Source organism: Vibrio sp. 10N.261.55.C5, assembly GCF_041470505.1.
GTDB classification, from domain to species: Bacteria; Pseudomonadota; Gammaproteobacteria; order Enterobacterales; family Vibrionaceae; genus Vibrio; species Vibrio crassostreae_C.
Genome location: NZ_JBFRMS010000043.1, coordinates 1 through 57,671 on the forward strand (window position 1 = coordinate 1; position 57,671 = coordinate 57,671).

48 protein-coding genes and 2 pseudogenes (1 of these 50 running past the window's edge) are annotated in these 57,671 nt (G+C 44.8%); 22 read left to right on the forward strand and 28 right to left on the reverse strand.

The genetic code is table 11. From position 1 onward, the window contains the following. Window positions 1-126: 126 nt before the first annotated feature. The 3 genes and pseudogenes from AB4263_RS15585 to AB4263_RS15595 all read right to left on the reverse strand — a co-directional run bounded on the left by AB4263_RS15585 (window position 127) and on the right by AB4263_RS15595 (window position 2,209). Window positions 127-630 (reverse strand): acyl-CoA thioesterase, encoded by a 504-nt coding sequence (locus tag AB4263_RS15585; RefSeq protein ID WP_004737700.1) that lies wholly within the window; start codon window positions 628-630, stop codon window positions 127-129. Window positions 631-1,012: 382 nt separating this feature from the next. Then, window positions 1,013-1,267: pseudogene (locus AB4263_RS15590) on the reverse strand (peptide ABC transporter substrate-binding protein); the annotation flags it as partial. 48 nt (window positions 1,268-1,315) lie between these two features. Further along, a complete protein-coding gene (locus tag AB4263_RS15595; RefSeq protein ID WP_372098485.1) occupies window positions 1,316-2,209 on the reverse strand; it encodes a DMT family transporter in 894 nt (297 codons plus the stop codon). 98 nt (window positions 2,210-2,307) lie between these two features. Between AB4263_RS15595 and AB4263_RS15600 the strand changes: the two genes are divergently transcribed. Beyond that, window positions 2,308-3,096 carry a helix-turn-helix domain-containing protein gene (locus AB4263_RS15600; RefSeq protein ID WP_029235520.1) on the forward strand — a complete coding sequence of 263 codons (789 nt, stop codon included), beginning with the start codon at window positions 2,308-2,310 and terminating at the stop codon, window positions 3,094-3,096. Between the two features lie 65 nt (window positions 3,097-3,161). On the opposite strand, the gene AB4263_RS15605 is transcribed toward AB4263_RS15600, so the two are convergent. The 6 genes from AB4263_RS15605 to AB4263_RS15630 all read right to left on the reverse strand — a co-directional run bounded on the left by AB4263_RS15605 (window position 3,162) and on the right by AB4263_RS15630 (window position 12,270). Beyond that, entirely contained in the window at window positions 3,162-4,295 is a 1,134-nt protein-coding gene (locus tag AB4263_RS15605; RefSeq protein ID WP_372098486.1) for a lipocalin-like domain-containing protein, read from the reverse strand. Then, a complete protein-coding gene (locus tag AB4263_RS15610) occupies window positions 4,295-6,817 on the reverse strand; it encodes an FtsX-like permease family protein (RefSeq protein WP_372098517.1) in 2,523 nt (840 codons plus the stop codon). The genes AB4263_RS15605 and AB4263_RS15610 overlap by 1 nt, the downstream gene beginning before the upstream one ends. Before the next feature lie 8 nt (window positions 6,818-6,825). Beyond that, window positions 6,826-7,524: an ABC transporter ATP-binding protein gene (locus AB4263_RS15615; protein WP_372098488.1), complete on the reverse strand. Its 699-nt coding sequence runs from the start codon at window positions 7,522-7,524 to the stop codon at window positions 6,826-6,828. Window positions 7,525-8,265: 741 nt separating this feature from the next. After that, on the reverse strand, window positions 8,266-10,170 hold the full coding sequence (locus tag AB4263_RS15620; RefSeq protein WP_372098489.1) for a bifunctional UDP-sugar hydrolase/5'-nucleotidase: 1,905 nt from the start codon (window positions 10,168-10,170) through the stop codon (window positions 8,266-8,268). A 301-nt stretch (window positions 10,171-10,471) separates the two neighbouring features. Further along, window positions 10,472-11,461, reverse strand: a complete 990-nt coding sequence (locus tag AB4263_RS15625) for a zinc-dependent alcohol dehydrogenase family protein (protein WP_017059992.1) — start codon at window positions 11,459-11,461, stop codon at window positions 10,472-10,474. A gap of 20 nt (window positions 11,462-11,481) precedes the next feature. Next, window positions 11,482-12,270: a phytanoyl-CoA dioxygenase family protein gene (locus AB4263_RS15630; RefSeq protein ID WP_372098491.1), complete on the reverse strand. Its 789-nt coding sequence runs from the start codon at window positions 12,268-12,270 to the stop codon at window positions 11,482-11,484. Window positions 12,271-12,589: 319 nt separating this feature from the next. Here AB4263_RS15630 and AB4263_RS15635 point away from each other — a divergent pair, with 319 nt between their 5' ends. Further along, window positions 12,590-13,780, forward strand: coding sequence for a GGDEF domain-containing protein (locus AB4263_RS15635; protein WP_372098492.1), 1,191 nt, complete (start codon window positions 12,590-12,592; stop codon window positions 13,778-13,780). On the opposite strand, the gene AB4263_RS15640 is transcribed toward AB4263_RS15635, so the two are convergent. Together AB4263_RS15640 and AB4263_RS15645 are read right to left on the reverse strand one after the other, a co-directional pair. Next, window positions 13,767-14,648 (reverse strand): multidrug transporter, encoded by an 882-nt coding sequence (locus AB4263_RS15640; protein ID WP_372098493.1) that lies wholly within the window; start codon window positions 14,646-14,648, stop codon window positions 13,767-13,769. The two genes, AB4263_RS15635 and AB4263_RS15640, sit on opposite strands and share 14 nt — an antisense overlap. A 191-nt stretch (window positions 14,649-14,839) precedes the next feature. Then, window positions 14,840-16,171 carry an MFS transporter gene (locus AB4263_RS15645; protein WP_136974696.1) on the reverse strand — a complete coding sequence of 444 codons (1,332 nt, stop codon included), beginning with the start codon at window positions 16,169-16,171 and terminating at the stop codon, window positions 14,840-14,842. Window positions 16,172-16,488: 317 nt separating this feature from the next. Between AB4263_RS15645 and kduD the strand changes: the two genes are divergently transcribed. Together kduD and AB4263_RS15655 are read left to right on the forward strand one after the other, a co-directional pair. Further along, the gene (gene kduD / locus AB4263_RS15650) at window positions 16,489-17,250 is read left to right on the forward strand and encodes a 2-dehydro-3-deoxy-D-gluconate 5-dehydrogenase KduD (protein WP_017067926.1); all 762 of its coding nucleotides are present in this window, start codon (window positions 16,489-16,491) and stop codon (window positions 17,248-17,250) included. Window positions 17,251-17,303: 53 nt separating this feature from the next. Then, window positions 17,304-17,942, forward strand: coding sequence for an RpiB/LacA/LacB family sugar-phosphate isomerase (locus AB4263_RS15655; protein ID WP_017059986.1), 639 nt, complete (start codon window positions 17,304-17,306; stop codon window positions 17,940-17,942). Between the two features lie 122 nt (window positions 17,943-18,064). Here the strand turns inward: AB4263_RS15655 and AB4263_RS15660 are convergent, their stop codons facing one another. After that, window positions 18,065-20,674: a response regulator gene (locus tag AB4263_RS15660; protein ID WP_372098494.1), complete on the reverse strand. Its 2,610-nt coding sequence runs from the start codon at window positions 20,672-20,674 to the stop codon at window positions 18,065-18,067. After that, complete coding sequence (locus tag AB4263_RS15665) at window positions 20,667-21,896, reverse strand: acyl-homoserine-lactone synthase (protein ID WP_372098495.1); 1,230 nt, start codon at window positions 21,894-21,896, stop codon at window positions 20,667-20,669. The genes AB4263_RS15660 and AB4263_RS15665 overlap by 8 nt, the downstream gene beginning before the upstream one ends. A gap of 667 nt (window positions 21,897-22,563) precedes the next feature. On the opposite strand from AB4263_RS15665, the gene AB4263_RS15670 reads away from it, so the two are divergent. Then, window positions 22,564-22,956, forward strand: a complete 393-nt coding sequence (locus AB4263_RS15670; RefSeq protein ID WP_372057262.1) for a cystatin domain-containing protein — start codon at window positions 22,564-22,566, stop codon at window positions 22,954-22,956. Window positions 22,957-23,059: 103 nt separating this feature from the next. Here AB4263_RS15670 and AB4263_RS15675 read toward each other — a convergent pair whose 3' ends face one another. Both AB4263_RS15675 and AB4263_RS15680 read right to left on the reverse strand, forming a co-directional pair. Beyond that, complete coding sequence (locus tag AB4263_RS15675) at window positions 23,060-23,638, reverse strand: hypothetical protein (protein WP_017059982.1); 579 nt, start codon at window positions 23,636-23,638, stop codon at window positions 23,060-23,062. A gap of 212 nt (window positions 23,639-23,850) precedes the next feature. Then, complete coding sequence (locus AB4263_RS15680; RefSeq protein WP_372098496.1) at window positions 23,851-25,449, reverse strand: isocitrate lyase; 1,599 nt, start codon at window positions 25,447-25,449, stop codon at window positions 23,851-23,853. Window positions 25,450-25,579: 130 nt separating this feature from the next. Here AB4263_RS15680 and AB4263_RS15685 point away from each other — a divergent pair, with 130 nt between their 5' ends. Both AB4263_RS15685 and AB4263_RS15690 read left to right on the forward strand, forming a co-directional pair. After that, window positions 25,580-26,533 carry a LysR family transcriptional regulator gene (locus AB4263_RS15685; protein WP_012600244.1) on the forward strand — a complete coding sequence of 318 codons (954 nt, stop codon included), beginning with the start codon at window positions 25,580-25,582 and terminating at the stop codon, window positions 26,531-26,533. Window positions 26,534-26,688: 155 nt separating this feature from the next. Next, the gene (locus AB4263_RS15690; protein WP_372098497.1) at window positions 26,689-28,872 is read left to right on the forward strand and encodes a malate synthase G; all 2,184 of its coding nucleotides are present in this window, start codon (window positions 26,689-26,691) and stop codon (window positions 28,870-28,872) included. 229 nt (window positions 28,873-29,101) lie between these two features. Here the strand turns inward: AB4263_RS15690 and AB4263_RS15695 are convergent, their stop codons facing one another. Both AB4263_RS15695 and AB4263_RS15700 read right to left on the reverse strand, forming a co-directional pair. Next, window positions 29,102-30,529 (reverse strand): NAD-dependent succinate-semialdehyde dehydrogenase, encoded by a 1,428-nt coding sequence (locus AB4263_RS15695; protein ID WP_372098498.1) that lies wholly within the window; start codon window positions 30,527-30,529, stop codon window positions 29,102-29,104. A gap of 188 nt (window positions 30,530-30,717) precedes the next feature. After that, window positions 30,718-31,506 (reverse strand): IclR family transcriptional regulator, encoded by a 789-nt coding sequence (locus tag AB4263_RS15700; RefSeq protein ID WP_004731927.1) that lies wholly within the window; start codon window positions 31,504-31,506, stop codon window positions 30,718-30,720. Between the two features lie 153 nt (window positions 31,507-31,659). On the opposite strand from AB4263_RS15700, the gene pta reads away from it, so the two are divergent. Then, the gene (pta, locus tag AB4263_RS15705) at window positions 31,660-32,733 is read left to right on the forward strand and encodes a phosphate acetyltransferase (RefSeq protein ID WP_017081886.1); all 1,074 of its coding nucleotides are present in this window, start codon (window positions 31,660-31,662) and stop codon (window positions 32,731-32,733) included. Between the two features lie 68 nt (window positions 32,734-32,801). Then, a complete protein-coding gene (locus AB4263_RS15710; RefSeq protein WP_372098499.1) occupies window positions 32,802-33,566 on the forward strand; it encodes a TSUP family transporter in 765 nt (254 codons plus the stop codon). Between the two features lie 84 nt (window positions 33,567-33,650). Here AB4263_RS15710 and AB4263_RS15715 read toward each other — a convergent pair whose 3' ends face one another. Further along, window positions 33,651-35,369 carry a cobaltochelatase CobT-related protein gene (locus AB4263_RS15715; protein WP_372098500.1) on the reverse strand — a complete coding sequence of 573 codons (1,719 nt, stop codon included), beginning with the start codon at window positions 35,367-35,369 and terminating at the stop codon, window positions 33,651-33,653. A gap of 3 nt (window positions 35,370-35,372) precedes the next feature. Next, a complete protein-coding gene (locus AB4263_RS15720; RefSeq protein ID WP_198594102.1) occupies window positions 35,373-36,356 on the reverse strand; it encodes a MoxR family ATPase in 984 nt (327 codons plus the stop codon). Between the two features lie 262 nt (window positions 36,357-36,618). Between AB4263_RS15720 and AB4263_RS15725 the strand changes: the two genes are divergently transcribed. The 6 genes and pseudogenes from AB4263_RS15725 (at window position 36,619) to AB4263_RS15750 (ending at window position 43,221) form a co-directional block, all read left to right on the forward strand. Then, window positions 36,619-38,238, forward strand: a complete 1,620-nt coding sequence (locus AB4263_RS15725) for a sulfoacetaldehyde acetyltransferase (protein ID WP_372098501.1) — start codon at window positions 36,619-36,621, stop codon at window positions 38,236-38,238. 430 nt (window positions 38,239-38,668) lie between these two features. After that, window positions 38,669-39,484, forward strand: coding sequence for an FRG domain-containing protein (locus AB4263_RS15730; protein WP_372098502.1), 816 nt, complete (start codon window positions 38,669-38,671; stop codon window positions 39,482-39,484). A 262-nt stretch (window positions 39,485-39,746) separates the two neighbouring features. Next, window positions 39,747-40,133: a nuclear transport factor 2 family protein gene (locus tag AB4263_RS15735; protein ID WP_372098503.1), complete on the forward strand. Its 387-nt coding sequence runs from the start codon at window positions 39,747-39,749 to the stop codon at window positions 40,131-40,133. After that, window positions 40,127-40,318 (forward strand): annotated as a pseudogene (locus tag AB4263_RS15740) (hypothetical protein); the annotation flags it as partial. The gene AB4263_RS15735 and the pseudogene AB4263_RS15740, both read left to right, overlap by 7 nt. A 236-nt stretch (window positions 40,319-40,554) precedes the next feature. Then, window positions 40,555-41,127, forward strand: coding sequence for a malate synthase (locus tag AB4263_RS15745; protein WP_017064292.1), 573 nt, complete (start codon window positions 40,555-40,557; stop codon window positions 41,125-41,127). A 486-nt stretch (window positions 41,128-41,613) separates the two neighbouring features. Continuing rightward, window positions 41,614-43,221 (forward strand): BCCT family transporter, encoded by a 1,608-nt coding sequence (locus AB4263_RS15750; RefSeq protein ID WP_017059966.1) that lies wholly within the window; start codon window positions 41,614-41,616, stop codon window positions 43,219-43,221. 205 nt (window positions 43,222-43,426) lie between these two features. On the opposite strand, the gene AB4263_RS15755 is transcribed toward AB4263_RS15750, so the two are convergent. Then, entirely contained in the window at window positions 43,427-44,353 is a 927-nt protein-coding gene (locus tag AB4263_RS15755) for a M14 family metallocarboxypeptidase (protein ID WP_372098504.1), read from the reverse strand. Between the two features lie 175 nt (window positions 44,354-44,528). Between AB4263_RS15755 and AB4263_RS15760 the strand changes: the two genes are divergently transcribed. Further along, complete coding sequence (locus AB4263_RS15760; RefSeq protein WP_017064295.1) at window positions 44,529-45,434, forward strand: DUF808 domain-containing protein; 906 nt, start codon at window positions 44,529-44,531, stop codon at window positions 45,432-45,434. A 117-nt stretch (window positions 45,435-45,551) separates the two neighbouring features. On the opposite strand, the gene pyrC is transcribed toward AB4263_RS15760, so the two are convergent. Together pyrC and AB4263_RS15770 are read right to left on the reverse strand one after the other, a co-directional pair. Continuing rightward, on the reverse strand, window positions 45,552-46,580 hold the full coding sequence (gene pyrC / locus AB4263_RS15765; RefSeq protein WP_372098505.1) for a dihydroorotase: 1,029 nt from the start codon (window positions 46,578-46,580) through the stop codon (window positions 45,552-45,554). 192 nt (window positions 46,581-46,772) lie between these two features. Beyond that, window positions 46,773-46,931: a YqaE/Pmp3 family membrane protein gene (locus tag AB4263_RS15770; RefSeq protein ID WP_017059962.1), complete on the reverse strand. Its 159-nt coding sequence runs from the start codon at window positions 46,929-46,931 to the stop codon at window positions 46,773-46,775. A 217-nt stretch (window positions 46,932-47,148) separates the two neighbouring features. Between AB4263_RS15770 and AB4263_RS15775 the strand changes: the two genes are divergently transcribed. Then, on the forward strand, window positions 47,149-49,005 hold the full coding sequence (locus AB4263_RS15775; protein WP_372098506.1) for an MOSC N-terminal beta barrel domain-containing protein: 1,857 nt from the start codon (window positions 47,149-47,151) through the stop codon (window positions 49,003-49,005). A 106-nt stretch (window positions 49,006-49,111) separates the two neighbouring features. Here AB4263_RS15775 and nadE read toward each other — a convergent pair whose 3' ends face one another. Further along, the gene (gene nadE / locus AB4263_RS15780; protein WP_102393916.1) at window positions 49,112-49,942 is read right to left on the reverse strand and encodes an ammonia-dependent NAD(+) synthetase; all 831 of its coding nucleotides are present in this window, start codon (window positions 49,940-49,942) and stop codon (window positions 49,112-49,114) included. A gap of 109 nt (window positions 49,943-50,051) precedes the next feature. Here nadE and AB4263_RS15785 point away from each other — a divergent pair, with 109 nt between their 5' ends. Next, complete coding sequence (locus AB4263_RS15785) at window positions 50,052-50,573, forward strand: nicotinate-nicotinamide nucleotide adenylyltransferase (RefSeq protein WP_017067959.1); 522 nt, start codon at window positions 50,052-50,054, stop codon at window positions 50,571-50,573. A 27-nt stretch (window positions 50,574-50,600) separates the two neighbouring features. Continuing rightward, the gene (locus AB4263_RS15790; protein WP_137001460.1) at window positions 50,601-51,086 is read left to right on the forward strand and encodes a hypothetical protein; all 486 of its coding nucleotides are present in this window, start codon (window positions 50,601-50,603) and stop codon (window positions 51,084-51,086) included. A gap of 133 nt (window positions 51,087-51,219) precedes the next feature. Here AB4263_RS15790 and AB4263_RS15795 read toward each other — a convergent pair whose 3' ends face one another. Next, window positions 51,220-51,846, reverse strand: coding sequence for a hypothetical protein (locus tag AB4263_RS15795; RefSeq protein ID WP_017064307.1), 627 nt, complete (start codon window positions 51,844-51,846; stop codon window positions 51,220-51,222). A 175-nt stretch (window positions 51,847-52,021) separates the two neighbouring features. Here AB4263_RS15795 and AB4263_RS15800 point away from each other — a divergent pair, with 175 nt between their 5' ends. Beyond that, window positions 52,022-53,128, forward strand: a complete 1,107-nt coding sequence (locus AB4263_RS15800; RefSeq protein ID WP_372098507.1) for a 1-acyl-sn-glycerol-3-phosphate acyltransferase — start codon at window positions 52,022-52,024, stop codon at window positions 53,126-53,128. A 165-nt stretch (window positions 53,129-53,293) separates the two neighbouring features. Here AB4263_RS15800 and AB4263_RS15805 read toward each other — a convergent pair whose 3' ends face one another. Further along, a complete protein-coding gene (locus AB4263_RS15805) occupies window positions 53,294-53,893 on the reverse strand; it encodes a hypothetical protein (RefSeq protein WP_372098508.1) in 600 nt (199 codons plus the stop codon). Between the two features lie 103 nt (window positions 53,894-53,996). Here AB4263_RS15805 and AB4263_RS15810 point away from each other — a divergent pair, with 103 nt between their 5' ends. Continuing rightward, a complete protein-coding gene (locus tag AB4263_RS15810) occupies window positions 53,997-54,293 on the forward strand; it encodes a YnjH family protein (RefSeq protein ID WP_017067955.1) in 297 nt (98 codons plus the stop codon). A 36-nt stretch (window positions 54,294-54,329) separates the two neighbouring features. Here the strand turns inward: AB4263_RS15810 and AB4263_RS15815 are convergent, their stop codons facing one another. Beyond that, window positions 54,330-54,629: a YfcZ/YiiS family protein gene (locus AB4263_RS15815; protein ID WP_017062761.1), complete on the reverse strand. Its 300-nt coding sequence runs from the start codon at window positions 54,627-54,629 to the stop codon at window positions 54,330-54,332. Window positions 54,630-55,159: 530 nt separating this feature from the next. Here AB4263_RS15815 and AB4263_RS15820 point away from each other — a divergent pair. Continuing rightward, window positions 55,160-55,621, forward strand: coding sequence for a TetR/AcrR family transcriptional regulator (locus AB4263_RS15820; protein ID WP_017062760.1), 462 nt, complete (start codon window positions 55,160-55,162; stop codon window positions 55,619-55,621). Between the two features lie 395 nt (window positions 55,622-56,016). On the opposite strand, the gene AB4263_RS15825 is transcribed toward AB4263_RS15820, so the two are convergent. Beyond that, window positions 56,017-56,799 (reverse strand): heme ABC transporter ATP-binding protein, encoded by a 783-nt coding sequence (locus AB4263_RS15825; RefSeq protein ID WP_017062759.1) that lies wholly within the window; start codon window positions 56,797-56,799, stop codon window positions 56,017-56,019. Continuing rightward, window positions 56,799-57,671: the 3' portion of an iron ABC transporter permease gene (locus tag AB4263_RS15830; RefSeq protein ID WP_136981984.1), read on the reverse strand. 165 nt of this gene lie beyond the right edge of the window; 873 of the gene's 1,038 nt are visible here — the last part of the coding sequence; its start codon lies beyond the right edge, outside the window; it ends in the stop codon at window positions 56,799-56,801. Before AB4263_RS15830 ends, AB4263_RS15825 begins: the two co-directional genes overlap by 1 nt.

The window sequence follows — 57,671 nt, forward strand, 5'->3', positions numbered from 1 at the left end:
GCAATCACCGAAATACGCATGCAGCGGATTTGGCGGTGTAGAGCACGAAGGTATCAAATAGATCAATGCCAAGCAGGCGCTTGGCATTGTAATAAAGTTTTATAGGGGGAGGGCTGCTGGTGGACCTTATTTCAGGTACTTCACGTGAGCTTCCATCTCTTCACCAATCTGTTTTCGCATGTTCATTAGGCGAATAGCCGAATCTCGTAATTCGATGTCTTCTGGCGTCTCTGGTATCCACTCTGGCACTTTAGTCGGATTACCATTCTCATCGACAGCGACCATAATAACGATACAGTGAGTTGTTAGGCGGTTATTGAGCTCTTTAGGGTCGCTTGCTTGCACGTCGATAGCGATATGCATTGAAGATGAACCTGTGTAAATGACCTTTGCACTTACTTCCACAAGGTTGCCTACATGAATTGGGGCAACGAATCGAATTCCGCCTGCATAGGCTGTTATACAGTATTTACCGCTCCAACCTGCGGAACAAGCGTAGGCTGCTAAATCGATCCATTTCATTGCTGCGCCACCATGAACTTTACCACCAAAGTTCACATCCCCGGGTTCAGCTAAAAAACGCAGAGTAACGTCTCGTTTACCATCTTGTCGGCTATTGTTACTGCTCATCTATCTTCCTTCATTATTATGCTGCATAACATGCTTGTTACTTACTAATAACAATATACATAAGATGATAGAAATTAAAGCGGATAATCTCACGGTTAAGACTATTTTTTTCAAACGGATGACGAACCGATGAATATTGATGGTTATTGAGTTTCAAGGTGAGAGATAAACACGGAAAGACAATCGAGAGTAAGCTAAAAGAAAGGGTAGATTGCAAAAAAAACACCTAGCGTAATGCTAGGTGTTTCTAAGCCTTTAGGTACTCATGTCGGTACCTTTTATTGTTTGCCAACTAACCGTTGCTTGTTTGGTTTAGTTAAAGTGACTTTATCGCAATTACCACTAAAGTGGTAGTTAAAACTATTTATTCTTCAGCTCACTTTTACTCTTTTATGAAGTATAGATCCTTCGCGTAGATATTTCCTTTCGGATTGTTGTTAGGGAAGCCTTTGAGTGTATTTCGCACTAATCGAGTGTGATTATAGTGATATAAAGGCATAACTGCTGCTGATTCGTTAAGTAGTGACTCAGCATGCTGGTATAAAGCGAAGCGATTAGCCTGATCTTCCGTTTTACTCGCTTGCTGTAAGGGCTCATCATAGTATGGATTACAGTAGCCACTCTCATTTGCTGTGTGAAACGTGAGTTTGAATTTTTACCCTAATGTGAGCGTTGGGTAATGCGTTTAGCTTTGTTGAGGGAGAGGAGCCTCAAGCCTTGGTTTTCTTCTGATTTGAGCAAGGATGACACCTGAAATCACCATCACACCACCAATGATGTGGAACTGGTTAATCTCTTCACCAAGCCATGTCGCGGCTAATACGATCGCAACAACCGGAAGCAAATTCATGAACATCGCACTTGAGTCAGCACCAATGGTGTCAATTGCTTTCACCCACATCCAAGGCGCTAAAATCGAAGCGGCAACCGCGGCGTAAGCTATCAATGGGATCGCTTGTTGCGGTGGTAACAGTTGTTCGCTGGTAAGCCAAAGTGGCGTAAGCATCGCGACAGCAAACAGACCCTGAATGTATATCACCACCCAGCTACTGATTGGCATTTTCCAGCGTTTCAGTAGTACACAGTAAGAAGCATAAACAAAGGCTGCAATTAGCATATAGCCATCGCCTTGAGTCAATTCTTGATGCATGAAGAATAACGGATCGCCTTTGCCTAACATCAGGGCTAAGCCTGATAGTGACAACACACCGCCAACAATACTCAAACTAGAAATCGACTTGTGCAGCAAAGGGACGCTTAAAAATACACTGACCAATGGAACCAAAGAAGTGATTAATGCCATGTTAGAGGCGGTTGTGGTTAAGCCGGCGTAGTAACCTAGAGATTGATTCAACACCATGCCTAAAAAGCCGAGGAACGCTAATTTCGATAAGTTTGGCTTAATGACAGCCCACTGTTTCATCACTGGGCGAATACAGAAAGGCGTGAGAATTAACATCGCAAAAAACCAGCGGTAAAAACTCATTGCGCTAGGTTCTATGGTGCTTGCAGCAAGCTTGTTGACGATTGCATTGGCGCCCCAGATACAGACTGTAAAAAATGGTAATAGGTAATGCATGTGAATTCCGTGGCGAATGAGTTGGTGCGGCTAGTTTGACAGGTCGTTATACTTACAAGTATCTTTAGAAAGACATTAAGCGCGATAGGAAGACAAGTTTGAAAAAACACTCCAGAAACCTTCATCCATCCTTATTAATTGATAAGGCACCATCCAACGTATTTATGAATTTTGAAGCGTTTCTTTCGAACACTGAAACCCGAGTTCATAGCCACTCATGGGGACAGGTTCAATTGATCAGTGGTGGTATATTAGAGATGGAAGCGGAAAGCACTCGATTTCTAGCGCCACCACATCTAGCGATTTGGGTACCGGCCGGGGTGATGCATTGCAGTTATAACCGTAAGCCTTTGGACTACTGTTCACTAAATATCGCCCCAGAACTCACGCAACACCTGCCAGATAAAACTAGCCTTATAAAGATCACGCCGATTGTGTCTTCTATTATCGATGATTTTCGCGATCGTGGGATCAATGTTGCGGAAACCGAGCAAGACCAAAGGCTCGTTCAGGTACTGCTTGACCAACTTGCGCAGCGTGAGGTTGAACACCACTTCTTGCCTTCAACCGATAATAAGTATCTAGCGCCTATATTGGCTTCTGTTGAAGAGAACCCAACCGATGAAGTGACGCTGAAAGATTGGGCTGAACGTGTCCACACCACGGAAAGAACCCTTTCTCGCCACTGCCAGACCGAGCTTGGAATGAGCTTTACCGAGTGGCGACTGCGAGTGCGCTACCTATACTCAATGGACTTGTTGAGAAACGGCCAATCGGTTAAAGAGGTCGCTCTTACATTGGGTTATAACCAAGCAAGCCCATTTATCACCATGTTCAAACGTTACGCGAACCAAACGCCAGAGCAGTATAAGAACCGTTTGTTGTAGTTCGTTGTTGTTCCTAACAGAACGGATGTATTTGTTGTCAGATTTCACCTTTATTAATACAGGACTTAATACCCAGTCAACTCCATATAGCCAGACCCAGAATGAGAACCTTTGATTTCAATTGGCCCTTCCCAATAAGGAACCGACAGCGGCATTTTGGCATTTGGATTGAGTGCCGAGACGGTCAGTTCTATTTGCTGGCTTGGAATCGAAACTTGCCACTCTGTTGGGTAGTCACGCCCGTCGATTTTAGTTTGCTTGATGGCGGTTAAGCTGATGTCTTGCTGCTTAATCGCGATGCCGGAGCCATCTTGATTCATCAACCTCGCATGAGAATAGCTGGCTTTGCCTGTAGTTGAGTTTCGAAGTTGAAATACCACCAAGCTGGTTTCATCACTCAGCCTTAGCGCAAACCAATCCCAACCTTGTTGCGAGTCGAGTAAAAACTGCGAGCTCCATTCTCTGTCTATCCAACCTTTGCCGGAAACTTGATGGGTGACGCCATCAATAGTTACCTCGCCCGATACATTGATGAATGGTTGGCTGTAGTAATAGGAAGCCACTTTGCCATCGCTACTTTTAGTGCTGTAGCCTTGTTCGCCTTGCTTTTGATATGGCGCGTTGTTGGTTAACTTAAGCGAATATCCAAATTGACCCGAGTTAGCGACCAATGTAGCTGGGAACAGGTCATCGGTCGTCGACGTCCATTGCCAATCATCGAGGTAAACACGAAACGGCGAATCGCTTACACCCGCCAGTTCAGCTTGGTCACGTGACCATTTTTCATCGGCATAGTGTTTATTTTTAGTGGTGACAGCGCTGTGCGCCATGTAAATCTGCTGACTTTGCCACGTAGTTTCCTTGGTGCTATTGCCACTTTCATGTGGTGCAGCCGCAAAGCGAAACTGTGTCCATTGCACGCCTAACGTATTGCCTTTTTCATCAATCAAGTTTGCGGTTAAATACCACCATTCATGACGAAAATCAGGGTGCGCTTGATGGTCGGCAGGGAAAGTGATGTCGATACCTTTTACTACCGGAGAAAATTGCGCTTGATCGATTGCCGTTTCATTCTCGGTTTGTGTTTCAGTACCGAGTATCGAACCCATATTTTGAGCTGATGGTTGAGTGGACTCCTCACACCCTAAAAGGAGTAAGATGCCAAGTGTGAGAACGAAAATTCTCATTGGTCGACTCATCACAACACCTCACTTTGTAAACTGGATACCACGGGTTTACTGACCAAACGCCACAGTGGAATCAAGGTCGCAAACACAGCGACTAAAATGGTGATGGCTGCGATGCTGAGTGCGTCACTCCAATTCCATACGTAATTTAAGCTCCAACCAAAGGCGCGCAGGGTAACGATGTCCGTCAACACATAACCGACCATAGCGCCGAGTGGTAAGGCGATAACCAGAGTGAAGGCGACCAGAACAACGATTTGCCCGACCACCATCGCCATCAATTTTTTCTGACTAACACCGAGCGCGTACAACCTTGCAATAGCGGCTTTGCGTGCATCGAGCAACATGAAACAGGCGCAGAACAACCCTATCACCGCCACCATTAAAGTGACGCCATTAAGCGCCCGAGTGATAGCAAAGGTTTGTGAGAATATATCCAACGCGATCGATTTGATCTGTGCTTGATCGTAAAGCTGACCTAGGTGCAGATTGAGTTGTTGGCGTAGCTGTTCGTACACCACTTGTGGGTCGCCAGAAACTTTGATTCCCAAGCTGGTGGGTAAATCAGTAAATCCGTTTTCGAGCCATAAATTAGGTGAAAGTAACACTTCGCCATTCGGTGAGCCGTAATCGTGGAAAATCGCCCCGACGATGAGTGTTTTGTCTTGGATCGCGTCGAGCTTGAGTCGGCTTCCAAGGGACAAGCCGAGCTTCACTGCCGTAGGTTCGCTGATTGCCACGAATTCACCTTGGTAAAAGCGCGTCCAGAAATCATCAAGGTGGGATTGGAACACCATGGTTTGCTCAAGTGTGTCTTTGTCTTTAGTGCCGAGCAAAGTCGGTAAACCCTGCAAGTTATCGTCGACATAATATTGCTTATAAACGGTTTCAACATTTTCAAACTGCTCTAACGCACGTTCGACATTCGCGATTTCACCTTGGGCAGGGCTAACGTAAATATCGGCATGTAAGCGCTGTTCAAGCCATTGCTTTAACGTGGATTCAAAGCTGCCGACTAAGGTATTCATTCCGATATTGGCGGTGACAGCGAGAAGCAACGCCATCATGGCAAGGGAGAGAGGGGAGATAAGTTCACGCAGCTCAGCGAACAGATATTGTATTAACCCCGATTGGGTGCGTTTTTCGCTCCAGTTCGCTAGCACGCTTAGCGTTTTGGGCAGGTACAAAGGAATCGATACCACTAACACACCGAGCCATTCCATGGTGAAGCGATGATGTTCGCTCATCCATAAACCTGCTAACGCGAGAATAGTTAATACTGACCCGATAACAAACAGCTGATTTTCGTTAGACGCTTCCGGCGCTTGATAGAAACCACCATGGGAAGAGAGGGGTTGTCGTACCCGCTGTTTAAAGTGCTGCCAACACGCGACAAGCGTTGCGGCTAGCGTGAGTAGCAGTGCTTGCACTAACCATTGCCACTGCCATGTGCCGGGAAGCAGTGTTGCACCATAAAGTTGCTCAAGCGTTATTGCGACGGTGGGATGTAGCCAATGGCTGAGTTGAATGCCGAGAATGAAACCAAGCGACGCGCCCTGTGTGACTAAAACAGTCAGCTCGACTAACAGAGCTGAAAATACGATGCTTGGCGCAATCCCAGCTTGTTGAATTTGTACCAACAGCCGATTACGTTTCAGCAAACTGTACTTCACACCGTTGTAAGCGATGAACAGGCCAACCAAAAACGCCAACAAACTCATGGCGGTGAGGTTAAGGTGAAAGCTATCGGTAATTGAACCGAGATCCGTGCTTTGGTTGTTGGATATCCATTGCCCTTGCTCGCCAATAAGGCTTTGCCATTTATCCTGAGCATTGCTGTTAGTGTCAAAAATAGCGATGTAGCTCAGTTGCCCTTGTTTGTTAAGCAGTTGCTGAGCGAACCCAATATCCATCAACATTCGGCTACCTAGCTGCCATTCATCTGGTAGCACTACCACTTGAGTGAGCACTTCATCCAAAGTGAGTGTGTCTACTCCTCCCAAGTTCTGGTGTTGCGACTGGCTCATCATCACAATGGGTTCACCCGCTAAGAGTTGCGGCAAAGGTAAGGCATTGTCGAACAGGGAAATGTTTGGTTCTTTGGTTTGAGTGTTGCTTTGTTCGTCGATGCGAGCGTGACGAGATCTTGAAGTGAGGGCGGCGATCAACTCACTGCCTTGAACTGACCAACGTCGACCTTGCTCGTCTCTTACTCGCCCTTCAATAACAGGTAGCGCTGCGCTTAATCCACTTTGTCTTAAGCTGAAGTAGAGCGATTCCGGCAAATAGTTTTGCCCTGCTGGTGGAATGATAAGGTTCTGCGCTTGAGCGCTAAGTTGCTCGGTCGATTCTGCATAACTGCGCTTGGCATTGAGGTTGATGGCTTGCACTGCGACAAACAAGGTGACCGCTAACACAATGCCGATCAGAATCGCTGCGGCTTGCAATGGTGATTGACGATAGTGCGCCGCGAATAGATTCAGAGTCAGTTTGGTATGGGTGAGCTGGTTCTGAGCAAAGCCAGTTTGCTTCATTGAATGACTCACAACGTTGCTGCTCTTGGGGTTAGATCTACGTACCTTAAACAACCATCGTCTAACACCAATTTTGTCTGCATAAAGCTGGCGCATTCTGGGCTGTGCGTAACCAAAAGCACGGCAGTGTTGCCTTGTGTAGTGATTTCACTCAGCAGCTTCATTACCTCAATGCCTGCTTTGTGGTCGAGGTTGCCTGTGGGTTCATCGGCAAGCAGTAGTTTGGGTTTATGGGCAAGCGCACGCGCTATTGCCACCCGTTGTTGCTGACCGCCAGAGAGTGCGGATACGTGTCTTTCGAGTAGCTCACTGATGCCCAATGCATCAACTAAATAATCGCACCAGTCGCTCCATTTCTGTTGATTTAAATGAAGAGGGAAGGCGATGTTTTGTTTTACGTTGAGTGGGGTCAATAAGTTGAACTGTTGAAAGATAACGCCCAATTTTTGATGACGAAATCGGCTCCATTGTGGATCTTTCCAATTTGATGTGTTCTCGCCATCGAGCCACAACTCACCACCAGATAGAGGTTCAAACCCCGCAATGATGTTCAGCAGAGTACTTTTCCCGCTACCACTCGCCCCTGTCAAAGCCACGCTTGCCCCTGTTGCCAAAGCGAAGTCGACATTTTCCAACACGCTATGAGTGTCTTTACCATCAACAAAGCTTTTGCTGGCATGTGTGAGTGTGACAATTGGGCTTTCCATTTCCTTTCCTTATAACCAAAACCTACCATCAAAAGGTGTCGTTACTTGTGGCAATTACTGAAGCGACAAGCTCTATAAAACTGTAGACAACAATTTGAAAAAGAAAGCGATTTATATCGAATAATTAATAACTTGTACTGCGAAAAGAGAGAAATAGATCAGTGTGAGGAGGAATACAGGTGTTTGTGGGAGCTTAGAGTCACCTAGGAGGCTTTTGGGGCTGTTTATAGATAATAAATATCTATGTTAAAAATTGTCCCAATTCCAATTCGTTTTAAAAGAAAACGCCCCCGATTGGTTGAAGCCAATCAGGGTTAGTAAGGCCCAAGAAAATCTAGTTACTTGGACTTTATTGCGAGGATTAATTTTGCTAAGGCACCTAACAAAGCAGCGATAGCGAAAACCAATTCAGGGTTATTCATATTATTACCTATAAAGAAGCTCTCGCCTTATGTGAGAGATTCTTCGTATTATCAACATGCATGTGATGGAAGGCAAGATAAAGAAATGGGGCTACCTGTGGATAACTATCTGATTTATTAGGTTTTACTAAAAGGGGGGGAGGCGGTGTAGCCTTCAAGTTGCAAAGTACTTGCTTACAATAGTAATGAGTGTGTCAAAGAGTCTGCTTTTACTTCTATTTTTCAACGTCACTTAATATGGATCGTACTCAACTTTCCGTAATCAACGACCTAACCACGCTCTAAGCGTCGTTAAGTCGTTATTGGTTGAGGTCAGGGGTTAATTGAGCGCTTCAATCAGAGTGATTTCGCGTTTGATTTGCTTACTCTCTTGCTCAGTCGCCTGCGCCAGTTTCTTTTCGCGTGTGGTTATGGCTGCTTGTTTGGCTTCGTCAGATTTGAACATCAGTTCTTTTACGTTGATAGAAGCGATGTTTGTGTAGCGGCCATCGTCACTGGTCGGGATTGATATGGTTTCATCATTAATCAATGACTTCACTATCTCTCGTTGTTCATTATAACGGCTTTCTAAACCAGAAAGTGCCCATCGTTGTTGAGGTTTACCTTCATACTGACCGTTCCTTTCTTCTTTAAGATATTTGATGGTCATATTACGGATTGTGCCTGCTTCTTCTCCATACTCTGCTTCCGTATCAAAAAGTACAGGGAACGATTCGCCTTCTAGCACGCCGCCTTTCTTGGTTAGATGACCCATTCGATAGCTATTCATACCAATACGGATTTCTGTTTGATCTGTAACCGGAGTGCCATCTGCAAACGCGAGGTTGGTAATGCGTGTACCTGCAGGCTGAGTAAGGTCGATGGTATAAGCCACGCCCGCGAAGAAGTCATTGGTCGAGTATTTTGATGCTCTGCGTTCAGGGTTAAAACTGTAGGTTACATCGCCAGGTTGTACTGAGTTGAAGTAGCCCGCAGACCATTCCATGTAGGTTCTCAGCTCTTTGCCTGTCATCTGGTAGACAGTGATTTCGCCACCTGCGTATTGGTAGTTGTACGCGATGTCTTTGGCTTTGATTGGGCCAATATCGAGCTTGGCATTGTCGTTGTCTATTTGAAGTGCGATGACATTGGCTTTAGGTGCATAGAAGAAGCTCGCTTCTTGGAATAGCGCACTGATGCCTGTGTCTTGAACATGGACTTGAGGGATACCGCGGATTTCGTTTTCTGGGACTAAATCAACGCCGGTAAGTTGAGCGACAGGTCTGTTCGCCATTTCTCGGAGTTGTTTGTGGTAAGGCTGGTATAACTCGTCCATATTCTCATCAGAGTCGATACCTTTAATTTTATAGGTGAAGCTGTCTTTGTTGACGAGAGTGAATGTGCCATCGCGCTCTTCAAATTGAAGATCGATACGAGATAGGGCGCGGCCATATCTGTCGGGTTCAGTAATAATAACGCCATTTACAACGGCTTTATCGATGCGAGTGTGCATGTGGCCAGCGACGATGGCATCAAGCTCTGGGTTTGCATTGGCAATGTCGGTGACACCGGTGTCGGCAATGTCATTCTCGTTCTCAATTCCCATATGGGCAACCAATATGATGGCATCCACTTTATCATCAATCTCTTTGACGATTTTCTTCACTTCCAAGGTTGGATTAGTGAAAGTGACGCCTTCTAAACGGTTGGTACCTTGCGCAAAGACCTCCGTCATTGGGGTATCCATTCCGATCACGCCGATCTTAATGCTACCGCGTTCTAGGATGGTGTAACCAGGCAGGAATGGGTTTCCGTTTTTGTTCTTGATGTTGCCACCGAGAGACTGCCCTTTAAATTGGGTAACGGCCCTGTTGAGGGTTTTGAGGCCAAAGTCGAATTCGTGGTTACCTAAAACCCACACATCGTATTTCATGTGATTAAAGCCAAGCATCATTGGATCAACGGGCTCGTCTTTGAAGGTTTCTACGAAGTTGCCTTGGATGGTATCGCCAGCGTCGACAAGGATAATGTTAGATTGCTCTTTGCGGATCTCACCAACTTTGGTCGCGATTTGGCTCAAGCTACCACGAGTGTTGAGTTTATCTGCCGCGTAATCCCACGCCATAAAATGACCGTGGATATCTGAAGTACCCAGTATCGTGACATCGTGTATATCGCCATCAGCTGCAAAGGTGGGAAAGGCTAGAGAGAGTAGGATGGCGCTTGATAGTATGTGTCTTTTCATAAGTATGTTCACATCGTGGTTTTAAGTATGACGCTACCATATAGAATCGAGGTTATCTTATGGGTGATCAGTATCATATTTCTAATGATATAACTAATTGATGTTTCAAATAAATGTGATTCATGACCATCTCGTAACCACTTAAGTTATGGAGAAATGCACCACAACTCTTCGCTATCTTTTCAATCTTCGATTTCTTTAATCAAACTTCCTAAGCGATGGTGTATTAACAAGCACGCTTGTAAGCTGTTAAACGTCTTGCCTGTTGAAATAAACAAGGTATATATCGTCCAACTCTCACTTACTGTGGCAGTAAGATGATCTTGCCCTCTAGGCGTGTGGTTTTCGATTCAATGAGATCAATCGCGGTTTGCACTTCATCGAATGGTAGATAGCGGTCAACGTCGAGCTGAATGTCGTTTGTGATGAAGTGATCTAGCATGGTCGTGAACTTATCACGGCGAACATCTTTACCTTCTGCTTCCTCCCAATAACGCAAGAAGAAGGTGCTGAAATCGATGTGTTGGTTTTTCGCGTACTCAAAGAAGCGTGGCTCGTAAAAATCCAACGACAGCGTCCCATAGTTGATAAAGCGCCCGTTGTTGCCAAGGGTGTGAACAAGATCGGTTCCGGGTGAGCCGCCAATCGCATCAAAGGCAACGGTTGGCATAGGCAAGCCTAATGCCTTAATTTGAGAAACTAGATCAGCGTTCGCATCTATCACCCAACAGGAAGTGGCAGGGTATTGTGTCTGCTGTGATGTAACGACAATGATGTTGAAGCCGAGTGATGCTGATAACTGGGAGAAGATCTTACCGATGGCTGAACTGCCCGCGTTGATGATCAACACATCCTCTTGGGTCAGCTTGGCTATTTCTGTCGTTAGCACCCATGCGGTTAGCGCATTAATGTACAACTGACAGGCGTAGCCATTGTCTAAATGTTGAGGAATTTGGAACAGATCATCTGGCGATACATCGACATAGTTCTGCCATGTTCCACTGGTTGCCACAAGCACTCGTTGATTCACTATAAACTCAGCACTGCTGGATTCTACAATCCTTCCTACCGCTTCAAATCCCGGTACTCTCGGAGGCTGATGGCTATGTTTGTATTGGCCCACACCATAAATCGACAACAGATCACTAGGGTTGATGTTAGTCGCTTCAATTTGTACGCGAACTTTATCTTTGTCTAGTACCCCTAAAGCGACATGTTCTAACTTGAGAGATTCTTTTGGCTGACCGAAACGGAACTGGCTAATTCGGGTATTTTGCTTAGTGTCAGTCATAGTTTGGGCACCTTTATGGATTATGAGTACTGCATTGATTTTAAGTGTAGCGTGTTCATAAACAACCTTGGGTCGCTAATATTGCTTAACATAGCTGGCGTCGGTAAACAGTCGTTATCAACGTAGTCGACATAGTCTGCCGCCGAATCAAAGATCAAAATATCCAAAGCCAAACGATCCAAGCCATATCGGCCTCGGTGGATCATGTCCGCTGAAAACACCAATAAGTCACCGGCGGCTAATGGTATCTGCTTACCACCAGAGATGTCATCGCTGCTCACTTTGCCGTTTTCTTCTTGGCGAACATTGTACTCTTCTTCGTTATCCCAACGTTTGTGCGTGCCGGGGATAAGTTCCATGCCGGGCTCATCAAAAAGGGGCACTCGCAGATGCAATACTTGGGTTTCCATGATGACTTTCATCTGGTCATCAATGTCGTAGTCGTATTGACAGTCACGATGCCAGAAGTCTTTTTGCTGCGGGTTTACTGGGTTGAAAAACAGCTGTGTATTCATGAATGCCGGCTTGTTCGGAATCACCGCATCAACCACATCCATCACTTGTTTCGAGCTTATGAAGTCGAAAAGCACGCTTCTATCGTCGGCAGGCAAATACTCGCTTCCCGTAATTAAAGACGAGTTAAATGCTTCTTCTTTATAGAATTCTTCGTTGTCTGCTTTCCATGATTCATGAAATTTCAGCACGACTTTTCTAAGCGATGCAATTTGAGCTTCATTGAAATAATTTCTGATAACAAAGTAACCATGTTCGTCGTAACGGTCACTTAATTGTTGGCTGTTTTCTACCACTGACTACCTTCGTTCATTCTTTGCTGTATAATAACTAAGGTCAACAGCCCTAGAGATTTCTTGGGCGCATAATGCCAGACAGTCGTCATTCAACCAAGTAACGAGTGCAGAAGCCTGTAGATTCAGTGATGCGATAAAACTCTATGGGGGCGAGTGTTACATGCCTATCCATATCATGGACTCATGCGATAAAAATCTCCGCATATGTGATCTACCCCCTTTTTTTATAAAATAAAAAGATTCACATGGTGAATGTTTTTGTGGTTTGCATGATTATTGACCATGTTGAAATTTGGTTGCGTATGGAAGATAGAAAATCATGGATGGTTTTTCGCTGGATATGAGAACACTTAATTTTATTATTATTTTGTTCTCTTTCATTTACTGTATTGGCTTGTTGTTATTTCAATTCACTCAACAGTCCATTAAAGGGCTTTCAATCTTTTCCATTTCAATATTTGTTATCGGAACTGGGCCGTTGATGTTGAGCCTAAGAGGGGAGTTCCCTGATTGGGTCACCGTTATTGGTGCCAATATGGTCATTGCGCTTGGTTTTCATCTCGCCTTGTATAGCTTATGTCTGTTTCGAGAATACTCTCTCAAATGCACCTACCTCAGTAGTCTAATGATGTTGGCTCTTTTGCCATGTTTTATTTACTTCACGTTCTATGAGCCTTCCATAAAGGCTCGAATTATCCTCATTAGTTTATATCTGGCTTTTGTGACTCTTTGCACTGCCTTTGCGGTATTAAAGGGCCGGCGTGATGACTTGACTCTAGGTATTCGGATGATGGCCTCGTCATTTACGATATATGGCGGGTTTATGGTTTTTCGAGTTGTGGTGACGCTATTTTCAACTGAGCTCCAGGATTTCATGGCGGCCACTCTCATTCATCAACTTGCCTTTTTAGTGAGCATCGTTCTTATTGTGTCGATGAGCTTTACAATGCTTTGGCTGATTAACGCAAGGTTGCTTAGTTCTATTCACGAGCTGTCCTACAGCGATCCTCTAACGGCACTTGGAAACCGCAGAGCTTTAGATGAAATGGTTCCAGTCGTCATGAAGCAGGCGGGGACTGCACCTGTTAGTGCCATTATGATGGATATTGATAACTTTAAGTCGATCAATGACCAACACGGACACATTGTGGGTGATCTCGTGATCAAGTCTTTTGCTGAAATGGTTCAAAGTGCAATCAAAACATCGCCAACAGCCAGTGCGTTTCGTTTTGGCGGAGACGAGATAATGATTTTATTGCCCAATGTTAATTTCCTACAAGCACAGGCTATTGCTTGTAAGCTGCGATTATCTATTTCAGAGATCTCAGCCGTGCAAGGGAATGAGATGTTTCTGACATCGAGTTTTGGTGTTGCTCAGCTTCACCCGCATGAGAGTTGGAATGGGTTTATTAGCCGAGCCGACAAAGCGTTATATCAAGCGAAAACAAACGGTCGCAATATGACTTCAATTTGTCCTAGTCATATTAACGAGCTCGTCACTGCCACATAACCAATACTGCTGCGATAGAAAGCAAGATGAGCGCAAGAATGTCTTTGCGCGCGATGCTTTGCCCTAACCAGAAATAGGATATCAACACCATGAAGATCACTTCGACTTGCCCGAGTGTCTTTACGTACGGCACGGCTTGAAGCGACATCGCGCTAAACCAACCCAGAGAACCGATAACACTCGCTAAGCTTGTCATGATGACTAGTTTCGACTTCTTGAATATCAGGCGCAGCGTGTCGCGTTCTCTGAAAAAGAGATACGTACAGATAATCACTGTCTGAAGGGAAATGACGAGGAACAGCACCCAAGCAGCGCTATGAGGGAAGGGCAACCCTATGCTCAAACTTGCTTCCCGTACCCAAAGAGACGTTAAAGCAAAGGCGGTGCTACACGCCATACCTAATAAGAACACTTTCGGGGACAAGCTTCGCCAGCCAGAAGCGCTACTCATGATTAGCACGCCTAAAGTACCAATAAGTACGCCGACCCAACCTGTTAGTGTCAAAGCAGTACCAAAAAACAATACGGATAGCACAGCAGATACGGGGGCTTCACACTTGGCTAAGCCTGCGCCTATCGCATAGTTTTCGAGCTTGAACAGCATCACCATTAAGCCGGTCGCGAGGATCTGAATGATGGCGGCAGCAACAATATAGAAAACAAACTCACCCGAAAAATCCGGTGCGGATACGGGCTGCCATTGATAGAGGGCGCACAGATAAATTAGGGCGATAGGGCTAGCCCAAATAAATCGCGCTAACGTTACGCCAGCCACGCTCATGGTGCCACTTAATTTACTTTGAAAGGCATTGCGCCAAGATTGGCTAAAGGCAGCAAGGAGAGTAAAGGCTATCCAACTAAAAGACATGACGCGTCCATGTGTTATGTAATTTGCTGATTATATTAACAAATAAAACCAATATAAGAAGCGACTTGTTCTTTTAATAAGCAATAGTCAGTTGCGTGAATCGCTCGGTTTTGAAGAATATTCGGTCTTTAAAACTTGCGCTGTAAACCTTAACGGCTTCATTTACTTGTCACTCGACATCAATCGATTGTTTAGAAAATCGCTTCTTTTCTGTTCTTGAAGTAGAACAGCGCGCTGATCAAAACGAACAGTAAGGTGAAGTAATAGAAAAAAGAAGACAGTGAGGCCAAGAAGGCAAGGTTCTGTTCTATTTCTTGTTCGGTGTAGCCCTGAGACACCAACTTATAGTAGTAAGCGTACAAGATACCGATCAGACCGTATCCGAGGTTAAACATCAAACCTTTGAAACTAAGAACGGTGGCTCTGTTGTGTGATTCGGTTTTTTTATTCAGGTGGTAGCTGATGAAAATGTTCATCGTCATGATGATAAAGATTAATACTAGTGCCGGAATGACTCCGTAAATCGACCAACCTAAACTGATCCAGTAATAAGTCGCCATGCTTGCCAATCCCATAACCACAATGAAGGTTTTAGCCTCCATACTCTCTGCTAATCTTCGGCTTTGTCCTGCCAATATAATCTTAAGCAAGCTGATACCCGCACCAATAAAACCAAAGTAGATAATTGGAATATCAATCGCCAGATAGTATTGGCTGTTCATGGTTAGGAACATGCGTGAGGTGTGTTCGAATAGGCTGTAGTAGAGCAAGATGAACAGCACGTAAGGCGTAGCGAATACCCATTTACCCGCATCGATCGTCAATTTAAGACTTGAGATGGTGGTTGCCAATTTGGTTTGGTCGCTTGGCATCACCTTTTTCTCTTCGCGCATATTAATCGCGGCATAGATGGCGATCATCGCTACAAATAGGGTGGCGAACACAGGAATACGCATCAGGTCTTTAGTGCTTTCTGGTTCGGCTAGTCCAAGGAAATGAAAGATGTTCGTCATAAAGTTCACATCGTACATCGCCGCACCAATTAGAGTGACAAAGATACCGACAGTTGAGGCGACACGAAGCTGGATTTGCAGCACTCGGGGCCACAACTCTTCATTGCCTTGTTCCTTTAAAGTGTCGTAGGCCAATGCCTCGTCAGCACCGCTGGCCAGTGCCATCGCTAAGCCACTGAGAATCCGGTTAATCAGAAAAACAATGAACACCAAGTCGGGGTTTCCGGTTGGTACTAGCGCGATCATCGCGATCTCAACAAACATCACAATCGAAGACAGCACCACCAGTTTCTTGCGGCCTAAGGTATCGGCGAATGCACCCGACGGTACTTCAGCAAGCACAATGGTGGCCGCCCAAACTACATTGAGCATCGCGAATTGAGACAGGGTTAACCCGTAATCTAAATAAAGTAGTGTGAATATAGGGTAGTAAAAACGCGCAAAGTAGCTGCTTCTAAACATCAAGAAGTAGCGGACATTGGGAATTTTAAGGATCTCTTTGAGCGTCATGATAATTTCAGTAATTTAGATAACACATTATTATGTATAACCCTTTTACTCTTTTAAATCATGGAATTGTTGCCAAATCCCTAAAATATCTGGTTTGGGTGATCTTCGAACTCATTGTTCATAGTGGGTTATAGGTTTCTCGTCTTCAAATCACTTTCCCCTATTCATTTAGTTTGTGGTGCCGTTTCACTTGTTCGACTGATTTTGGTGCAAGATCGAACTTCTACAACGTCGCTCTCGTATTTACATCTTATTGTATGATTTAATTATTGGTAATAACGATACGCAATGAATCCAATGTAATTGAGGAAGCGAGCATGATCTTAGAGTCATTCAGTCTGGAAGGTAAAGTAGCGATAGTGACGGGCTGTAACACGGGGCTTGGGCAAGGTATTGCATTAGGCCTAGCGGAAGCCGGTTGTAAGGTTGTCGGTGTTAACCGAACAGAGCCTGAAGAGACTATTGAGAAAATGAGTGCAGCAGGTCATTCGTTCCTAAACGTGAGTGCTGATCTTCTCGAGCAAGCGTGCATTCCAGGGGTTATAGAGCGCACTTTGGCTGAGTTTGGCCAAGTCGACATTCTCGTGAACAATGCAGGAATTATTCGCCGCCAAGATGCTATTGAGTTCTCAGAGCAAGATTGGGATGACGTAATGAACGTGAACACCAAGACGGTGTTCTTTATGTCTCAGGCTGTTGCAAAGCAGTTTAAGGCTCAAGGTACTGGCGGAAAGATCATTAACATTGCATCGATGCTCTCATTCCAAGGTGGCATTCGAGTTCCTTCCTATACGGCTTCAAAAAGCGCTGTGATGGGAGTGACACGTGCTATGGCGAACGAATGGGCGCGCGACAATATCAATGTGAATGCGATAGCACCCGGTTATATGGAAACGAACAATACTCAAGCTCTGCGTGAAGATGCTGAGCGCAATCAAGCGATTCTTGAGCGTATTCCGGCTGAGCGTTGGGGTAAACCGCAAGATATCGCAGGTCCTTGTGTGTTCTTAGCATCATCAGCATCGGATTACATTAATGGCTATACCATTGCTGTTGACGGTGGTTGGTTAGCACGCTAGTTGGTTTTTTATTCTAAATTTTGAGTTTGCAGCAATCTTGCAGGAGAAGATAAATGAAAATCGCTTTAATGATGGAAAACAGTCAGGCAGGTAAAAATGCCATGGTTGCAGCTGAGCTAGAGTCAGTGGCGGGTGGCATTGGTCACGATGTTTTCAACTTAGGTATGACCGACGAGAATGATCACCACTTAACGTATATCCACTTAGGTATCATGGCCAGTATTCTGATCAACTCAAAGGCTGTGGACTTTGTTGTGACGGGATGTGGAACAGGGCAAGGTGCTTTGATGTCACTGAACCTGCACCCGGGTGTGGTTTGTGGTTACTGCCTAGAGCCATCAGATGCTTTCTTGTTTAACCAAATCAACAACGGCAATGCTCTCGCTCTCGCTTTTGCTAAAGGCTTTGGCTGGGCAGGTGAACTCAACATTCGTTATATCTTTGAAAAAGCGTTCACAGGCGAGCGTGGTAATGGGTATCCACTAGAACGTGCAGAACCACAGCAACGTAATGCAGCAATTTTGAATGAAGTGAAAGCGGCGGTGGTAAAAGATAACTTTATTGATTCTCTGAGAGCTATCGACCAAGATCTAGTGAAAACAGCGGTTGGCAGCGAGCGTTTCCAACAATGCTTCTTTGAGCATTGCCAAAACCAAGAAATCGCTGATTATGTTCGTTCACTTTTAGATTAATTAGAGCGTTTAGTTCTGATAGAGCCAGCCTTGTTCGGCTGGCTTTTTGATGAATAATTAAAGCAATGTAATGAGACAAACAGTAATCAACTGGCTAAATTGCGATTCGTGTTTTCCTGCATCTACTCTTCATCTTCGGTTTCTTTGGAAGCATTTGAGGCACAGCCTTTCTCTAGCCAGTTATCGAGCACGCGTTGCAGTGCCTTCAAAGAGGTTGGCTTCTCTAAGCGACCATCCATCAGTTTGCTGATCATATCTAACTCGTGTTGTCCTGATTCGCCAGACAAAGCAATGATTGGTGTTTGAGGTGAGCGTGCCTTGATGATTTGGCTTGCGTCAAAACCATTCATTATCGGCATTTGTACGTCCATTAAGATCAAATCGACCTTGTGTGTTTTGAACAGCTCGACGGCATTCTCGCCGTTTTTAGCTTGTAAGCTATTTACGCCAAGTCGACTCAGGTACATCTGAACAAGCGTGCGTTGCACTTCTTTATCATCGACGATAAGCACGGTTGGAGCCAAATGGTTCTCTGGGGTTAGCGTACTTGTTGGCTCTGAACTTTGCGTTTCCGCTTGGTTATCTGGCTTAACTTCTGCGTTGGGTTTGTTTTCAGTTGTGGTTTGATTACCTTTCCAATCATCGAAGTAAGGCGTACGAAGTGCGTCTGCTTTGGGTGCATTGGGTACTACCGGGAAGTACAGGTGGAACTCAGTAAACTCCCCAAGTTTAGAGTGGCACTCAACTCGGCCGCCAAATGAACGCATCACACGTTGGCAATAGCCAAGCCCTAGGCCGCTACCACCGCTTTTTTGGTAAGAGAAGAAGTCATCAAAGATCTTATGTGCAATTGCTTCGTCAATGCCAGGGCCGGTATCTCGGAATATCAGAACGTTCTCGTAAGGCCCTGTGTTGGTGCTGATCTCAATTTGGCTTTCTGGATAAGAATCAAAGTAATAGATTGCATTACGTATCAGGTTGAAAATAACGAAATTGAATAAGGTTTCATTGAGCTTTGCTACAAAATCAGCGTGTTGTGGTAAACGAATGCGTTCAATGATCTTTTCATTCTCAAAACCATAGTGGCTTACGGCTTGATCTACGGCTTTGTGGATAGAGGTCATGGCCACAGGGCCGTGTTCAGGCGTACTGTCACTGACTTCGCGCAGGATGATATCAATCAGTTGTCGCCCGCGTTGAATCGCCGCTTGGCCATTCTCAATATCCTTTAGGATTTGTTTAGCTGGGGCTTGGTTATCAATGTGCTGTTTTAACACCTCAAAATGCAGCTGCACTTGAGCCAGCGGGTTACGCATTTCGTGTGCGATAGAATTAGCAAGCGCGCGACTTTGGCGAATGCGTCTATCGGCTTCAATGGTGCTTTGTACACGAGTTAACAAGGTTTGCAGTGCAGAGATCTCTTCGTTAGAGAACATCTTATCGTTGCTCTTATGTGATGAGACCAATAAGTGCGTGACCGATTTCCCCTGACCAAATAAAGGCATCACCAAAGCGGTGTCGTTTGAGCTCATCTTGTCATATAGGGCTTTTATCGAGCGCTTGGCTGGTGCGGTGTAATCAAGCTCCTGAGACAGCTCATCGAACACTAAAACGGACTTGTTGGTAGACAGGTAATCTTCGTAGAAGGTTTCGTTGTAGTTGCTGTTCACCAGACGCAACTTGTCTTCGGGAATCTGCAATAGGCTACCTAATCGACGCATTGCATCATCAATCGACAGCTTGAAATCGTCTTCTAGTGAGAGGATCTGTTGTACTGGCGTTTTCTTGTTTCCGTAGACAAAGAACGAGGCGTAGTGGCTTACGCGCTTGTAGAGAACATGCCACGTGATGCCGATAATCGCGCAGATTGGGATAGCAACCAGCCATTGACTGTCGTCTGTCAGCGGGATAAATATCGCGCCAAAAGGGATCACCAAAATAGCACAAACCAACATCGCATTTAGGCTCATGTACGCCAGGTATTTCACGCTGTAGAAGCGCGAGGTCAGCAGGGCATAGCCAACGAACAACATTTCACTTATCGACAAAGCTGGTGGCAGCCAAGTGAGCGAGAAATCACGCAAGAAGTAGGTCATGCCTAGGTGGATCGTCGCAGTAGACAGCATGAAGACTAAAATGCCGGCGATCATATAGTTGGTTTTGGCTAAAGTTAGCTTGCTGCTGTTGGCGCGCATGGCCACCAGGTTGAGTAGTGTTAGCACTACAAAGCTAATCATCCCAATAAAGAAGTACGGCGTATGCGGGCCAAACTCAATCACGAACTGGCTTGGGCCTGCAATGGTGACGTGTTCAACGGTTAACCCCGGACTTAAATTGATAAAGAAGGAGTAGACGGTCAGGGTGACGAAAATGGCTTGCTGCCACACATGAACCTTACCATTACGTTGTTCAGCGGCGAGTTTGCACGAGAAGTAATAGGCAAAGGCAAACGCAAAGAACGAGGCGAGGTTGGCAAACTTTGCGGCGAACACGGCGGCCGAGGCCCCAAGTTCCGGTAATAAGTCGGTATGGAAATAAGCGTTACTGCTGATCCACGCAACAATGCAGATCGAATACGCGATGTAAGGGGCATGGTGTGTCCCTGCGATCACTTCGTTCTTCTGTTTCAGGCGATAGCAGTAATAGAACAACCACATGACAACCACAGCCACGGTTGCAAGCAGTGTGATTGCTTTTGCATAGATGATCGCCTCTAGGCCGAAATCAAACATGTTCATCCTTTTTCACCGAGCTAGTTTTTCCTGCCGAGCGCGACTTTTCTAATGACTTTCTGCTTTCTCGCACTGCGCGTTTGTAGCTTCGAAAATCGACATTATTGAACGCTTTTACCATCATCTCAAAATTCCAGAATCCACGATAAATTGTCGTGCCATCGTCATTTAATTCGCAATATCCAGAATGGAAGTATGCATTGGAATCAATGGTTTGATAAAACTGAAGCATGAAAGGTTGCTCGATAATAGTGAAGCCAATCTTATTGCCTATTTGGTGTAACACACTCATCAGCTCTTTTTGAGAAAGGTAGAGGAAATAGAGCTTTTGTTGGGTATTGCCACTGACTGTCAGACGTAACACCTCACACAGGGCATCTTTGTCGGACAATTGTAACTGGAATTGTTGGTCAAATTCTGGGAGAGAGTAACATTTTGACAGTGTAGGCGGTGTGAAAAGTTGTAACCCTGCGAGTTCATCGTAGCCGTAATTGGGTAAACAGTATTGCCATTGCTCATTGCTGAACGGCGGTGCGTAACTTAGCCAAGTGTCATTCTTAGACCAGTCTTGAATCAGCGCAGAGGAAACCAGTGTTGGAAAGGCTTCATCGACTGGATGCTTGAGCAGAATAAAATGCTTACCTGCCTGAGAAAGGTGTAATAAAGGCAGCATCTCAAACCATTTCTCGCCCTTGATGAACACCTCGAGATTGCTTAAAGCAATGGCATCGCTGATTGGCATTCCTTGTGGGTGACTCGGTGTTTGTACCAAAAGTGGCTCATGTTCTATCTGTTCGATGATCGCACCGTAATAAGCACTGTCATTGATAGGGAGGTCGACATGAGAAATGGAGCTTGGATTTAATGGAGATTTTGCTTTGATCGCAGCAATTTCACACTCACACCAGAAATCTAGCCAATGCATATAGCACTGCCCTACAGCCTGCTCTAGAAGAGCAATCTCTGCAGATAGTGTATTTGGATAGCGCAGAATCAGATCGCGGTAGTCCATCACCTCAAACAATACAGAGTAGCTTTTGTTTTGATGCTCTGGGAAAAGCAATTCTAATTGGCTTCTACGATATTCAGTCACGCTTTGAAAAAGCTCAGTGCGCTCATGTGGCTGATAAGTGCTGATGACGAGCTCTATCAGCGCTCGCTGTTTTATTTCGATAGACAGACTGCTAGCCAACAGTGAGCCTAAAGACGACGTTAATTTCATGTTTAACCTAGCCTAGGTTTATATAATTATTTTTATTTGATCTGCACTATCTATAGGACACTGATTTTAGGTATGTGTTTGAAGTTACGTTACTTTGAGAGAGCTAATCGTAACTTTACTTGTGTCCATGTTGTGAGAAGTAAGTTGCATAATCGGGTGAGATTTTACTACTTGCACCTACCCTTAACAATAAAGATTTTCCATATTTGAATGAATTCACAGATGAACAAAGTACATTATTATCAACAACTTGTAGGGCTGGTTCACAGTTTTAAAATCAGACATGATTAAGCCGAGCATAAACTTTTGAATTTATAAAATAATCTCAAATATCTATTTTTTGAACCAATATCACAATCCAAATCAACATGAGCTCATCTTATTAATTGCAACGTGAATGTATTTGGTGTGAGATATGTAATTAACTGATGCATTATATCTGTCTTATACTCGCTTATTCCTTCGCTACCCATTCTATTGATTTAAATATCAGGAGGATAAAGCAGTGCTCCAGTGCTCGACTTTGTTTTCCTGACAATCTTCTGTGTTTATAGAGTAGTTACACCATAATCTCTGATGAATTGATGACATTCGAGGTTTAAGCTTGTCTGCATATGAAACATTATTACGAGTGATCCCTCGTGAGTGATTGAGGTGGAGAGAATTTATGAAGAAAGTACGATTAACATCATTACTTGGAATAGCAGCCTTGTTTAGTGTCGCGGCGTTAGCTGGGTGTAGTCAGAAATCAGAGGTACCGACTCAACCACAAGAGAATGCGAACCCTATCTGCAGTACTAAAAACCTGACGGGTGGTTGGTCGCAAAGTGAGATTACACCAGAAGCTAAGCAAGCTTTAAACGCAGTTCTTGGTCAAATGAACACTTCAGCTGAGCTCAAGCAGATCCTGAGTGTGCGAACTCAGGTTGTCGCGGGTTTGAATTACGCTATTGAGTTTGAAATGGATAATGGTGAAGTGTGGAACACCATCGTTTACCGTTCTCTACAAGGTGACATCGAAATGACGCAACCTGCACAGAAAGGTCTTCTGTGCTCATAATCTAGATGCGTCTGTATCTTGTGAGATAGGCTGATAGCAAATAAAAATGGCTCCGTATTGGGAGCCATTTTTGTTTTTAAGAAGACTGATTCACTGAACGATTTCAGTCGGCCAGCTCGGGCTCGGCTAACTCCTGAACACAAGCTCGGCTGATGTCTTCATCAATGTAGGCCATACCGAGTTTATTGAGGTAGTCCATGCGATCGGCAGTGCGAAGCTCGATGTCGGGGCCTGCAATGTTGTTGGCTTGATAAATTTCAGTGAGATGAGACATGAATTGCTCGCCCACACTCATCATCAATAGACTCATTGCGCCTACGTCCGGTCTTACTTTGGTGCGTTGCTTTTCAGATAGGTTTACCGCTAGTACGATAGGTTGTTCTTCACCTTCGAATCGAACGCCTCGCTCACGAACGGTTTGTTGAGCCCAGTAGTACGCCAGTTCTTTACTCTGAGTGAGAAACACTGGCTCAACCGATTCGGTATAGTTGTTGCCGATGGTTGCCATAGTTTTTGAAGCTGCTTCGTTGAGCGCTTTGTCTCCAGAACGTTTTAAACCTTGGCCTTGAATCGAAGCCAATAAAGCTGAAGATGTGCCGTGATACCAAGTATCACCCGTCGCGAAACCATTCTCTGATAACAGTGTTTTTGCATCTTGTAGGTGTGTAGGTATTGAAGTCATAGGCACTCTCAACAAATAAAAATCTCAACAAATAGGAATCTGAACAAATATGTATACAGTTAGCTTAAACAGAAGTTGTTCGGTTAACCGTGGTGTGGAACACAAATCTGAGGCTTTGAGATAAAGCTGGCAGTACAAGCTTTATCTCAAAGCCTTCCCCCGGATCTTACCTAAGTAAGAGAGAAGGACGGGGGAGGCTTTAGCGTTAGCGATTAATCAAATTGGTTCGATGTATTCGCTTCACCTGCAGCTTTTAGTGCGTTCTCACCAGCAAAGTACTCTTTGTGGTCATCACCCATGTCAGAACCAGACATGTTTTGGTGTTTAACACATGCGATGCCTTGGCGGATTTCTTTACGCTGAACATTCGCAACGTAACCTAACATGCCTTGGTCGCCGAAGTACTCTTTCGCTAGGTTGTCAGTAGACAGCGCAGCAGTGTGGTAAGTCGGTAGCGTAATCAAGTGGTGGAAAATACCCGCTTCACGTGATGCGTCTGCTTGGAATGTACGGATCTTCTCGTCAGCGCTTGCAGACAGTTCAGTTTCATCGTATTCCGCGCTCATTAGGCTTGCACGGTCGTAAGCTGAAACATCTTTACCTTCTGCTACCATCGCATCGTAAGCTTGCTGACGGAAGTTTAGCGTCCAGTTGAATGATGGAGAGTTGTTGTAAACCAGCTTCGCATTAGGGTGAACTTCACGTACGCCGTCCATCATCTCTTTGATTTGACCGATGTGTGGCTTCTCAGTCTCAATCCATAGTAGGTCAGCACCCGCGTTGATTGCTTCAATACAGTCGAATACACAACGCTCTTCACCAGTACCTTGGCGGAATTGGTATAAGCCTGAAGGTAGACGCTTAGGTCGAACTAGCTTGCCGTCACGGTTAAAGCAAACGTCGCCTTCTGCCATATCTGCAACATCGATCTCTTCAACATCTAGGTATGAGTTGTAGATATCACCTTGGTCGCCCGGCTCTTTCACTACTGCGATTTCTTTTGTTAGACCAGCGCCTTGAGAATCGGTACGAGCAACAATAACGCCGTTGTCGATGCCTAGTTCAAGGAAAGCGTAACGAAGTGCGCGAAGTTTTGCGTGGAAGTCAGCGTGTGGAACCGTTACTTTGCCGTCTTGGTGACCACATTGCTTCTCATCGGCAACTTGGTTTTCAATTTGTAGACAACATGCGCCTGCTTCAATCATCTGCTTAGCCATTAGGTAGGTCGCTTCTGCGTTACCAAAACCTGCATCGATATCGGCGATGATTGGCACCACGTGTGTTACGTGATTGTCGATTTTGTCTTGGATAAGGTCTTGTTGGTTAACGTCGCCCGCTTCACGTGCAGCGTCTAGCTCACGGAATAAACCACCCAGTTCACGTGCATCAGCTTGACGTAGGAAGGTGTATAGCTCTTCAACTAGGCCTGCAACTGACGTTTTCTCGTGCATTGATTGGTCTGGAAGTGGACCAAAATCAGAGCGAAGTGCAGCAACCATCCAACCAGAAAGGTATAGGTAACGACGGTCAGTCTTGCCATCAAAGTGCTTCTTAATAGAAATCAACTTTTGTTGGCCGATAAAACCATGCCAGCAGCCTAAAGACTGAGTGTATTGAGAACTGTCTTTATCGTAAGCCTCCATATCCGCACGCATGATATCTGCCGTGTATTGCGCGATATCTAGACCTGTTTTGAATTTGTTTTGAGCTCGCATACGAGCAGCAGATTCAGCATTGATTGCATCCCATGGAGCACCTGCAGCGCTTTTTGCAACTTCTATCATTTCGATATCTTGTGTAATTTGCGACATAACTATTCCTTAGTTTCACGTGGGGTATGGTTGCCAAATTGGCTTGGATTAAAACTTTGCTATGGACAAAGAATAACCACTCATGTGATAATTTTGTTAATTTATAGTTATTATATTCGGTATTTTTCTTATGAATATTGCTCGTATAGACCTTAATTTGCTTGTGTATTTAGACATGTTGCTACGTGAAAGAAACGTTACACGAGCAGCAAATCAATTGGGTATTACTCAGCCTGCCATGAGTAATGGCCTTCGCCGATTGCGTGATCTGTTTGAAGACCCGCTATTAGTAAGAACAAGTGAAGGGATGATACCGACCGAACGCGCGCATAAGTTGCAGCCACTGATTCGAAACATCTTGGCGAATGTAGAGAAGACACTGCAACCGACCACAGAGTTTAATGCAGAAGACAGTGAACGCGTGTTTCGTATCATGGCGAGTGACTATGCAGAGTCGACCATTATTCAACCTCTTCTGAAAAGGTTAAGTGAGATAGCACCGAAAATACGACTGGATATCATGACGCCAAGTGACGTGAGTTATCAGGATGTAGAGCAAGGTACCGTTGATATAATTATCAACCGATTTGACGATATTCCTCAGTCGTTTCACCAGATGAGCCTCTGGCACGACGGGTTTTCTTGCCTATTTAGTTGTGACAACCCGATCGCCGACAACTTCGATATTTTGTCTTATTTAAAGGCACAACATATTTGGGTAAGTAAGACAGGTATGGGAACGGGAGTGGGAATAAACCCAAGTGAAGCACAAAAGCTTGGTTGGATAGATGAGGCATTAATGCGCATCGGTAAAACCCGTAACATCACGGTGTTTACTCGACACTATTTGTCGGCGATTCTCTTCGCTCAGCAGAAGAACCTTATCCTGACTATTCCTACCAAAGCAGCTCAACTGCAGCGCAATAATCCTAGATTGTTGATCAAGCCTGCGCCATTTGCGATTGAACCCTTTGAGGTGAAGATGGCGTGGAGTCCATTGTTACAAACCAATCCAGACCATCAGTGGATGCGTCGTTTGATTAAAAGTGTCGCTAACGAAATCGAGAGTGGAGTGACGGAATAACATAGTTTGTAGGGTATTTTTTATATGAATATCCAATATAACCGGCATAAATTAGCTAAATTCATGTCCGTTAAGTAAGTTTAAGTCAGTAAAGTAAATTTGAGCTAGTCACGAAAATTTATTGAGTAGCCATAAATTAGTTTGAGAGAGATTTTATGAGCAGTCGTATTCAACAGGGAAGCTTGAACATTGATAGCACCCTCTACCAATTAATTAATGAGCAGGTGATTCCTGGAACAGGCATTGTCGCTGAAGACTTTTGGCAATCATTTGCAACCATCCTTGAAGATCTGGCTCCAAAAAATCGCGCATTGCTTATCAAGCGTGAAGATCTTCAACATCAAATTGACGTTTGGCACCAAGAGCGTGCTGGGCAAACGCTCGATCCTGTGGAGTACAAACAGTTCTTACAGCAGATCGGTTATTTGGTTCCTGAAGGCGATGACTTTCAAGTGACGACAGCGAGCGTAGAGCCTGAGATCGCAACACAAGCAGGGCCGCAGCTTGTGGTGCCAATCATGAACGCACGTTTTGCACTTAACGCAGCCAATGCGCGTTGGGGCAGCCTATATGATGCGCTCTACGGAACGGACGTGATCAGTGAAAGTGATGGCGCGGAAAAGGGCGGAAGCTTTAACCCAGCCCGTGGCGCTAAAGTAGTGACTTATGCTCGCGAGTTCCTTGATGACGCAGCGCCATTAAACGGCGTCTCCCATAAAGACGTCACCAAATACAGCATCAGTAACGCTAGCATCGGCAATAAATTAATAGCGACACTCGATAACGGCGAAGAAGTCACTCTCATTGATAGCGACCAGTTCATTGGCTATCAAGGTGACGCAAGTTCCCCTTCGTGCATTCTTCTTAAACACAATAATCTGCACATCGAAATTCAAATTGACCCGAGCGCACCGATTGGTAGCGTCGATGTGGCGGGAATTAAAGATGTATTAGTCGAAGCCGCTCTAACAACCATTATGGATTGCGAAGACTCGGTTGCTGCAGTTGATGGTGAAGACAAAGCATTGGCTTACCGTAACTGGTTAGGTTTGATGAAAGGTGATCTACAAGAATCACTAGAGAAAAACGGCAAAACCATTGTTCGTAACCTTAACCCAGATCGCCAATACACCAGCGTGACGGGTGGTGAGATTTCACTAAAAGGCCGCAGCATGTTGTTCATCCGTAATGTCGGCCACCTGATGACCAACCCTGCCATTATTGATGCTCAAGGCAATGAAGTGCCTGAAGGCATTATGGATGGCATGATCACTTCGCTAATCGCGATGCATGATTTAAAAGGCAACAGTGCTTACCAAAACTCGACCGCGAACAGCATCAATATTGTAAAACCTAAGATGCATGGTCCTGAAGAAGTCGCGTTCACCAATGAGCTGTTTGGTCGCATTGAAGATGCATTAGGGCTAGATCGATTCACGATCAAAGTTGGCATCATGGACGAAGAGCGTCGTACTTCGGTTAACCTTAAAGAATGTATTCGAGCGGCTAAAGATCGTGTTGTGTTCATCAACACAGGTTTCTTAGACCGAACGGGTGATGAGATTCACACCAGTATGGAAGCGGGACCATTCGCTCCTAAAACACAGCTGAAAACCATGACTTGGATTGGCGCATACGAAGATCAAAACGTTGATCTTGGCTTAGCTTGTGGCCTGCAAGGTAAAGCCCAGATTGGTAAAGGTATGTGGCCAGAGCCGGATAATATGGCGAAGATGATGGACGCGAAAATCGGACATCCACAAGCGGGTGCCAATACCGCTTGGGTTCCTTCTCCAACCGCCGCGACTTTGCACGCGCTGCACTATCATAAGGTGAGTGTACCAAGCCGTCAGAAAGAGCTTCGTGAGCGAGTGAGAGCCAATGTCGATGATATTCTTACTATCCCGTTACTGGGCGATCAAAAGCTTACCGCGCAAGATATTCAAAGTGAACTGGATAACAACACACAAGGTATTCTGGGGTACGTGGTTCGTTGGATTGATCAAGGCGTTGGTTGTTCGAAGGTACCTGATATTAACGATGTAGGTTTGATGGAAGACCGCGCTACGCTGCGTATTTCGAGCCAACACATTGCGAACTGGTTACGTCATGGGATTTGTAATGAAGCCCAAGTAATGAAAACCATGAAGCGCATGGCCGCAGTAGTTGACGAGCAAAACGCTGGCGACCCGAGCTACCGTAATATGGCACCTGACTTTGAAAACAGCATCGCATTTTCAGCAGCGTGTCAGTTGGTATTCGAAGGCTGTGCTCAGCCTAGTGGTTACACCGAGCCAGTGCTGCATGCTATGCGTCTAAAACTGAAAGCACAGGGATAGAGAAGCAACCCAATAACAAAAACAGAGAATGTAAAATACTAAAAAAAAGAAACCCCCTTTAACCGAGCCCAAGGTGCCGCGCTTTTATAGCGCGGCTTTTTTTTGATTCATTTTTGTGGTGTGTGGGGGAATCTCAGAAGAGAGGTGTTAGTAGGGCTATTCGATGTTTAAGCTTGCTGATGTCTAAGAGTCAGGCTTAGTTACGACCAAGCCTAACTACTTCCGAAACCTAGTTACTACCAAAACACAGATACTTGATATCCATGTACTCATCGATGCCTTCTTTTGCGCCTTCACGGCCAATACCTGATTGCTTAACACCGCCGAAGGGCGCGACCTCGGTTGAGATGAGGCCATCATTAATACCCACCATACCGTACTCAAGTGCCTCTGCGATGTTCCATACTCGATGAATGTTCTGACTGTAGAAGTACGACGCTAATCCATAAATGGTGTCATTTGCCATCTCAATAAGCTCTTCGTCTGTCTCGAATTGCATCACAGGAGCGACAGGACCAAAGATCTCTTGCTGAACAATGTCCATGCTGTGTTTCACATTTTTCAGAATGACAGGCTGAAGGAAAAGCCCATCAAGCTCTTGAGTTGGCGTCACAGGTGTCGCGCCTTGTTCTACCGCTCTGTCTATTAATGCTTGGATGTTGTTCTTCGCATTCTGACTGACAACAGGACCAATGGTGACACCTTCATCTAAGCCGTTACCAATCTTAAGCTGCTGAACCGCTTGATCGAATTTAGCCACGAACTCATCGTACACTTTACTGTGAACATAGAAACGGTTTGCACAGACACATGTTTGTCCCGCATTACGGAATTTCGACGCCATTGCGCCTTGAACGGCCGCATCGATGTCGGCATCGTCAAACACAATAAAAGGTGCGTTGCCACCGAGCTCCATTGAGGTGCGCTTGATGCCTTGTGCGGCTTGAGCCATCAAGATACTGCCCACTCGAGTCGAGCCTGTGAAAGAGATTTTTTTGATCAGTGGATGAGAAGTGAATAGGGTGCCAACTTGCTCAGGGCTTTCACCAAGAACGACTTGAAGTAGATCTTTCGGGATACCCGCTTGATAAGCCAGTTCAACCACAGCAAACGCAGAAAGCGGTGTTTCATCTGAAGGTTTTACGACAAAGCTACAACCAGCAGCTAGGGCAGGAGCTGCTTTACGAGTGATCATTGCAATAGGGAAGTTCCATGGCGTAATTGCACACGCGACTCCAATAGGCTGCTTGATGGTCACCAAGCGTTTGCCAGCGACTGTGCTAGGAATAGAATCACCATAAGTACGCTTGGCTTCTTCTGCAAACCACTCAATAAAGCTCGCGCCATACATGACTTCGCCTGTCGCTTCTGCTAACGGTTTACCCTGCTCAATCGTCATGATTCGAGCCAGATCTTCTTTGTTTTCAAGGATCAGTTGGTGCCAACGGTGCAGTGATGCAGCACGAGATTTAGCTGGAACCTTGGCCCACTCTTTCTGTGCAACATGAGCTCGTTCAATCGCGTTTGCTAACTCTGCTTGTGATGAAATAGGTGCGTGTCCGACGAGTTCACCTGTCGCTGGGTTTGTGACTGCAACTGCGTTGTTCGCTTCTGTCACCATAAAAGAGAGTAAGTGCTGGTTCTTAATGTTTAGCATCGTGATTCCTTTGTTGTGATTACTTTAGACGTGTTGCTTATATGCGGGTTGGCGAGTGTTCAAATGACTTCGACCAACCGTTGATTGGTCGAAGATAGTGGTCGTTAGCTCGTTAGCTCGTTAGTTCGTTAGTGCTTAAGTTGTTGCTTGCGAAGCGATAGCCACTCGAAGCGGTCTAAGAAAATGACCTATTGTTGACTCCAATTATCAGACTCTATTTTCGCTAGCGCTTTTGCGGCTTTCTGAAGAGCGGGTAGGTACTTGATCGCTTCATCGGGTTTGACTCGAATTACGGGCGCTTGTATCGCTAGGCCGAGGTTTGATTGACCCGTAGATGATGGGATCAGCACGGCGATACAGACTAAGCCCGGCAAAAATTCTTCGTCATCAATCGCAAAGCCTTGGATTTTCGCTTCTTCGATGTCTTTCTCTAACATCGAATAGTCGGTAATGGTGTTCACGGTGTATTGAGTCAGTGGCACATTTTCAATTAATCGTCTGCGCTGCGACTTAGACATGTGCGCCAAAAACAGTTTTCCGCTTGCTGAGCAATGCACCGGGACGCGAGAACCTGGGTGTAGATGAAAACGAAGGGGTGCTTCAGTTTCTGCGCGATCAAGATAGATGATCTCGCCACTTGATAGCGCCGTTAGGTTACAGCTTTCACCAACTTCTGCTCTCAGGTTTTCAAGAATAGTGCGTCGGGCACTGTGCATGGTGCTATTCAACAATAGGTTTTCGGCAAGCTTTCTGAGTCGAATACCTGAGCTGTAGTGCTTCTCATCGCCGTCTCTTTGAATAATGCCTGCCGCTTCTAACTGCTGAAGCATTCGGTGCAGCGTAGGTTTTGGCAGTCCAGTTTCTTCGACTAATCCTTGAAGAGAAATAAACTCGTCTTTTTGCGCTATCACCTCTAATAGTGCAAAAAGTCGGAGAGTCGGTGTATCCCCTTGAACTGGTGGTGTTTCTGTTTGCATATAATGATCCATCCTTGCGATATGTCTATGCTTAAGAGTGTACATACCAAATCATTATTCTTCAATTATCTGAATAAAATTTGACCTTTTTTATTATTCCAATAATATAAATATAAATTATGGAACAATTAATCTCAATAAATGGAATTTAAGATGAAGGCGATTGAACGGATTATTGACAAGGCTCACTTAGATCGTAAGCGAGTGGTTTTGAGTGAAGCTGAGGACCCGCGAGTACTAGCAGCCGCAAGAATGGCGATAGACAAACAGCTCGCTCACATCACCCTAGTAGGGGATGAACCAGCGATCATCGCTGCTGCAGAATTACATCACATTGATCTTGTGGGCATTCACATTGTCTCCCCACAAGCGTCATCACTCAAAGAAGTCCTCGCTGAGCGGTTGTATACATTAAGAAAAGCGAAAGGTATGACTTACGATGATGCGCTAGAGCTGGTTCTAGACCCACTCGTTTTTGCCAATTTGATGGTCAGAGAGGGGCTGGTGGATGGCACAGTTAATGGTGCGGTTTATACCACGTCTGATGTGGTGCGAGCTGCGCTTCAGATTATCGGCCCCGCGCCAGACAGTGAATTGGTGTCCAGTTTCTTTCTGATGATGTTGTGTGAGCCTTTCCATAATCTTAAAGGCGGCATGATTTTCAGTGACTGTGGGTTGGTGATTAACCCCAATGAAACCGAGCTAGCATCGATTGCCGTGGCCGCATCAAACAGCGCTCAAACGCTACTGATGGAAGAACCTAAAGTGGCAATGCTGTCGTTTTCGACCAACGGCAGTGCCAAGCACGAATCGGTCGATAAGGTTCGTAATGCGGCTCAACTCGTGAAACAACGTTGTCCCGGAATCGCCGTCGATCAGGATGTTCAACTCGATGCCGCGATTGTGACTGAGATTGCCGCGAAGAAGCTGCCAGATTCAGAGGTGAAAGGTCAATCGAACGTGTTGATATTCCCCAATTTAGAAGCCGGTAATATTGGTTATAAGCTTGCGGAAAGATTAGGCGGGGCAGTTGCAATTGGTCCACTATTACAAGGGTTGAATCAACCTGCGAATGACTTATCAAGAGGGTGTAACGCACAAGACATCTTTAATGTGATCGCGGTGACCGCGGTACAAGCGCAGCAAGGAAAAACAGCAAATTCAAAGACTGACGTGGCGGCTGATTCTGAAAAAAGAGATGAATCGACATTTGATTTTAGATACTAAAATCTAGCTCCTGAAGCTGATACTCACATTTAAATCAACCCCCAAAAACAACCTAACTAGGACTGCTGATGGAGTTACCTGTTTTACTCGCTATTCTTGCCACCATCGCGGTGGGTACCTATTTTCAAACTGTCACCGGATTTGGCCTCGGTATCATCGTGATTGGTTTAACGGTTAGCCTTAATCTGGTTTCCTTACCCGTTATAGCTGCTGTGGTCAGTATTGTGACTTTGTTCAATTGCTTGGTTGCATTGATGGGTAAGCCACTGCTTGGGGAACTCAAGATTCTGGTGGTGTTGGTCATCGGTATTATTCCCGGCGTATCGATGGGCGTGTACTTGCTGGACGCGTTGAGCGAGTCGGCAACCCAAATCCTACGAGGGCTATTGGGTGCCATGGTGTTGTTCGCTGGTTTGAGCTTTATGTTTAAACCTAAAACTAGAACGGTCCGTTCGACAACCGTATCTTTCCTTGTCTCAGGATTTAGCTCTGGGTTAGCGGGGGGATTATTTGGGATGGCAGGTCCACCGATTGTTTATCATCTCTATCGGCAACCTTTTTCGCTCGATCTGGTGCGAAGCACACTGCTGATGGTTTTCGCTTGTACGTCGATGTCCCGTACGGTCAATGTCTATGCGGCGGGCGACATGGAACAGAGCATATTGTGGTTATCCGCTATTGCTGTTCCTCTGGTGGCGCTTGTCACAATGTTTGCTCGGCGTTTCCCATCGCCGTTGTCTAATGATCAACTCAGAAAGCTGGTGTTTACGGTGTTAATGCTGATAGGCGGATATTTGATGGCGGTCTCTGTATGGTCGTTGTTTTTGGCTTAGAACGTTTTCTTTATCAAAATTATCTTTGAAGGAGGAGGGCTTGATTCTCGTTTAATGCTTGATGACACCCTCCTCACTGACACGTCAGCGCTTTAGCATCTCAAAGATGTTCCTAGATAACCCGAACAAGCAGCTCTCTTGTACGTCCAAGGTAATGTTGTTGCGGTAATATGGGCTCAAATCTACTCCTATCCCCACGCCATGAATCTCAATTCCGTTTTTGGTCGACTCACGTTCAATGACTTGTTTTAGGTGGTTATCCAAATAGAACTGATCGTTGGCGGTGCTGGTGGCGGTATCCATTGGGCAGCCGTCTGAGAACACGATCAAAACCTTTCGTTGAGCATTGTGCTGTTGCAACCGCTGGCTAGCGAACTGGACCGCTTCGCCATCAATCCCCTCTTTAAAGATGTCTGCTTTACGAAGACTCGCAATGCCAAGGCGAGATCGTCTCCAATGCGTATCAAAATCCTTAAACACGATGTGCCGAACTTCGTTCAAGCGGCCTGGGTGCTTTGGTTGGCCTTGTTTAAGCCACTGTCGATAGACCTTGCCACCATTCCAGTTGTTGGTAGTGAAGCCAATGATCTCAAATGGGATATCAGCCAATCCTACAGATTTGAGAATGGTGTCCATCAACAAACTTAGCTTGTGACTGTGCTTTTGCATTGAACCTGAACAATCCATCAAAAACGTGATAGCACATTGATGAGATGCACCGATGTCAGGTTGATAAAAGACAGTGCGATCCAATGGCGACGTGATGAGCTTGGTTATGGTGGTGGCGTTAACAATGCCTTCTTCTAAATGGTCCTGACGTCGGTTCCTTTGTGGCGTGGCAACAAAACTAGTGAGCATAGCGGCCAAACGGCGAGTGTTTACTTGTCTCGCCATGATGTCATCGGTGAGTTTCTGTCTCAGTTCGAGTAATAGGGCGCGCCTGACGAGTTTGTCTGCGGCGATGACTTGATCAAATTCTGAATTAAAGACCTGATAATTCGCGCCCGAAAGCTCGAACACCTTACTACTGCCTGTGATGTCAGTATCGACGTCTTGATCTTGAATGTCGCCATCAACGATAAGGGCAAGTTGCGCAAGGATCTTGATGTCTTCTTCAACGGTTGGCGTGGGCGAGTTATCGCTCTCTTGCTCTTGGTTGATGAGCTCTTGTGCAAGGGCTGCCAACTCGTTGGCGCAGTGTGCAAACAGTTGTTGGTCGGTTCTATGTTGCTTTAAACGTTTTAGGCTGTGCCCAAAAGTAGGCACGATGCCGGCGCGAGTCGATTCAATGGTTTCAGCGATAGGCTCAGAAACGGGAACACCAGTTAAACGGGTGTGGATGACTTGCATCAGAGTAAACAGCAACATGCCTATTCGTGATTCGGTAAAGCCATTTTGATGATATTGGTCGCTCCAATACGCAAAGTTGAATTGGATATTGGTGGTCACGCCTTTTAGATAAGGCGGGACTTGAGATTCAATTCGGACCTGTTCGCAGAAGTCGTAAAGCAGACGTTCTATTTCGTTTTGAGGGCGTAGTGAATAGTGGAGGTCAGCGTCTGAAAGCAATAATCGCAGTGCCGATGAATCGATCTTGCCCTGCATCGATAGCTTGCTGTTTTTTAGCTCGTGGCGAGACACAAAGGTGAGATCGTTAGTATGTGCGGACTGATAATAACAGGGCCTATTACCTTTATAGAGACGTTCTCCTCGATAGTTCAGATTGAGTTCGCCACTGATTGCTCTGGCGACAGACACACCAATATCGAGGATCTTTTTCTGCTGAGAAGAAACATTGGCCATGGTTTACGATTCCGAGTGCGAATAGTTTTGAGTATGCGTTTCCAAGGCTTCACCAAAGCAACGGAAATAGTATTCGCTAACCAGTTCTTTCTCTTCGTCTTCACAGCGATTCAAGAATGACAACCTAAATGCCGTCGCTACATCGTCGAATATTTGGATGTTTTCAGCCCAAGTGAGCACTGTTCGCGGAGACATCACAGTCGAAAGGTCGCCAGCCCGAAACCCGTTACGCGTTAATCCTGCGGTTGCGATCATTTTCTCGACCAGTTGTCGGCCACTTTCATTATTCAGCTCTGGAAGCTTAGATAACACGATTTTGGTTTCATGTTGTGGGTCTAAATAGTTGAGCGTAGCGATGATGTTCCATCTATCTAACTGACTGTGGTTAAGCACTTGAGTGCCAGAATACAAACCTGAGAAGTTACCCAAGCCAAGCGTGTTGCAGGTTGCAAACAAGCGGAAAGAAGGGTGAGGCGTGATCACTCGGTTTTGTTCTAAAGAGGTGTATTTGCCGTCTTGTTCTAATAGCTGTTGAATCACAAACATCACGTCAGGACGACCAGCGTCGTACTCATCTAACACCAGTGCGATGGGTTGTTGAATGCTTTGCGGAAGAATGCCTTCTTTAAACTCAGTCACCTGCATTCCGTCTTTAATGACGATGCTGTCTTTACCTATGAAATCCAATCGACTTAAGTGTCCGTCTAGGTTGATCCTCAAACACGGCCAATTCAATCTCGCGGCAATTTGCTCAATGTGAGACGACTTGCCCGTTCCGTGCGTGCCTTGTATCAATGTGCGACGATTGGAGGTGAACCCCGCCAATATAGCCAGTGTCACTTCAGGATCAAAACAGTAATTTGGGTCGACTTTCGGCACATATTCACCCGCATGTTCAAATGCCATCACCGTTAGGTTGCTGTCGATGCCAAAGCGTTCTCTCACGCTTACTGGCTGGGTTGGTACCAATTCCGCCTCTTTCATCATATTTCCCTCTATATAGCTCATCACTTGTCGCTGCTATCGCGATATGTCATCGATTATTAACAGCTCCAGTTAAGTTAACGGCACTTTTTGTACGAAAAACTACCAATAATGTGATCCAGTTTTATTAATTAGAATGAATTGTTCCAATTTAGCATAAAAAGTTGACGCGCAAAAATTCTACTACTAAGGTGAAAATGAATTCGAAAAAGAGACAATTCATTCCGAAAAATGAAATTTTGGTTAACTCAAGGAGAATGGAAGAATGAGCAAGCAAGAAAAACGTACGGTTGTTTCCGGCACAGTAACAATGACACCATCAGAAGCGTTCGTTGAAACTATGGTTGCTAATGATGTTACCGATATGTTCGGCATCATGGGGTCGGCATTTATGGACGCAATGGATATCTTTGCTCCTGCTGGCATTCGATTGGTCCCAGTAGTACACGAGCAAGGCGCTGCCCACATGGCAGATGGTTACTCTCGTGTATCAGGTCGCCACGGTGTAGTCATCGGGCAAAATGGCCCGGGTATCAGTAACTGTGTAACAGCAATTGCAGCTGCGTTCTGGGCACATAGCCCGGTCGTAATTGTGACGCCAGAGACAGGCACTAAAACAATGGGCTTAGGTGGTTTCCAAGAATGTAACCAGCTTCCAATGTTCCAAGAGTTTACTAAGTATCAAGGACACGTAACGCACCCAGATCGTATGGCGGAATACACAGGTCGATGCTTTGACCGCGCAATGAGCGAAATGGGTCCGACTCAGCTGAATATTCCACGTGACTATTTCTATGGCGAAACTCAAACTGAGATCCCTAAACCCGCGCGTTTAGACCGTGGCCCGGGCGGCGAGAAGTCTCTGAATGAAGCGGCAGACCTGATTGCTGAAGCGAAATTCCCAGTCATAATTTCTGGTGGCGGCGTGGTAATGGCAGATGCAGTTCAAGAGTGTGCAGCGTTGGCGGAAAGACTGGGGGCACCCGTTGTGAACAGCTACCTGCACAATGACTCGTTCCCTGCTAGTCACCCATTATGGTGTGGTCCTTTAGGCTACCAAGGTTCGAAAGCAGCTGCGGTTGCTCTATCTGAAAGATTGGAAGGCCGTGCATTGTTGTGTGATGACAATAAAGGCGCTCGTCAAGACACGGTCGCAACAGAGAAAGCACTTTGGGAAAAAGAGCTTGATGAGTGGACACACGAACGTGACTCGTTCAGCTTGGATATGATTGAAGAAAACTCACACGAGACTCCGTTCTCTGGTGGTGAATACCTTCACCCGCGCCAAGTATTGCGTGAGCTAGAAAAAGCGATGCCAGAAGACGTAATGGTCTCAACCGATATCGGTAACATCAACTCGGTGGCAAACAGCTACTTACGCTTTGAAAAACCACGTAGTTTCTTTGCGGCAATGAGTTTTGGTAACTGTGGTTACGCGTTCCCGACCATCATTGGCGCGAAAGCAGCAGCACCTCATCGCCCAGCTATCTCTTATGCAGGCGACGGTGCGTGGGGCATGAGCCTGATGGAAACCATGACATGTGTTCGTCATAACATTCCAGTGACAGCCGTGGTATTCCACAACCGTCAATGGGGTGCAGAGAAGAAGAACCAAGTCGACTTCTACAACCGACGCTTTGTTGCCGGTGAGCTAGATAACCAAAGCTTTGCTGAAATCGCACGAGCAATGGGCGCTGAAGGTATCACGGTTGATAAGCTAGAAGATGTAGGTCCAACCTTGCAAAAAGCCATCGACATGCAGATGAACGAAGGCAAAACAACCATCATTGAAATCATGTGTACTCAGGAGTTGGGCGACCCGTTCCGCCGAGATGCGCTATCAACACCGGTTCGTTTCCTAGATAAATACAAAGATTACGTATAAGTCATAGGAAGTTTGTCCGGCCACAGAAATCTCGAGAGTGTTAGAGAAAGTGCTATCGAGAACGTGGTCGGGCAATACCAACGGGTATTGGCAAAGGACTTAGGTGAAGAACGTAAACGCTTAGTTCAATAATTTCCAGTTAAACATTAGAACACTAATTAAATGTTCATTAGGAAAATAAGTGGTTATAGCTATATGAACTTTGTTACTCGTTATTATTAATCGACCATTAACTCATAGCTACTTAGTGAATGCTTCTAATACTGATACTTGTTTATGAAGATATATACTTATTATAATTTTAGAAGAAAATAAAATAACGACACTCGTTGACTATTGGTCAATCGTTATTATTGGTTGATTTTTATCATCGATTGATAGGGTTGTTGATATTTGGATTTTACCGGATTTAAATTAAGTGAATCGTAGTATGCATGTTGTGAAAAATAAACATTATATAAGCTCACTCGAAGAGCTGTATAAAATAATCGATTCACTTATTACAGAGTGTAGTGGGCATCGTGGTTTGATTTATAACGTGTGTGATTATGAAAACAGTAATCTAATGCCAAGTTTAGGCCGTTCCAATCGTAAGAACATACGCCGTGTCGAACAAGAGTTGCTTTCAACAGTGAGAGTTTACGGTGGTCACTCGCTGAGTTCTAACGACATAAATGACTGGTTATTGATGTGTTTAGCCAAAAAGCAGGGCTTTCCCACCCGTTTACTGGAATGGACCGATAACCTGTTAAATGCGCTTTGGTCGGTGTGTCACAGCCAAAGTAAAGACTGCATAAACATAATTAAAGCTATTGATTATCAGCGGGTTAGTGTTTTTAGCTCGCCGTGTAATATCAACAAAACTCAGATATTTAATGTGGCGGGTTGCGATCAGCAAGAGCCGCGCAAGGACAAGTGGTATTCCATTCACCCATTTAAGGAAGGTGGCAATGATGCCATTCAGCCTCTGTACGATGAGAAAGAATATTCAAACGGTCTAGTGTCCGTTCATATTCTTCCATCAGTAAAAGTAAACCTGATAAAGGAGTTAATATCCATGAACGTTTTAAATGAACCGACTGATTATATCGAAGAGAAGCTAACCGATATAAAAAATGAAGCCCATATAGATAACAATCAAGTTATTAATAAAGGTGAGGTTAATATTGAATTACAAGTGAATACTCATGATCGCCAGCTTGAGCAGTATGGCCGAAAGTATCATCAAGACTTTGATTTCGACTAAAGGCTAACATGTTCTAATTTAATTATACCTCTTATATCGTGAGTAAAAAGTTGAGTAAATAAAATTAGAACACTAATTAATTTATAAAAAGATGAAATCTGTGAGCTTAGAGATTGTTTATAACCTAACTCGAAGTTAGAGTGATGAATCTTGTTATCAAATTGTTAAATTTTCACAGATCTAGTTTAAACACTCTAATAAAAAAGTGGCGCAAAGCTACTGAAATTTAAACCAATAACGAAAACATAAAGGATTCTGGAATATGAATATGCAAACCAATGCATCGACATTCGTGCTGGAAAACCAAGTCGACACCGCCTTTTTACAGTCATTCAGTGATGCGTGGAATAACCATGATATTGAAGCGCTGATGTCTTTCATGACAGAAGACAGTGTATTCCACACGGTGGCAGGAGAAGGCTTGCTTGGAAACACTATCGAAGGGTACGAAGCGGTTCGAAATAGCTTTGAATTGGTTTGGCAGAACTTTCCAGATGCAGCCTGGAGCGATCCTGTCCACTTTGTGTGTGGAGACCGCGCGGTAAGCGAATCAACGTTCTCTGCGACTAACCCAGATGGCACCGTCATCGAAGCTCGTATGGTTGATGTGTTTACCCTGAAAGATGGAAAAATCAGCGTAAAAATCTAAGCCCTGACGATAAACCGATTCTCACTGAGATGTTAAATCTAGCCAAAGAAAATGGTCGTGGCGTTTACACCTATCGATGGTTAAATCCGCTGTCGAGCAAAGTGGAAACTAAGCACACTTACTATCGAGTTATCGACAATAAGTTGGTTGGGGTGGGTTATTACACAAATTCAAACAACACGTAAACGCGTTTCTACGGAACCCTCAACCCAGTTAAATAAAGGGCTGGGGGCTCGAAATGCCGGTTTGTGTAAAAAAGCAATTTAGTAAAATTCACACTGTGTAATTTTTGTTGTGAAATTGTTTCAAAAATAACAGTAGTATGAAAAACATGGAAACCACACAGTAAAGAACAATTTTGAAAAGGGTCTATTGGGATGTTTGACCTAAATGAAATTTAAAGCCGTACGAGGGATAGACTATGAATATGCTGACACTAGACAAAACAGAACTTCACAGAAACCATTCAACATTTATTGCTGAAGCTGTCTTTGCCGTCGAAATGGTGAAAGCAGACAAGCAACTCGAAAAACAAAAAATGGCGAAACAGTTGCTTGATACTCTATTTCCTCTAGAGACGGGTTCACATGAAGATGTAGTGAGTTACGAGATCGATTACCGACACGTTCAGGTTTACTTCAAGAATGGCGAACATACTGGACTGAAACGCGCTAAACACTTTGTGGCTTACACAGGTGATAAATCTAAGCCTTCAGCAATCCTATTCCGTGATGAAAGCGGTACGCACGTTGAAGTGACAATCGGTGCTCGTAAAGGCACTGGCCGCCTGGAGTTGGTTGATATTCAAGATATCCAATTAGAGACGTGCACCACGTTTGGTCAAACTGAGGCGAGCCGTTCTTCTGGCATCCGTCACTGGGTGAGCTTAGTAAAAGGCGATGAAAGTGGCCGCCCGAATGCATCAAGTGAAGACAAAGAGTTCACGGCGAAAAATGGTGAAGACTATAACCTAGGTTTTTGCTTCGCAATCTAACGAACTGTCTTTGAAATGTGCAGTGCTGATCTGTGAGACGCAGCACTGACATTTGAGCACTGATTTCTCTTTTACCTTTGGTAACTTTCCCCGCCCCTATAGCGGGGCTTTTTTATTAGAGCTATAAGTAAATTGGGTGATTATTAAAATTATCTGCAAAAAGTTTGGATGTGATTTTACGGTGCGTCATTTTAATTTAAATTGTTGTATTTGAAGGTTTTTATTTTTTTATTTTATTCTATTTTTATTGGGTTAACTATCACTATCAACGGTGGTTTGGGTGACTATTGAGCTAAAACTCAGTCAAAATGCTTTGAGCTGTGCTATAATGTGCGCCTTGGGATTGAGCCAGTAAGTCCATTTGTCACTAACTATTGTGATTTTTATTGCCTTTTATTTAGGCGGTTCGGCGAGCCAATCAAGTAGTAATTGGATACGGAGAGCGTCCTTATATTCGTTGATTCGGATATGCGAACATCATAATTTATGAGTTTTAAATCAAAAAAATACAGTATTGATTCTACTGACTATCAAGTTGGTCAAGATAACGTCAGTAAATGGGGCATGGATGTCCATAACACAGTCTTCGTAGCCTCAGTAGGCTTATCTCTTCTCTTCATCATCACTCTTCTTGCTCTTCCTCCTGCAGATGCTAAAGCTGCAATTGATTCTATTAAGGGTGCTGTTCTATCAAAGTTTGACTTCCTGTTTATGTGGGGAGCTAACATCATGCTAGCGTTTGCTGTTGTTCTTGCTTTTTCACCGTTGGGTAAAATCCGTTTAGGTGGTGAAGACGCGACGGCGGACTATTCAATGTCATCTTGGATTGCGATGTTATTCGCAGCAGGTATGGGTATTGGACTTATCTTCTGGGGTGTTGCAGAGCCAACTGCATTCTTCACGAACTGGTTCGGAACGCCATTAGACGCAGAACCTTTCACAGCCGCTGGTCGTGAATTAGCACTGGGCGCAACCGTATTCCACTGGGGTTTTCATGCATGGGCTATCTATGGCATGACGGCGCTTTGTCTGGCGTACTTTGTTTATAACAAAGGCTTACCGCTATCAATGCGTTCTGTGTTTTACCCAATTCTGGGTGAGCGTGTGTGGGGCAAAACTGGTGATGTAATCGATGTACTAACCGTACTGGTTACTCTGTTTGGCCTTGCGACTTCATTGGGCTTAGGTGGTACACAAGCAGCAAGTGGTATTAGCCACGTGTTCGGCTTGGAAAACAACATCTTCCTTCAGCAATCTATCATCGTTCTGATCATGGGCTTGGCGATCATCTCTGTACTACGTGGTATGGACGGTGGTGTTAAGTTCCTAAGTAACCTGAACATGGTTATTGCATTCATATTCCTTGGTCTTATCGCTGTATTGAATTTCACAACTGTGCTTGATTCAATGGCAACGGCGGCAACGGGCTATGTGAAAAATATCGTAGCTTTGAGCCAAAGTGCGGGTCGTGAAGACACAACATGGCTGCATGGTTGGACTGTGTTCTACTGGGCATGGTGGGTTGCGTATGCACCATTCTTCGGTATGTTCGTAGCGCGTATTTCTAAGGGCCGTACGGTTCGTGAGTTCCTACTTTGCGTACTGATTATCCCAACATTGGTAACGTCGGCTTGGATGTCGATCTTCGGTGGCGTAGCTATCGAGCAAGTAATTAACCATGTGGGACAACTTGGCCTCGACCAAGGCATTACAGACGTATCTCTAAGCTTGTTCTACATGCTAGATGCTTACTCGTTCGGTAGCATTCTGTCAGTTCTCGCAGTCGCACTGATCATTGTGTTCTTCGTTACAACGTTGGACTCAGGCTCTATCGTTATCGATGGCATGACAGCGGGTGGTAAACTAGAAGTGCCAGTGAAACAGAAAGTGGTTTGGGCGGTTATCTCAGGCGCTATCGCAATGGTAATGCTGTGGATTGGTGGTACTCAATCAATCCAAGCTCTGCAATCTATTACGATTATTGCAGCACTGCCGTTTACGATCATTCTTTTGATTGGTTGTGTGAGCTTGTTGAAAGGCCTACTGACAGAAGTCGGTAAAGGGCAAGAAACGGTTACTCCGGCCACTAAGTAAGTACCTCTAGATAGGAACTTACTCTAATCAGCAGATTCAAAGCTCCCTTGCACCGCGTGCAAGGGAGCTTTTTTATGCCGTAGAAGACATCAGCGAAAGAGAAACAAAAAAGAGCCACAAGTGAGTAGTCATTTGTGGCTCTTTTAGTTCTTGGCTCTTAGTTATTAGTCTAGGTGCCTGGTTCTAGCTATGAGCGGGTTTACGCTTACACGTTCAATTCGTGCTGAATAACGTAATCCAAAGCACCAACAACAGCAGCAACTTGAGCATCATTACACTCTTCGTCTGTTACTTTGTCACTGTCTGGGTAAACCTCTGTGGTTGTACCGTACTTACAGTCAGTCACGCCGCCACATAAGCCAAGCTTCTTCATTGGGTAGTTGATCACGCCGTGTTGAGTGACGTCTGAACCAATGATCTTGCCTTCGTCATCCGCAGGCGCAATGTGGGTTACTTTTTCAACTGAAGCGATGACAGCAGCTTGGAATTCAGGTTGTGGGTTTTCAGTATCGCCAACAGTGTAGAAACCGTCTGGGATCATACCTTCGATGTACTCAATGCCATCACGAGCTGCGAGTGCAGGTCGGAATTCAGTTTCATCAGAGTCAGTCGTCTCATGCAGGTCAACGTGAACCAATACTTCTGGCAGAGACGCTACTAGAGCTCGTAGGTTTGCTGATTCTTCTGCTGGCGTACCGTCGTAGAAAGAGCGGTTTGGATCAACAGCATTTGGATTCCAGCGGTTGATCACTTCGTAGCCCCAAGGGCTCACACAAGGTGCGACAACAATGTTGAAGTGCGCCGTGTATTTTTCTGCTTGAGTCGCAGCGAATTTGATCGCGCCATGCACGCCACTGGTTTCGTAACCGTGAACACCACCTGTTACCAGAATCGTCGGCTTTGACTCGTCCCAGTTTTTGCTCTTGATAGCGAAGAGTGGGAAGCGAGCTTCGTCGTAGCTCAGTGCGCCGTATTGTTCGATGTCAAAGCGGTCTGCAAGTGCTTTAATCTTTGGTACAACTTCTTGCTGGTATTCACGCTTAACCGTTCGTTGAGCTAACCATGCTTCACGTTCTGCTTGTTGCCATTTTTGCCCTGGCTTACCAATCGGGTAGGTAGATTCACTTTTCATCAATACTTTTTCTTTTATGTTCGTGAAAGATTAAGACAGATTATTCCTGTCTAACAGAGACAGCAATAGAAAACACAACTTGTGACTTTATTTTTTACAGACTCATAACTTTGATGAGTGAATTGATGGTGTTACATTTTATTGATGGTTCAATTCTTTATAAAGAGACAACAAAATGGCTGGAGCAAGTTTACTAACACTGTTAGATGACATTGCAACCGTGTTGGATGATGTCGCATTGATGTCTAAGGTAGCCGCTAAAAAAACCGCAGGCGTATTAGGTGACGATTTAGCCCTTAACGCCCAGCAGGTATCCGGTGTTTCTGCTGAAAGAGAAATCCCAGTGGTATGGGCGGTCGCAAAAGGCTCATTTAAAAACAAGCTGATTTTGGTTCCGGCAGCACTATTGATCAGTGCATTCATTCCTTGGTTGATCATGCCACTACTGGTGATTGGTGGTCTGTTTCTTTGTTTTGAAGGGGCAGAGAAAATCTTAGAAAAGCTTTTTCCTCATGCTCATCAACACGAAGAGAAAGATGAGGAAAGCAGCTCGGGTGAATCTGTTGAAGAGTATGAGAAGAGAAAGGTAGCAGGCGCGATTCGGACTGACTTTATCTTATCTGCGGAAATCATTGTAATTGCGCTGGGTACCGTAACGGGTACAAGTATCGTGACTCAGATTCTTGTGGTGAGTTTGATAGCGGTTGTGATGACGATTGGTGTTTATGGCTTAGTGGCAGGGATCGTTAAGCTGGATGATTTAGGTTTCTATCTCCAACGCACATCAAATGGGAGTGCCATTAAAACCCGATTGGGTAATGGGTTAGTCGCATTTGCACCAAAGCTAATGAAGATGCTTGCGGTTGTCGGCACGGCTGCGATGTTCTTGGTTGGCGGCGGTATTGTGGTACACAACGTTCCAGCAATTCATCACTTAATTGAACCGATTATTATGGACTTCAGTGGACATACGATTGCGACTGCGGTGGTACCAACGCTATTAAATGGTGTGATTGGGGTTTTATCTGGATTGATTGTCGTTGCTATTTGGACTGCTATCGGAAAAATTCGCGGTAAGTAATCGTTAAATTACTGCTGGGAATAAGACAGTCTTTCATCGAAACAAAAAAGGGTCACCATAATTACTATGGTGACCCTTTTCGCTAAATGGAGGGTGTTTATTTAACAGCCCAAGTGCTTATTTTACAGACCAAGCAATCGCCTCGCCGCCACGGATGGGCACAACAATGTCTGAACCGAAAGGCATTGTCTCAGATACATTCCACTCTTCTTTTACTAGAGTGATGGTGTCTGTGTTACGTGGGATACCGTAGAAGTCAGGGCCATTGTGGCTCGCGAAACCTTCTAGGTTCTCAAGCTTACCTTCTAGCTCGAATACTTCTGTGTACAGCTCTACTGCAGCGTGCGCAGTGTAAGAACCCGCACAACCACATGCTGATTCTTTAGCGCCTTTGGCGTGTGGTGCTGAGTCTGTACCCAAGAAGAACTTCTTGCTGCCGCTTGTTGCCGCTTCGATAAGCGCTAATTGGTGCGTGTTGCGCTTTAGGATAGGTAGGCAGTAGAAATGTGGCTTAATGCCGCCAACCAACATGTGGTTGCGGTTATAAAGCAAGTGGTGAGCAGTAATGGTTGCCGCTACGTTCTCGTTAGCGTTCTTAACGAAAGTCGCAGCATCTGCCGTCGTGATGTGCTCTAGAACGATCTTCAGGTTAGGGAAGTCGTTAACAATCGGTGCTAGAACTGTGTCTAGGAACTCTTTTTCACGGTCAAAGATATCAACATCGTGAGCCGTTACTTCACCGTGTACCAGCAGCAACATACCCACTTCTTGCATTGCTTCGAGTACGTGGTAAATCTTTTGAGCTGAAGTTACACCTGAATCAGAGTTAGTCGTCGCGCCAGCAGGGTATAGCTTCGCTGCTACAACAGCGCCAGATTCTTTCGCTTTACGAATTTCATCAGGTGTTGTGTTGTCTGTCAGGTAAAGTGCCATTAGAGGCTGGAATTGTTCACTTGGCTGCTCTGCCATGATGCGTTCACGGTAAGCAAGAGCCATTTCGGTATCGGTTACCGGTGGGATGGTATTTGGCATGATTAACGCTCGACCATTGTAACGGCTGATATCGCGAACTGTATCTTTTAATACTTCGCCATCGCGTAGATGAACGTGCCAGTCGTCAGGACGAGTAATCGTAAGTTGTGTCATTGAAGGCTCCCACCATTTGAAGTGTTATGTAGTTGGAGCCTAAACTCAGCGAAATCTGTGAAAGCAATCGCTTACGTTTAGGCGACAGGATGATAGTGGAAAAGTACTTTCATTTCATCCTATTTTTAACTCTTCATGGCTAGGAGCTTGTTTTTATGGATATTTTATTCGGTATCTATTTGTTAATAAGGGTTAGCGGGTGGCTACCCACAGACCATGGATCATTCCTGGAACCCAGAAGAAGAAAGTAAGAATGATATTAATCACCAAATCTTTCCCGGCGCCACGAGCGAAGAACACGCCAACAGGCGGAAGCAGTACACATAAGATGATAATGACGAGTTTGTTCATGATAAATCCTTTTTATTCAATGAAAGTTCAATGCGGTAAACGTGTTCATATTATAGAACGTCTCGAGAGTGTTACTGCATTGCTGCCTTAATGTATCAAGATAGAAAGCTAAACATCTCAAGATACTAGCCTAGTATCAAGTGTTTAATGCCTGCCAGTTTATCTATTTATAACCATTTGTTAGCATTGGGACAAACAACAAAACATTGGAATCGTTATGTCGCAGTCACCTATAGATCGAAAGGCTTCAGAGCAAGCTCCTTCCTTATCTCAAATCAACGTGTTTCCGGTTAAATCAGTAGGTGGGATTGCACTCTCTTCTGCTTGGGTCGAAAAACAGGGCCTTACCTTCGACAGACGTTTTATGTTGGCCTTGGCTGACGGCTCAATGGTGACGGCGCGTAAGTACCCTAAAATGGTCAAGGTGTCTTCTAGCTTGCAGCCAGACGGCTTGATTTTTACTTATGAAGGTAAAGAGCCGCTGCGTCTGAAATATGCAAACTTCAAGATGCAAGAAGCGCCTGCAACGGTGTGGAAAGATAGCTTCACTGCGTATACCACCAACGACGAGGCGGATGATTGGTTCAGCGATGTGCTTGGTGTTCGCGTAGAACTTCTGTTCTGTGGTGAGCAATCTAATCGTGTTCGAGAAAAGCTTGGTCAGAATGTCAGTTTCGCCGATGGTTACCCGATGTTAATCATCAGCCAAGCTTCGCTTGATGAGTTGAATCGCCGTAGTCCTGAAACGCATTCCATGGATCAGTTCCGCACCAATTTTGTCGTCTCAAACACTGAAGCGTTTGCTGAAGATGGTTGGAAGCGCATTCGAATTGGTGAGGTTGAATTCGAAGCGGTGAAGCCTTGTGAGCGCTGTATCCTAACGACAGTCGATGTTGAGAGCGGCGAATTCAGAGCAACAAAAGAGCCACTCAATACCTTTTCTACGTTCAGAGCCAATGAACGTGGTGGCGTTTTCTTTGGTCAGAACCTTGTGGCGAAAAATGAAGGTCTGGTGAAAGCGGGTGACGTTGTTGAGGTACTTGAAACCAAAGAGAAAGAACATTACGAAGACTCTTGGGTCGAGTCACTGCACTTAACTTGCGTCGAGCGTGAAGAGATCGCTCGCGACTTCACAACCTTTTGGCTAGAGCCAGCGAAAGAGAACAATTTATTACCAAGCTATCAGCCGGGGCAGCATCTACCGATTGAAATGGTGATTAATGGCGAGAAAGTGTTTCGTCGTTACACGTTATCTTCTAGCCCTTCACGCGCAGGTCGTTTGGCGATTTCCGTGAAGCGAGTGGACGATGGTCAAATCTCAAACTGGCTCAATGATCACTTCCAAGTCGGTGACACGCTAGTTGCTCAGAATCCAGATGGCGCATTCTACTTAGAAGATAACCCAACACATCCATTACTGCTGTTATCAGCGGGAAGCGGCATCACCCCTATGTTGTCGATGCTTCGTTACTTAGCCGACCATGGTCAGATTGATGATGTGGTGTTCTATCACCAATGCAGCAGTGAAGAAGATATCCCTTATCAAGCTGAGATTGATAAGATCGCTCGCGAACATGCTGGTCTAAGTGTGATTTATTCACTAAGCCAACCAACGAAAGAGTGGGATGGTTTGTCAGGTCGTTTGAGTGTGTCTCATGTCGCCAAAATTGAGGACCTTCATAAGCGCCAAGCATTCGTGTGTGGCCCTGACGGCTTTATGGATAATGCCAAGAAATTGCTGATTCAAATGGGGCTGAATCCTCAGCATTATCATCAAGAAGCGTTTGGTGTTGCTCAATCAACGGAAGAAGCGGTGAAGCAACTGCAGTTGAACGTTAACGGCTACCTGTTCGAAGGCAACAACCAATCAACACTACTAGAGCAAGCTGAGTCGGCAGGTGTGTCTATCGCATCAAGCTGTCGCGCGGGTTTCTGTGGTGCTTGTAAAGTGACCCTTGAGTCTGGGCAAGTTCATCAACCTGATGTACCGGCGTTGCAAGATCATGAACGCAACATGGGGCAAATACTGGCGTGTTGCAGTGTGCCTCAAACTGATATCGAAGTTGTAGACTAACTCGGTAGGTCGGAAGGCCAGAAAGAAAAGCACATTGAATAGAAAAGGCCGGAAGTTCACTGAAATGAACTTCCGGCCTTTTTGATTCTAAGATTAATTCAAACAATTAATCGTAGATCGTTGGGATCGGTTGACGCTTGTGCTGTGTTGCTTTGTAGATGCCTACTAAGCGGTCTGACACGTCTTGAGGGACTTCTTTACCTTCAAGGAAATCATCGATTTGGTCGTAAGAAAGGTTCAATGCTGCTTCGTCGGCTTTCTGTGGATCAAGCTCTTCTAGGTCGGCAGTAGGCACTTTCTTAACCAATAGCTCTGGCGCACCTAGCGTTGCTGCAAGTTCACGAACTTGACGCTTGTTCAGGCCAAACAAAGGCGCTAAATCACATGCGCCGTCACCGTGCTTGGTGTAGAAGCCAGTGATATTTTCAGCTGAGTGGTCAGTACCGATGACAAGACCGCCAACGTAACCTGCAATTTCGTATTGTGCGATCATGCGAGCTCGAGCTTTCACATTGCCTTTCACAAAGTCGATTTTTGCTGAATCTGTTGGTAGTAGGCCTGTGCCCTCTAGAGCAATGTGAGATGCAGCGTGAAGCCCATCAACACCCGCTTTAATGTTTACAGAAACAGATTGAGAAGGCTGAATGAAAGACAGCGCAAGTTGCGCTTCGTCTTCATCTTTTTGTTCACCGTAAGGCAGGCGAACCGCGATGAATTGGTAGTCGTTGCTACCAGCGTTTTCATTTAGGCTATCAACGGCCATTTGTGCTAAACGGCCACAAGTTGTCGAATCCACACCGCCACTGATACCAAGGATCAGAGACTTGCAGCCTGACTGCTGAAGTTTCGTTTTAATAAAGTCCACACGACGAGTCACTTCGAAGTGAGGGTCAATTGAAGGTAGTACGCGCATTTCGTCACGAATTAACTGTTCCATTCGTATTCCTTTCCTGCAAGCAAATTAAAAATCTAGTGTTATCATACCTAAATCATCCGATTTAAAAACCTCTTTGCACAAGCTTAGAAAGAGAAGGCAGTAATAAACAATGGAAAAAATAGCCATTTTCGGTAGTGCGTTTAATCCACCGAGCTTAGGGCACAAAAGTGTGATTGATTCGTTGGCTCACTTTGACAAAATTCTACTCGTTCCAAGTATTGCCCATGCTTGGGGAAAAGAGATGCTAGACTTTGATATGAGATGTCAGTTAGTTAACGCATTTATTAGCGATCTTTCACTGGATCAAGTGGAGCTTTCTTTGATCGAAAAGAGCCTATTTACCCCAGGTGAAAGCGTCACGACTTATGCAGTGCTCAGTGAACTTCAAAAGTTACATCGTGACGCTGAACTGACGTTTGTTATTGGCCCAGATAACTTCTTTAAGTTCTCATCTTTCTATAAATCAGATGAGATTACCGAGCAGTGGTCTGTAATGGCTTGCCCTGAAAAAGTGAAAATTCGCAGCACAGACATACGTAATGCACTGATAAGTGGAAGCGATGTTGCAAAACTGAGTACAAAGTCAGTTACAAAGATGTTGCAAGATAGTGGACTGTATCAGATAATGTAAGTTCACTAATCAAGAGGTCAGAGGACTATGCTAAAGAGCGCGATATCAGCGACGTTGATCATGGCAGCATGTAGTATGCCTGCGTATGCTGAGTGTGATTTTTTTAGCTTAGATTCAATCATGCTGACTTCTGATGAAGATGACAATTGTCTAGATTTCTCGACCAGCATTGAGTCTTTTGGCCAACGTATGATGGAAATCAGTGGGCTGAGCGATGATGAACCTGAAAGCACACCGGACTATTGGTCTGATTGGGTACTTCAAAGTAAAGACTCGCCATTGCTGACACAAAGCATTGAGTCAAACTATGTTGGCTTGGGTATGTGGTTTCCAGAAGACCTTGAAGACGAGCAGTATGATATGTCTACAGAGGAGTGGTTGATGAATCATGGTCTTCAACTCAGCATCGGTTTTGGCGAGAAAGTCGAAGGGCAGCCGCGTATGCGCTTTGATTATCGTTGGCACGACTCACGTGACGCCGACCTAATGATGCAGGTTGAGTTGCCATTTTAGACAGGCAGATGCACAGATAGATTGCTATCTACGTCTAAATAGTAAAAATTAAAAAAGCCGCAAAAACTCAGTTTTTGCGGCTTTTTAGTATCTGGCTTGCGAGTTTTAATACCAGCACTCACTTTCCGCCAAGCTATAAATCTTCACCAAAAACAAGCATACACAGTTGCTCGAACTCTTCTTCTTTACCTGAGAACAGATCATCAATCACAAGTGAACGTTTTTGACCTGACTGCATGCGCTTCTTCGCTTCTCGCATCACCATCACCAGAGTGTGCTCTTGTGGCAAGTTTGAGTCATCAATGTTCCATTGATTGAATCGCTGAGAAAGAGCACTTTCGCAAAGCAGGGGTTTAAACGACAACACTTCTTGCTTCAATACAGAAAGCATATCTTTAAACGCTTGTTCCGTATTATTGGCATTAGAAGCGCGAGCTTTGGTTTGTTCTAGCTTTTCTAGTAGTGCCGAAGAGAGGTTCGTTTGCGTGATGTAACCCGCTTGTCTTGGGAATGAATCCGTCAAACGAACAGAAAAATCGACACGGTTAACCTGAGTGTTTGGAAAGTAGGTCAGTGACGTTAGGCAGTCGTATGGAATCCAGACGCTTTGTCCTGGTTCAACGGCATACTCTTGTTTGCCTAACTTAATCAAAACCAAGCCACTTTGAACCGATACAAGGCTATGTTTAAGTACTTTCTTGCGTGGTGTGATCACCAAGTGTGAAAAGTAAGCCGATGTATATTCAATAGCGAAGTTCATAGATAGTACCTTAATTTTGGGGCGTCAAGATTACCGTTAATCTTAAAGAATGCCAACAATAACAGGGGATTTTCAATGTTTCTGGTCTGACCTTGTCAAAAGTATGGGCTCTGTAGCTGCGAGAAGTCAAAACAACGCGTAGAATGAGCCAGCTTTTTATTATATGAATTAAAAAATGACCTCTCCAACCGATCCATATGTTGATATTCGTCCTTACGGCGATGATGAAATTCCAGCGGCACTAAACCGTCTTATTAATGATGAAGAATTTATCAGTGCAATCTTGCACTACCGTTTTTCAAACCATGCGTCTTGGTTCAAAGCATTAATGAGCCCGATTTTGCGTGTGTACTTAAAAATGAAGTGGAGCAAGCTGACTAGCGTTGAATCCATTCAGATTGAAGTGAAAAAGTACTTACGCGACACGTTAGCGAAAACCACTAACGGTGTGACGTTCACGGGTATCGAGTCACTGGATGCGAACCAAGCTTATCTGTTTGTATCAAACCATCGTGACATTGCTATGGATCCTGCGTTAGTAAATTACGCTCTGCATCAAAATAATCATCAGACTTGTCGTATCGCTATCGGAGACAACCTGTTGAAAAAGCCATGTGCGACTGAATTGATGCGTTTAAACAAGAGCTTCATCGTAAAGCGTTCTTTGAAAGGACCGCGTGAGATGATGAAAGCGCTAGGGCAGTTGTCTTCTTACATTAAGCACTCTCTAGAAACGGGCAACTCAATCTGGATCGCTCAAAAGGAAGGTCGTGCGAAAGACGGTAACGATTTTACTGAGCCAGCAATTTTGAAAATGTTCCACGTTGAAGGACGTAAGCAAAAAATTGCTTTCCCTGAATACGTGAAGTCATTGAAGATTGTTCCTGTGGCTATTTCTTACGAGAACGACCCATGTGACACGGCTAAAGCGATAGAGCTTTTCGAAAAAGACGTAAACGGCAGTTACGAAAAGGGTGAGTTTGAAGATATCGAAAGTATCATTCAAGGCATCATCGGTGATAAAGGACGCGTTCACGTTGGTTTCGGTCAGGTTATCGACCAAGATTTTGATACGCCTGAAGCGCTTGCTGAAGAGATCGATCGTCAGATCCACGATAACTACAAACTGTTCCCAGTAAACTTGCTGGCAGCAGAAAAAGAAGACGAGTCGATTACAGCGGCCGTTAAGCAAGAGTTTGAAGCTAAACTATCGAGCCTGCCACAAGGTGCGCGTCAGTACTTGATCGATAGCTACGCCAACCCAGTGAAGAACATTGGTTAACGAGCGTTAGTTAGCTTGCTAGTTGATTAGCAACTTGATTGAATTGAAAAAGGAGCCTTGGGCTCCTTTTTTGTTTCTGAATCGCTACTTGCTGCTGCGATCGAGCACTAACGTATTAGAGCACTAACGTATTAGAGCATTAGAGCATTAGAGCATTAGCCTGAATTAGCGAGCGACTGTACCACCGAGATCTAGATTGGTTGGCCATTTGGTTACGGTGTTGCCGCCCAGATAGATGTTGCCTTTGACTGTCATGGTCTCGGGGAATGTTGTAATCCCAGAACCGCCTATATAAAGGTCGCCGTCAATCACGATCCCGTTGGGTAACTCGGTTAAAGGAGTGCGGATCACGCTCAGATCGCCTTTTACTCTAAAGCCATTCGGTAGCCTTTCCAGTGGAGTGTCGGTGAGGTTGATAAAGCCGCCCACTCTTACACCTCTTGGCCAGCTGGTGATTTGGCTGCCAATCAAGTCGACGTAACCTTTTATCTTAACCCCGCTCGGGACTCGAGCGAGTTGGCTGTTAGAGCCTTTAAGGCTGCCGTTCACTTCTAACCCTTTGGGTAGGCGTGTGATCGCAGTATTCTCTATATTGAGATTACCATCTACCACCAAGCCAGTTGGAAGTGATGTATAAGGCTTATTTCGTAGATATAGGTTTCCGTAATTATCGAGATGGTTCAATATTTGATAGTGAGCGAGTGGTTCAGCACTGACATTTGTTATGGTTAAGGAACCAATAATAAGTGCAATTATTCTGAGCATAACAGGCTTCTTATTACGATAGACGCTTACACTATAATGGAAAAATTAATCTCGCATAGTGTTTTACCCATTTGGCGGTAGATTAACGAGGAATGGAGCAAAGATGATAGGTAAATTAATGATTAGAGTAAATATACGAATTATTAAGGTCTTTCTGATAGCCGCTTCAGTGTTTGGTTCAATGTCTGCGAGTGCCAACAAAGTAATTTCAACGCCCGGTAAAGCTGCGGTGGTGGTGACACAAGGCGGTCAACAGCAACGAGTTTGTTATTACGATGACAAGGCTTATAGCATTGGGGCAGTGTTAGAGGTGGGGGGCGTAGTGATTCAGTGCGCTGCAGAAAACGATTTTGAGCAAAATGGGTCACTGGCTTGGGTTCAATTAAAAAAAGACGAGTAATTCACTCGTCTTTTAATAAGCATATAAATGCTTATATTAACGCGCTAGAGAGCGAGTCTTAAGTTCAAAAATAATCTTCTCAGCGCTAACTTCAAATTTAAAGCGAGCGTGCAACTCTGTGCTTTCTTCAGTCATCTCTGATGCTTCGAACTCAACGTTGCTAGACACTTGTTTAGCAAGTTCAACATACTTAGCAAACTCAGCTTCAATCAGTGCTTTTGAGTTTCCGTAAACCGTTACTTCAGCAACATCGTCGCCTTCTTTAATGATGAACCCGATTTCGCCTGCACAGCCGCAAGCCTCACATACATCGTTGTTACCAATATCTTGGCTCATAAATAATCCTCTTACAAAGTCTGAGGTTATTCTAACGAGCAATTTGAACTGTATCTACAAAAATTAAAACCTTTGAACTAATTTATACTGGTATGCTATGTTGTTTGTTAAGGTGTTTGATGAATATCTATATTCGCGCCGCCAAATATGTATGTGATTTACCTCACGTTTTGTTGAAGAGGAATGTTATTAATATGTCAGAATATCATTCACTTAGTTGCGCCAGAAATGATTTTATAAGACTATCTATCGCTTGATAGGTATTTATACAATGAATTTTTCGTTGGGTATCTCATATTCTAAGTAGTTATTTAAACTTATCGACTTAGGATTGTAAGGTGATTTTCGAAGAATAATTAGACAAAGTGTCCAAAGAGGCATCACTGTAAAATTGTTCGTACATAGTATTTGTGTGAATTTAGTTATAAATACTTGCGAAAAAATACCTTGCTCACATAATGCTGATAACGATTTTCATTCTGACTTCATTTGATTGAGTTAGATGGATTTACAAAGAGAAGAGCCTGAATATGCCAAAGCGTAGTAAAGAAGATACAGAAATCACGATCCAGAAAATCATGGATGCCGTTGTAGACCAGCTACTAAGATTGGGTTACGACAAGATGTCATACACGACGTTGAGTCAACAAACGGGTGTTTCTCGTACAGGTATAAGTCATCACTTTCCAAAGAAAACGGATTTTACTGCTGCTCTAGACGGTCGTATTTTCAAGATGTTCGTGGAACACATTGACTTCGAAAATGGCCTTGACGCATTTTCAGCTAGCTGGGTTGCAGCACTTGAAGACGCTGAGTTCCTAGCAATCTTACGTTTACTTTTCCATCATATCGTTACTGCTGAGAGCGCGCATGAGTTCGCTGCAAACGGTATTGATCGTCTATACAAGCTGACTGAAACTCAGTTTGGCGATACTAGCGGTAAAGAACTAGAGTGGCTGATTGGTAAATCATTGATTCGTATGAGCCAATAATCAGCACTCAATAAAAGAAGCTCCTACGGGGGCTTTTTTTGTGCCTGCCGTTTCACTTCTTGTACGTTTTTCTCTCAATCCCACATCGATGTCGCAGTCTTGTTGATTGATGCTGAATGATGTTATTTCCTTTCTTTTTATATGCTTACGCTCGCGGCTTGTTTTACTCTTCAGTGTTAAAAGCTAAGTAACCCTAACGGGTAGTGTTCATTTCTAGAGCCTCAAATGCTCAAGGTGAGTCGTTTTGGTGCTTGCTGCTGTGGTTATTAATAAAATTGAGTTTAAGCCGAGAGAGTGGCTGTGAGCCAATAAAAAGCCCCGAACAAATCGAGGCTTAGGATTACGTCATTGTTATCAAGAACGAATACTCAAAACGAGTCGCTCCTTAATCGGACTTATTGTGCGGGGTGAACCTGAGGGAAGCTCATGGTTGGGTGTTTTTCTACGATACTTTTGTAACCATACACATCTTCTATCATCGAAGGTTTCAGTGCATCCCAAGGCTTGCCATCACACACCAAATTGCCATCTTTCAATACCACCAATCGATCGGAATACTGCGCGGCTAAGTTGAGATCATGCAAAACCACGATAACCGCGGCATTGTGGTTATCGGCTAATTCTCTCGCAATCTTTAAGGTGTTGTGCTGGTGGGCAAGATCCAGTGCAGAGGTTGGTTCATCAAGCATCAAAATACATTGGTCACCAGAGTGGTGAAGCTGAGTTAACACTCGAGCCAAGTGCACTCGCTGCTTTTCACCGCCTGATAGCGAAGGATAAAGTCTTTCACTCAGGTGAGTCACATCAGCAACATCCATTTTTTGGCTAGCAATGCTGGTCAGCTTCTTGTTGGATTCTTGCAGAGGAATCCCACCAAGCTCGACAACTTCATGTGCCAAGAATGGGAAGGTCAATGTGCTGTGTTGAGGAAGCATAGCAAGGTGCTTCGCTAACTTTTGAGAAGGCCACTTGTCTTTACTGTGTCCAAAATACTGGATATCGCCGTTGCTTGATATCTCTTGGCACAAAGCTTTAAGCAGCGTGCTTTTACCTGCGCCATTTGGCCCAAGCAGTGTGGTTACCTTTCCCGCTTCAATCTCAATAGAAACGCCATCTAATATCACTTTACTGCCGAACTTCACTTCGATATCGGTCGCTTTTAAAGCTGAAGGAAACATTAAAGGATTCTCCCTTTCTGTTGAAATAGTAGATATAAGAAGAATGGGGCGCCGATAATCGCAGTGACAATACCAACAGGAAGTTCAGCCGGAGCAAGTACCACACGTGAGAACATGTCTGCGGCGGTTAGCAGCAGTGCGCCTAGTACCGCTGATAGTGGCAACAGAACTCGGTGGTCAGGGCCTGCCAACATGCGACCTAAATGTGGGATAACCAATCCAATAAAACCAATCATGCCAGACAGGCTAACTGTGATACCAACGCCCGCAGCCGTCAGTAGAATCAGCTTTCGTTTCAGCTTTTGAACTGGGATACCAAGGTGTTGCGCTTCTGACTCGCCCAGTAATAGAGCATTTAGAGACATCGCTTGGCGGTAGAAAACAACAAACAAGCCAACGAGCGTGACAGCTGCCAGCAAAATTCCTGACCACTTAGCGCCCGCCAATGAACCCATCGACCACAATGAAAGATCGCGCAGCATTTGGTCATCAGCAATGAAATTCAAGAAGCCAATACCTGCGCCAGAGAGCGCACTGATCGCCACACCCGCCAACAACATGATGGTGACAGAGGTGCCTAATTTACCTGTACCCAGCTTATACACCAGCAGCGTGGTTAAAGCGCCGCCAAGAAAAGCGAACACAGGAACCGCAGCAAAGTTCATGAAAGCAGGGTATCGAAGCGATAGCTCAGAGAACAAAACGATAGCCAGTGCAGCACCTAATGCTGCGCCCGCAGACACACCTATGATGCCAGGTTCTGCAAGTGGGTTTCGAAACAAACCCTGCATCACTGCACCACACAAGGCGAGGATCGCACCAATCAGCATGCACAAGATGGTTCTAGGTAAGCGGATCTCTTGAATCACTAA

What these genes read in the sequence shown, in the direction of transcription:
- AB4263_RS15615 (WP_372098488.1), bottom strand. Translation starts at nt 7,524, where the DNA reads ATGGAAAGCCCAATTGTCACACTCACACATGCCAGCAAAAGCTTTGTT.
- AB4263_RS15645 (WP_136974696.1), bottom strand. Translation starts at nt 16,171, where the DNA reads ATGACGCTCAAAGAGATCCTTAAAATTCCCAATGTCCGCTACTTCTTG.
- AB4263_RS15725 (WP_372098501.1), top strand. Translation starts at nt 36,619, where the DNA reads ATGAGCAAGCAAGAAAAACGTACGGTTGTTTCCGGCACAGTAACAATG.
- AB4263_RS15770 (WP_017059962.1), bottom strand. Translation starts at nt 46,931, where the DNA reads ATGAACAAACTCGTCATTATCATCTTATGTGTACTGCTTCCGCCTGTT.
- AB4263_RS15620 (WP_372098489.1), bottom strand. Translation starts at nt 10,170, where the DNA reads ATGAAAAGACACATACTATCAAGCGCCATCCTACTCTCTCTAGCCTTT.
- kduD (WP_017067926.1), top strand. Translation starts at nt 16,489, where the DNA reads ATGATCTTAGAGTCATTCAGTCTGGAAGGTAAAGTAGCGATAGTGACG.
- AB4263_RS15825 (WP_017062759.1), bottom strand. Translation starts at nt 56,799, where the DNA reads ATGTTTCCTTCAGCTTTAAAAGCGACCGATATCGAAGTGAAGTTCGGC.
- AB4263_RS15795 (WP_017064307.1), bottom strand. Translation starts at nt 51,846, where the DNA reads ATGAACTTCGCTATTGAATATACATCGGCTTACTTTTCACACTTGGTG.
- AB4263_RS15625 (WP_017059992.1), bottom strand. Translation starts at nt 11,461, where the DNA reads ATGACTGACACTAAGCAAAATACCCGAATTAGCCAGTTCCGTTTCGGT.
- AB4263_RS15730 (WP_372098502.1), top strand. Translation starts at nt 38,669, where the DNA reads ATGCATGTTGTGAAAAATAAACATTATATAAGCTCACTCGAAGAGCTG.
- AB4263_RS15635 (WP_372098492.1), top strand. Translation starts at nt 12,590, where the DNA reads ATGGATGGTTTTTCGCTGGATATGAGAACACTTAATTTTATTATTATT.
- AB4263_RS15745 (WP_017064292.1), top strand. Translation starts at nt 40,555, where the DNA reads ATGAATATGCTGACACTAGACAAAACAGAACTTCACAGAAACCATTCA.
- AB4263_RS15790 (WP_137001460.1), top strand. Translation starts at nt 50,601, where the DNA reads ATGCTAAAGAGCGCGATATCAGCGACGTTGATCATGGCAGCATGTAGT.
- AB4263_RS15720 (WP_198594102.1), bottom strand. Translation starts at nt 36,356, where the DNA reads ATGATGAAAGAGGCGGAATTGGTACCAACCCAGCCAGTAAGCGTGAGA.
- AB4263_RS15695 (WP_372098498.1), bottom strand. Translation starts at nt 30,529, where the DNA reads ATGCTAAACATTAAGAACCAGCACTTACTCTCTTTTATGGTGACAGAA.
- AB4263_RS15685 (WP_012600244.1), top strand. Translation starts at nt 25,580, where the DNA reads ATGAATATTGCTCGTATAGACCTTAATTTGCTTGTGTATTTAGACATG.
- AB4263_RS15805 (WP_372098508.1), bottom strand. Translation starts at nt 53,893, where the DNA reads ATGCTCAGAATAATTGCACTTATTATTGGTTCCTTAACCATAACAAAT.
- pta (WP_017081886.1), top strand. Translation starts at nt 31,660, where the DNA reads ATGAAGGCGATTGAACGGATTATTGACAAGGCTCACTTAGATCGTAAG.
- AB4263_RS15585 (WP_004737700.1), bottom strand. Translation starts at nt 630, where the DNA reads ATGAGCAGTAACAATAGCCGACAAGATGGTAAACGAGACGTTACTCTG.
- AB4263_RS15815 (WP_017062761.1), bottom strand. Translation starts at nt 54,629, where the DNA reads ATGAGCCAAGATATTGGTAACAACGATGTATGTGAGGCTTGCGGCTGT.
- AB4263_RS15750 (WP_017059966.1), top strand. Translation starts at nt 41,614, where the DNA reads ATGAGTTTTAAATCAAAAAAATACAGTATTGATTCTACTGACTATCAA.
- AB4263_RS15820 (WP_017062760.1), top strand. Translation starts at nt 55,160, where the DNA reads ATGCCAAAGCGTAGTAAAGAAGATACAGAAATCACGATCCAGAAAATC.
- nadE (WP_102393916.1), bottom strand. Translation starts at nt 49,942, where the DNA reads ATGGAACAGTTAATTCGTGACGAAATGCGCGTACTACCTTCAATTGAC.
- AB4263_RS15640 (WP_372098493.1), bottom strand. Translation starts at nt 14,648, where the DNA reads ATGTCTTTTAGTTGGATAGCCTTTACTCTCCTTGCTGCCTTTAGCCAA.
- AB4263_RS15710 (WP_372098499.1), top strand. Translation starts at nt 32,802, where the DNA reads ATGGAGTTACCTGTTTTACTCGCTATTCTTGCCACCATCGCGGTGGGT.
- AB4263_RS15800 (WP_372098507.1), top strand. Translation starts at nt 52,022, where the DNA reads ATGACCTCTCCAACCGATCCATATGTTGATATTCGTCCTTACGGCGAT.
- AB4263_RS15680 (WP_372098496.1), bottom strand. Translation starts at nt 25,449, where the DNA reads ATGTCGCAAATTACACAAGATATCGAAATGATAGAAGTTGCAAAAAGC.
- AB4263_RS15660 (WP_372098494.1), bottom strand. Translation starts at nt 20,674, where the DNA reads ATGTTTGATTTCGGCCTAGAGGCGATCATCTATGCAAAAGCAATCACA.
- AB4263_RS15670 (WP_372057262.1), top strand. Translation starts at nt 22,564, where the DNA reads ATGAAGAAAGTACGATTAACATCATTACTTGGAATAGCAGCCTTGTTT.
- AB4263_RS15690 (WP_372098497.1), top strand. Translation starts at nt 26,689, where the DNA reads ATGAGCAGTCGTATTCAACAGGGAAGCTTGAACATTGATAGCACCCTC.
- AB4263_RS15605 (WP_372098486.1), bottom strand. Translation starts at nt 4,295, where the DNA reads ATGAGTCGACCAATGAGAATTTTCGTTCTCACACTTGGCATCTTACTC.
- AB4263_RS15760 (WP_017064295.1), top strand. Translation starts at nt 44,529, where the DNA reads ATGGCTGGAGCAAGTTTACTAACACTGTTAGATGACATTGCAACCGTG.
- AB4263_RS15755 (WP_372098504.1), bottom strand. Translation starts at nt 44,353, where the DNA reads ATGAAAAGTGAATCTACCTACCCGATTGGTAAGCCAGGGCAAAAATGG.
- AB4263_RS15785 (WP_017067959.1), top strand. Translation starts at nt 50,052, where the DNA reads ATGGAAAAAATAGCCATTTTCGGTAGTGCGTTTAATCCACCGAGCTTA.
- AB4263_RS15715 (WP_372098500.1), bottom strand. Translation starts at nt 35,369, where the DNA reads ATGGCCAATGTTTCTTCTCAGCAGAAAAAGATCCTCGATATTGGTGTG.
- pyrC (WP_372098505.1), bottom strand. Translation starts at nt 46,580, where the DNA reads ATGACACAACTTACGATTACTCGTCCTGACGACTGGCACGTTCATCTA.
- AB4263_RS15735 (WP_372098503.1), top strand. Translation starts at nt 39,747, where the DNA reads ATGAATATGCAAACCAATGCATCGACATTCGTGCTGGAAAACCAAGTC.
- AB4263_RS15655 (WP_017059986.1), top strand. Translation starts at nt 17,304, where the DNA reads ATGAAAATCGCTTTAATGATGGAAAACAGTCAGGCAGGTAAAAATGCC.
- AB4263_RS15610 (WP_372098517.1), bottom strand. Translation starts at nt 6,817, where the DNA reads ATGAAGCAAACTGGCTTTGCTCAGAACCAGCTCACCCATACCAAACTG.
- AB4263_RS15700 (WP_004731927.1), bottom strand. Translation starts at nt 31,506, where the DNA reads ATGCAAACAGAAACACCACCAGTTCAAGGGGATACACCGACTCTCCGA.
- AB4263_RS15595 (WP_372098485.1), bottom strand. Translation starts at nt 2,209, where the DNA reads ATGCATTACCTATTACCATTTTTTACAGTCTGTATCTGGGGCGCCAAT.
- AB4263_RS15810 (WP_017067955.1), top strand. Translation starts at nt 53,997, where the DNA reads ATGATAGGTAAATTAATGATTAGAGTAAATATACGAATTATTAAGGTC.
- AB4263_RS15775 (WP_372098506.1), top strand. Translation starts at nt 47,149, where the DNA reads ATGTCGCAGTCACCTATAGATCGAAAGGCTTCAGAGCAAGCTCCTTCC.
- AB4263_RS15675 (WP_017059982.1), bottom strand. Translation starts at nt 23,638, where the DNA reads ATGACTTCAATACCTACACACCTACAAGATGCAAAAACACTGTTATCA.
- AB4263_RS15665 (WP_372098495.1), bottom strand. Translation starts at nt 21,896, where the DNA reads ATGAAATTAACGTCGTCTTTAGGCTCACTGTTGGCTAGCAGTCTGTCT.